At 29.4% G+C, this 43,573-nt stretch carries 32 protein-coding genes; 26 read left to right on the top strand and 6 right to left on the bottom strand.

Translation table 11 applies throughout. The features are described from left to right. Window positions 1–215: 215 nt before the first annotated feature. The 4 genes from CLPUN_RS17945 to CLPUN_RS17930 form a co-directional block, all read right to left on the bottom strand. Complete coding sequence (locus CLPUN_RS17945; RefSeq protein WP_077848613.1) at window positions 216–830, bottom strand: flavin reductase family protein; 615 nt, start codon at window positions 828–830, stop codon at window positions 216–218. Between the two features lie 100 nt (window positions 831–930). Next, window positions 931–2,247 (bottom strand): D-alanyl-D-alanine carboxypeptidase family protein, encoded by a 1,317-nt coding sequence (locus tag CLPUN_RS17940; protein WP_077848612.1) that lies wholly within the window; start codon window positions 2,245–2,247, stop codon window positions 931–933. A gap of 40 nt (window positions 2,248–2,287) precedes the next feature. Further along, window positions 2,288–3,010 carry a type 1 glutamine amidotransferase gene (locus tag CLPUN_RS17935; RefSeq protein ID WP_077848611.1) on the bottom strand — a complete coding sequence of 241 codons (723 nt, stop codon included), beginning with the start codon at window positions 3,008–3,010 and terminating at the stop codon, window positions 2,288–2,290. A 13-nt stretch (window positions 3,011–3,023) separates the two neighbouring features. After that, window positions 3,024–4,382, bottom strand: coding sequence for a Mur ligase family protein (locus CLPUN_RS17930; protein WP_077848610.1), 1,359 nt, complete (start codon window positions 4,380–4,382; stop codon window positions 3,024–3,026). 271 nt (window positions 4,383–4,653) lie between these two features. Between CLPUN_RS17930 and zapA the strand changes: the two genes are divergently transcribed. The 22 genes from zapA to CLPUN_RS17825 all read left to right on the top strand — a co-directional run bounded on the left by zapA (window position 4,654) and on the right by CLPUN_RS17825 (window position 34,265). Beyond that, a complete protein-coding gene (gene zapA, locus CLPUN_RS17925) occupies window positions 4,654–7,350 on the top strand; it encodes a cell division protein ZapA (protein ID WP_077848609.1) in 2,697 nt (898 codons plus the stop codon). A gap of 67 nt (window positions 7,351–7,417) precedes the next feature. Next, window positions 7,418–9,778, top strand: a complete 2,361-nt coding sequence (locus CLPUN_RS17920; protein ID WP_077848608.1) for a U32 family peptidase — start codon at window positions 7,418–7,420, stop codon at window positions 9,776–9,778. A gap of 263 nt (window positions 9,779–10,041) precedes the next feature. Next, window positions 10,042–12,402, top strand: coding sequence for an endonuclease MutS2 (locus tag CLPUN_RS17915; RefSeq protein WP_077848607.1), 2,361 nt, complete (start codon window positions 10,042–10,044; stop codon window positions 12,400–12,402). Window positions 12,403–12,578: 176 nt separating this feature from the next. Beyond that, window positions 12,579–13,310 carry a 2-thiouracil desulfurase family protein gene (locus CLPUN_RS17910; RefSeq protein ID WP_077848606.1) on the top strand — a complete coding sequence of 244 codons (732 nt, stop codon included), beginning with the start codon at window positions 12,579–12,581 and terminating at the stop codon, window positions 13,308–13,310. A 15-nt stretch (window positions 13,311–13,325) separates the two neighbouring features. Beyond that, on the top strand, window positions 13,326–13,592 hold the full coding sequence (locus CLPUN_RS17905) for a hypothetical protein (protein WP_077848605.1): 267 nt from the start codon (window positions 13,326–13,328) through the stop codon (window positions 13,590–13,592). Between the two features lie 161 nt (window positions 13,593–13,753). Beyond that, complete coding sequence (locus CLPUN_RS17900) at window positions 13,754–14,287, top strand: GNAT family N-acetyltransferase (RefSeq protein ID WP_077848604.1); 534 nt, start codon at window positions 13,754–13,756, stop codon at window positions 14,285–14,287. Between the two features lie 431 nt (window positions 14,288–14,718). Then, on the top strand, window positions 14,719–15,834 hold the full coding sequence (locus tag CLPUN_RS17895) for an ATP-binding cassette domain-containing protein (protein ID WP_341425818.1): 1,116 nt from the start codon (window positions 14,719–14,721) through the stop codon (window positions 15,832–15,834). Then, a complete protein-coding gene (locus CLPUN_RS28830; protein WP_242954176.1) occupies window positions 15,810–16,031 on the top strand; it encodes a hypothetical protein in 222 nt (73 codons plus the stop codon). Before CLPUN_RS17895 ends, CLPUN_RS28830 begins: the two co-directional genes overlap by 25 nt. Window positions 16,032–16,636: 605 nt before the next feature. Continuing rightward, window positions 16,637–17,659 carry a phosphate/phosphite/phosphonate ABC transporter substrate-binding protein gene (locus tag CLPUN_RS17890; protein WP_077848603.1) on the top strand — a complete coding sequence of 341 codons (1,023 nt, stop codon included), beginning with the start codon at window positions 16,637–16,639 and terminating at the stop codon, window positions 17,657–17,659. A 158-nt stretch (window positions 17,660–17,817) separates the two neighbouring features. Next, the gene (gene phnC, locus CLPUN_RS17885) at window positions 17,818–18,582 is read left to right on the top strand and encodes a phosphonate ABC transporter ATP-binding protein (protein WP_077848602.1); all 765 of its coding nucleotides are present in this window, start codon (window positions 17,818–17,820) and stop codon (window positions 18,580–18,582) included. Between the two features lies 1 nt (window position 18,583). After that, the gene (phnE, locus tag CLPUN_RS17880) at window positions 18,584–19,405 is read left to right on the top strand and encodes a phosphonate ABC transporter, permease protein PhnE (protein ID WP_077848601.1); all 822 of its coding nucleotides are present in this window, start codon (window positions 18,584–18,586) and stop codon (window positions 19,403–19,405) included. Then, entirely contained in the window at window positions 19,405–20,214 is an 810-nt protein-coding gene (gene phnE / locus CLPUN_RS17875; protein ID WP_077848600.1) for a phosphonate ABC transporter, permease protein PhnE, read from the top strand. The genes phnE (CLPUN_RS17880) and phnE (CLPUN_RS17875) overlap by 1 nt, the downstream gene beginning before the upstream one ends. A 201-nt stretch (window positions 20,215–20,415) precedes the next feature. Then, complete coding sequence (locus tag CLPUN_RS17870; RefSeq protein WP_077848599.1) at window positions 20,416–21,927, top strand: bifunctional metallophosphatase/5'-nucleotidase; 1,512 nt, start codon at window positions 20,416–20,418, stop codon at window positions 21,925–21,927. Between the two features lie 395 nt (window positions 21,928–22,322). Continuing rightward, the gene (locus tag CLPUN_RS17865; RefSeq protein ID WP_077848598.1) at window positions 22,323–24,293 is read left to right on the top strand and encodes a methyl-accepting chemotaxis protein; all 1,971 of its coding nucleotides are present in this window, start codon (window positions 22,323–22,325) and stop codon (window positions 24,291–24,293) included. A gap of 586 nt (window positions 24,294–24,879) precedes the next feature. Continuing rightward, window positions 24,880–25,452 carry a histidine phosphatase family protein gene (locus CLPUN_RS17860; protein ID WP_077848597.1) on the top strand — a complete coding sequence of 191 codons (573 nt, stop codon included), beginning with the start codon at window positions 24,880–24,882 and terminating at the stop codon, window positions 25,450–25,452. A gap of 435 nt (window positions 25,453–25,887) precedes the next feature. After that, complete coding sequence (gene licT / locus CLPUN_RS17855) at window positions 25,888–26,718, top strand: BglG family transcription antiterminator LicT (RefSeq protein ID WP_077848596.1); 831 nt, start codon at window positions 25,888–25,890, stop codon at window positions 26,716–26,718. A gap of 347 nt (window positions 26,719–27,065) precedes the next feature. After that, window positions 27,066–28,928: a beta-glucoside-specific PTS transporter subunit IIABC gene (locus CLPUN_RS17850; RefSeq protein ID WP_198944365.1), complete on the top strand. Its 1,863-nt coding sequence runs from the start codon at window positions 27,066–27,068 to the stop codon at window positions 28,926–28,928. Window positions 28,929–28,939: 11 nt separating this feature from the next. Then, on the top strand, window positions 28,940–30,409 hold the full coding sequence (locus tag CLPUN_RS17845; protein WP_077848594.1) for a family 1 glycosylhydrolase: 1,470 nt from the start codon (window positions 28,940–28,942) through the stop codon (window positions 30,407–30,409). An 85-nt stretch (window positions 30,410–30,494) separates the two neighbouring features. Continuing rightward, on the top strand, window positions 30,495–31,331 hold the full coding sequence (locus CLPUN_RS17840) for a Cof-type HAD-IIB family hydrolase (RefSeq protein WP_077848593.1): 837 nt from the start codon (window positions 30,495–30,497) through the stop codon (window positions 31,329–31,331). A gap of 76 nt (window positions 31,332–31,407) precedes the next feature. Next, window positions 31,408–31,572: a hypothetical protein gene (locus CLPUN_RS17835; RefSeq protein WP_341425800.1), complete on the top strand. Its 165-nt coding sequence runs from the start codon at window positions 31,408–31,410 to the stop codon at window positions 31,570–31,572. A gap of 95 nt (window positions 31,573–31,667) precedes the next feature. Then, entirely contained in the window at window positions 31,668–32,252 is a 585-nt protein-coding gene (locus CLPUN_RS17830) for a nitroreductase family protein (RefSeq protein WP_077848592.1), read from the top strand. 549 nt (window positions 32,253–32,801) lie between these two features. After that, complete coding sequence (locus tag CLPUN_RS17825) at window positions 32,802–34,265, top strand: glycoside hydrolase family 1 protein (RefSeq protein WP_077848591.1); 1,464 nt, start codon at window positions 32,802–32,804, stop codon at window positions 34,263–34,265. Between the two features lie 34 nt (window positions 34,266–34,299). Here CLPUN_RS17825 and CLPUN_RS17820 read toward each other — a convergent pair whose 3' ends face one another. Beyond that, window positions 34,300–35,112, bottom strand: a complete 813-nt coding sequence (locus CLPUN_RS17820; protein WP_077848590.1) for an AraC family transcriptional regulator — start codon at window positions 35,110–35,112, stop codon at window positions 34,300–34,302. Between the two features lie 149 nt (window positions 35,113–35,261). Between CLPUN_RS17820 and CLPUN_RS17815 the strand changes: the two genes are divergently transcribed. From CLPUN_RS17815 to CLPUN_RS17800, 4 genes are all read left to right on the top strand, one after another. Further along, the gene (locus CLPUN_RS17815) at window positions 35,262–36,506 is read left to right on the top strand and encodes a PTS sugar transporter subunit IIC (protein ID WP_077848589.1); all 1,245 of its coding nucleotides are present in this window, start codon (window positions 35,262–35,264) and stop codon (window positions 36,504–36,506) included. A gap of 9 nt (window positions 36,507–36,515) precedes the next feature. Further along, the gene (locus CLPUN_RS17810; RefSeq protein WP_077848588.1) at window positions 36,516–38,546 is read left to right on the top strand and encodes a beta-galactosidase; all 2,031 of its coding nucleotides are present in this window, start codon (window positions 36,516–36,518) and stop codon (window positions 38,544–38,546) included. Continuing rightward, window positions 38,533–40,794 (top strand): alpha-xylosidase, encoded by a 2,262-nt coding sequence (yicI, locus tag CLPUN_RS17805; RefSeq protein ID WP_077848587.1) that lies wholly within the window; start codon window positions 38,533–38,535, stop codon window positions 40,792–40,794. Before CLPUN_RS17810 ends, yicI begins: the two co-directional genes overlap by 14 nt. A 325-nt stretch (window positions 40,795–41,119) precedes the next feature. Then, window positions 41,120–42,550 (top strand): cellulase family glycosylhydrolase, encoded by a 1,431-nt coding sequence (locus tag CLPUN_RS17800; protein WP_077848586.1) that lies wholly within the window; start codon window positions 41,120–41,122, stop codon window positions 42,548–42,550. Between the two features lie 617 nt (window positions 42,551–43,167). Here CLPUN_RS17800 and CLPUN_RS17795 read toward each other — a convergent pair. Next, window positions 43,168–43,573: IS5 family transposase (locus tag CLPUN_RS17795; RefSeq protein WP_143328968.1), on the bottom strand; the 406-nt coding region annotated here is incomplete at its 5' end.

Below are 43,573 nucleotides of genomic sequence, written 5' to 3'. Positions count from 1 at the left end.
ATGATATGAAAATAGTAAATTCTAAAAATGGTGAAGCTGTTACTCCAAAATATGTAGATAGAAGTGAATTAACTGACGGAATTATTAATTCATCTTTAGGAAAAGCATCTTGGAATGTAATTCGTTTGAAAAAATAAGTAAGAAACAAATAACAGTATTAAAAACAGACTAATATTTACGTTATATTGGTCTGTTTTTTTAGATATATTTATTTTTTATGCTTTCTTTTTACTTTCATTAAGTTTTTTTCTAAGTTTCTTAGTTTTTTTCTTCATAACCGAAAATCCAAAAGAACCAATAGGCCTTTTTGATAATGGAAAGTATTCACCGTGGCAGTAAGCCATCATATTTGCATTTTCAAAACATATTTTACCTTTTTCATCTAATAAGTCCTCGTTAACATGAGAGCCAAGAACTTCAGCTATAAACATATCATGAGTTCCAAGGGGAACTATGCTTGTAACTTTACATTCAATATTTACAGGACATTCCTCTATGTAAGGCGTAGAAATATTAAGACTTTCTTTTAAAGTAAAGCCCATTTCGGTGATTTTATCATTTTTTTTACCAGATCTAACACCACAATAGTCAACTTTTTTTACCATATCTGAACTAGGTAAATTTACTACAAACTGCATAGATTCTTTTATATACTCATAAGATAATCTTTCAGGTCTTATGGAAATATAAAGCATAGGTGGTTTGGTATTTATGGTACCGGTCCATCCAACTGTAAAAACATTAGTTTTACCTTCATTATTTTTCGAAGTGACTAAAACCACAGGTACTGGATTTAAAATAACACTTCCTTTAAAATCAATTTTATCCATTTGTGATTACTCCTTTAAATAAAGGCATCTTAAAAAATTTAGAAGGTATATCAGCCTACTTATTTCAAGATGCCTCAATAGATTCTATGAAATTAGATTATTATCTTCGTCTCTTACGTGAGTTACTATAACGACTCTTCTTTTTACGTCTTGAATTAGCCGCCATACTTCGAATTAATACAATTAAGGTAATAATAATAACTATAGCAACTAAAGTTGAAACATATATTAGTATGTTTTCTTTAATTATGTCACCAAATGAAATTTCTACAGCTCCAGTAACTTCTTCAGAATGATTTCTTGTGGCGTAAGTTAACTTTACATTCTTATTAAAAATTGAATCCCATGCATTAGAATCTGTTCCTTTAAAAGTAATTTGAGATTCAGAATCGTTAATTGTATTTTTGTAATAAGATACATCTTGAGTCAACTTAAGTGGAACTGCTATAGTTTTTGTAGGCCCAAAGACAACAAAAGGTTTATATTGTATATCAGCTGTTCCAACGCTTTCCCCGCTTGATTTATATTTTGACTTAACAGCAGCATAACTATAATCCATAATAGAATCCATATCATTAAATTTTGTCATATCCGCATTATCAATTTGTCTATCCTTAAGGATAATACCTATTAATTGTCTACCATCTCTTTCATATACAGCAGCTAAACATCCACCAGCTTGATTAGTTGTACCGGTTTTACCAGCAATGTTGCCATTTCTATTAAGTCCTAAATTTCTATTTTCCAAAATTATTTTAGAATTATTTAGGGTTATTGGAGCTTTTTGAAGTTCCATAGTTTCTCTTTCCCAATCATTTGCAAAAGCTGCCTTTGTAATTAATGAAAGATCGTATGCTGTAGTATAATGATTTTCATCATGCAATCCATTAGCAGTTATAAAATTACTATTGTTAGCGCCAAGTTCTTTTGCTTTTTTATTCATTAATTCAGCAAAAGATTTAGAATCACCAGCAACATTATCTGCAATTACGTATGCAGTATCATTACCTGAAAATAATAGCAACCCCTTCATTATATCGTCAGCTAATACTTTATCTCCAACCTTCATGGTGTTGTGCATATAATTGATATTTAAAGAGTATTCTGGTTGTATTTTTGCAGATTGAGTAAATTCAAGCATATCAGTTCGCGATTTACTTTCAGCTAATATTAAACCAGTTAAAAGTTTAGTTGTACTAGCTGGATATCTTTTGCTATCTGCATCTTTACAATAGATTACTTCTCCAGTTTTTAAATCCATAGTCATAGCAGCTTCAGCAGTTATTTCTGGTAAACCTTCAGCATTAGTTGCACTTTTTGTAGCAGAATTTGCTGCATAGCTTGCTGGATTTAATGGATTAAATAAAGATAGAGAAAGTGTTAATACTAGTGCTTTTAAAATTATATTTTTTTTCAAGTGAAATCTCTCCAATTCTATTATTTCATTATATATTAAATTATTTTAATCTTCCAATTATTGATTTTTTTGCGTTAAGCTCAAAATTATCATTTAAAGATTCTAATTGTACATCTTGACCATATTTTTTCTGAAGTGCTAAAGTTAAAAGTCTATCTGCAAATTCAGGATTCTTAGAAAGGAAAGAACCATGAAAATATGAGCCAAAGGTATTTTTGTAAATACAGCCTTCAAGGCCATCATCGCCATTATTGCCATATCCATGAATGCATTTTCCAAGTGGAGTATGATTATTTATATAAGTTCTTCCTGAGTGATTTTCAAAACCTACATAGGTTTCATTGAAGGTTTCGTTAAATATCTCAGTATTTCCAATAAATCTAGTATCTCCACCTTCAGTATAAAGGTCTAAAATACCAAGTCCATCTATTTTTTCACCATTTGGAGCTGTATAGTATTTACCTAATAATTGATATCCACCACATATGGAAAGAAGAACCTTCCCATCTTCAACATAGTTTGTTAAAGTTTCTCCTTTTATTTCTTTTAAATCTTTCGAAACTATAGATTGTTCATAGTCTTGACCACCGCCAAAGAAGATAATATCCACATTTTCTTTATCTATATCTTCTCCTAAGGAACAATTAATTATATTTACATCAATTCCTCTAAGAGCTGCTCTATGCTTTAAAATAAGTACATTTCCTACATCACCATATACATTTAATAAATCTGGATATAGGTGACAAATAGTTAATTCCATGATTAAAACCTCCTTACCATAATTTATTGATATATCCTTTTGAATGAAGATATTTTCTGTAATTAATCATTGCAGTATAAGTTGCAAGTATATAAACTTTTTTTGAAGCTGAGTTCCTAATCTTATTTGTCAGTTCTTCATAATCTTCTTGTAAGATAAATTTATTTACATCTAAGCCAGCAACTTTTAGTCTTACAGCCATATCGTACATTCTAATTCCAGATATAAAAATATCTTCAATATTTAATGTTGAGATTTTTTCGAAATCTACATCCCATATCCAAGAGACATCACGTCCATCAGCATAGTTATCATTTAGCATAAATGCTGCTGAGAATTCATTCTTATTAAGAGCTAATGTATCTAAAGCTTGGTTATATCCAGCAGGATTTTTAACTAATATAATTTGTATATCTTTATTATCGATAGTTATTTGCTCTTGCCTACCAAAGCTTGAACTCTGATTTTGAAGAGAGGTTTTAATTACTGAGTCTTCCACACCAAGTTCTTTTGAAATTGCAAAAGCACATAAACCATTATAGATATTATACGCTCCTGATTGACTTATGAAAACTTCCGTATCATTAATTAAAACAGAAGAATTTTCAGCTGTTAAATCAAAAATTGTATTTACAGCATAATTAAGCTGAGAACGCTTATAGCCACATTCAGGGCAATAAAAAGAACCTAAATGATTATAAGTAATTAAGTCATAAGAATATGGTGCTTTACAGAATTTGCAAAACTTTGCATCAGCATTTAAATCTAAAGATGCATTTTCTTTTATTGGAGTATTAAAACCATAATATACAACTGGATTTTTAACATCTAACCTTCCAAGTAAAGATTCATCACCATTTAGTACTAATTTAGATCCAGGAACTTTAGTTATACCCTCTAAGATTTTAACTAAAGTAGTATAAACTTCTCCATATCTATCTAATTGATCTCTAAATAAATTAGTTACAGTTATTATTTCTGGAGTTAAATATTCTGTAATGAATTTAACGTTAGCTTCGTCAACTTCAATTACTGCATATGGATTTTCTTTCTTTTTGAAAAAAGAATAATTTGAAATAAAGCAAGCTACAATTCCAGCATATAAATTAGCACCAGTATTATTAGTAATAACATTAAATTTATTTTCTTTTAATATATTATAAATCATACTAGTAGTTGTTGTTTTGCCATTTGTCCCAGTTACTAAAATTATTTTATATCCTTTACTTACTGTTTTTAAGATTGACTTATCAATTTTTAATGCTATCTTACCAGGAAAATTACTTCCACCCTTTACAATATGCTTTGCAAGAAATGCAGTAAATTTTGATGATAAGATACTTAAAATAGATTTAATATTTATTTTACTCACCGCCTAGTTTTATTTGTATATTATAAGAAGGATTAACATAATGAATGAATGTTAATCACAACGAAAAATATTAAACAATAAAAATAATCAAAATAAGTATAGCATAAAAAATGAAAACTACGAAAAAAAAATATGAAAAAAATAAATAACCTTACTTTCTTTTTTGAAAATTTGAATAAAATTGGGTCTCAGTTAAGGTTACATAATTGTTTTATTAGTGAATATGCCCTATAATTAAAGAAATAAAGAATTTTAAGAGGTGTTATTAAATATGTTTAGAGTAACAGTTAATATAAATGGTATGAATTACAACTTAAAAGGCGATAAAGATGAAAAATATTTGCAAGGGGTAGCAAATTTTGTTGATGGAAGAATTAAAGAAATAATTTCTAAAAAATCTGGGTTTAGTACAACAGCAGCAACTGTTTTAGCAGCTGTAAATATTGCTGATGAACTTTATGAATGTGATTTAAGCTTAGATAACGCTATTAATGAGAAGAATAATATTGCTCATAAAAATGATTTGTTAAAGAAAAAGATAGAGGAAATTAATTTAGAACTAGAAAATCTTCTTAAAGAAAAAGAATTTCTTAAAGAAGATTTTAATAAAAAGGAAATAGAATTAAATAAAAAATATGAGAATTCAGGAAGTGTTTTTAATTCATTAAAGGCTGAGATTAATAATTTTAAGTTGGAAAATGAAAAGCTAAAGAATGAAAACAAATTAATTGTAGATGAAGTTAAAAAAAATAAGAATATTAATCAAACTATAAATAAAGAAATTAATGAGGTTAGGGAGAAGAATAAATTCCTTTATAAAAAGGTAGATGAAGCTAAAAATAAGGAACATAGATTAAGTAATCAACTGCAACAATCTAATGAAAAGGTAAATGCTCTAACCAATGAAGTGACTAATATTAATAAAGAAAAAGAAAAGCTGACGTTACAATTAAATGAAATGAATACTAAGAATTTAGATTTAAATAAAGAAATTGAAAAGCTTATTGAAGTTAAAACAACCTTAAATAATGAAAGTTTATTATTAAAAGAAAAGAATGTATCTTTTGAAGAAGATTATTCAAATGTTTATGATGAATTAAATAGAGTAAAATTACAATTAGAAGCTGAAACTATTAAAAAGGAAAATATTAATAAGGATTATGAGTTATGTAAGAAAAGCTTAAATGATTTAAATGAGTCATATTCTAAGTGTAATAGTGAACTTAGTGAATATAAGAAAAAATTAGAAGAAGAAATAATTAAAAACGATGAAATAGAAGATAAATTAAATCTAGAAAAGGAAGAATTAAATAAAAAAATTGAAACACTGTTATTAAGTGAAAAAGATTTAAATATAAAAATTAAAGAACTAATTAAAAATGAAGAAGAGATAAGTAATAATTTAAATTCTGAGAAAGAAAATGTAAATGAATTGACTAAAAAATTAGATGCAAATAATATGGAAAAGGCTGAACTAAATAAGCAGTTAAATGATTTATTTGAAGAATCAGATAAAGAAATTACAGCCTGCAGAGAAAAAATAAGCAGTCTAAATAAAGAAAATCAAAATTACGTAAATCAAATTAGTTTATTAAGTGAAGAAAAAGAAAACTTAGAGGCTGAAATTAGCAAATTAATGACATTACAAGATGAGCTAAATATTGAAATTGACAATATGAGAGATGTTAATGATCAGTTATCAGCTGAAATAGAAAAATGTGAAATTAATAAGGCAGCTTTAGAAGAAGAATTTAATGAATTAAAAATAGCTCAAGATAATTTAAGTAGTGAAAATATAAATATGAGAGTTCATAATGAAGATTTGTTAACTGAAATAGAAAAATGTGCTTTAGAAAAAGCTGCTTTAGAGAAACAAATCAATAAATTAAATGGAGAAAAACATAATTTAAATAATGAAATTAATAATATGAAAGAAATCAATGATAAGTTATTAAAGGAAATAGAGGAATATGCTTTAGGGAAAGATATCCTAGAAGAAGAAATTAATAAGTTAAAGATAGAACAAGACAACTTAAATAATCATATTAGCAGTATGAGAGAAATTAATAATAAGTTATCAAAGGAAATAGAAGAATATGTTTTAGAAAAAGACATTTTAGAGGAAGAAGTTAATAAGTTAAAGGCAGAGCAAGATAACTTAAATAATGATATTAGTAATATGAGGGAAACTAATGATAAATTATTAAAGGAAATAGAAGAACATGAATTTGAAAAAGAAGTATTAGAAGAAGATATAAATAAATTAAAGAATGATCGGGAAATTTTAGACAATGAAATTAATAATATGAAAGCTAATAATTCTGAATTATTAAAAGAGATAGAAAAAGCAGATAGAGAAAAAGAAGTATTAGAAGAGGAAATTGCTATAACTAGAAGTAATAATGAAAGCTTGAAAGAAGACTTTGTGAAATCTAAAACTGAAAGGGAAGAGCAAATTAATCTAAAAATTGAGGAAATAGAAGGATTAAATAAAGCTTTAGAAACTTTAAAATATGATTTACGAAGAACAAAGGAAGAATTAGGAAGCAGAGAAAGAGCCGTAGCAAGGTTAGAAAAGGAATTGGAAGATAAAGAAGGCATTTTCTTAAATCTAAAAAGGCAAATTGAAGCTAAGGAAGGAAGTTTAAAATCTATAAATCAAGAATTTGAAAATACAAATAATGAGTTATTTGAATTAAGAGAAGAATTAAGTAAGAAAAATAATACATTAACAAGCTTAGAAAAAGATTTGGCAAATAGTATAGTGTCTATAAATGAATTAGAAGAAAAAATTTCGATGTTAACTAAAGAAAAAGAAGAAATATCTAGTGAAAATGATAAACTTAATCAAGAATCTAGAACTTTCCAACATAAGGTGTTTGAATTGCAAGCTAAAATAATAGATACAGAAATAGAAGTTGCAAAGATAAAAAAAGAACAAATTGGACCTATTGCTAAAAAAAGATAAACTATGGATAACTACAAATTTTGAAGAATGAAATATAATATTTTGATTCTCTCACTTAGGAGGAAAAATGAATAAAATTGAATTACTAGCGCCAGCAGGAAGCATGGAAAGCTTAATTGCAGCTATAAATAACGGGGCAGATGCAATATATCTTGGGGGAAATAAGTTTTCAGCAAGAGCTTATGCCTCAAATTTTGATAATGAAACTATGATGAAAGCAGTGGATTATGCACATAGTTATAATGTAAAAGTATATGTTACTATAAATACTAGTTTAAAACAAAGTGAATTAAAGGAAGCGCTAAAATATGTAGGATATCTTTATGAAATTGGTGTAGATGCTATAATAATTCAAGATGTTGGTTTAATAAGCTTGATTAGAGATGTGTATCCAAAGTTTGAACTTCATGCATCAACTCAAATGACAATACATAATGGAGAGGGTGCTCTATATTTTAGAGAAAAGGGACTTCAAAGAATTGTTTTATCTAGAGAGCTTTCATTAGAGGAAATTAAGTATATTTCTAAAGATTTAGGTATTGAAACAGAAATATTTGTACATGGTGCTTTATGTGTATGTTATTCAGGCCAATGTTTAATGAGTTCTATGATTGGTGGAAGAAGCGGAAATAGAGGACGCTGTGCACAACCTTGTAGAATGCAGTATACTATTAAAGGTGAAACTTTAGGGGAGAAAAAAGCTTATCTCTTAAGTCCTAAGGATACATGTCTAATTGATGATGTAGAGGCAATTATAAAAAGTGGAACTGCATCTTTAAAGGTTGAAGGTAGAATGAAAAAGCCTGAATATGTAGCTGGAGTTACAAGTAATTATAGAAGATCTATTGATAAATTTTTAAGAAATGGAAAGTTTGATTTAAATAAGGGGAGAAATGAATTAGCTCAATTATTTAATAGAGAAGGTTTTGCTAAAGCATATTTGTATAAAAATGTAGGGAAAGATATGATGAGTTATAATTATCCCAAAAATACAGGAGTGTTCATAGGTCAGGTAAACAATAGCGGCGAAGTTGTATTAGAAGAAAATGTAGCTTTAGGCGATGGAATAAGATTTTATGATGATGGATTTACTTTAAGCAAGATTTTAAAGAATAATAAAGAGATTAGAGAAGCTTTTAAAGGTGAAACCGTTAAATTATTTCCTACTGGTGGATATAAAAAAGGTTATAGATTATATAAAATGTCGGACAAAAAGTTATATGATGAGTTAAAAGATGAGGTTAAGTCTTATAAGAGAAAGCTTGATTTAATAGGGAAAGTTGAATTTAAGGTAAATTCTCCGCTTGTTATTAAAACTAAATTTAATGGAAAAGAATATAAGGTTTTTGGTGAAACCGTTGAAGCAGCAACGAATACACCCTTAACAAGAGAAAGAGTAGAAGAAGCTTTAAAGAAATCAGGAGAAATTCCTTATAAATTCAGTCAAATTCTTTTTAATATATTTAATGAGGGATTTATTAGAATAGCATCTATAAATAATTTAAGAAGAGAATTATTTGAAAAGATTTTAAAAGATGAAGTTAGTTCATATAGAAGAGTGCGAAATGAAGAAAATCTGAAAATAAAGAAGATAAAATCAAATGAGGAGTTAGGATACATTTATAGCTGCATTACCAAAGATCAATTAAAAGCATTAGTTGAAGATGAAAAAACTCTTAATATAGCCCTAGATATATCCTTTAGCAGACAAAAGAATGCTTTGAATAAAGAAGATTTAAAGAAGCTATATGAGACTTCAAAGGATAAAAATATATACTTAAAATTACCTAATATTATTAAAGGTGAATATAATAATATTGTTAAACTTATAGATGAATTACTACCTTATATTAAAGGAATAATAACATCAAATGTTGGAATAATTAGAATTTATAAAGATAAACTATTTATAATAGGTGATTATAAATTAAATATTTTCAATAAAGAAGCAGCAGAGTTTTTTGCAGAAGATATAGATATTCCATGTTTAAGTTTAGAACTAAACAGGAAAGAAATAAAGGAAATGATGAAGGATATTAATTGTAAAGTTGGCGTTAATGTTTATGGTAATACTGAACTTATGGTTAGTGAATATTGTCCTATAGGAAGTACCTTTGGAGGGAAAACTTCAAAGAAGGAATGTAATGGTGCATGTATGAAAGATAACTTTAGGCTGATAGATAGAATGAATGAAAGCTTTAACGTTATAGCAGATAATAATTGCAGAAGTTATATATTAAATTCATTACCTACAAATTTAATTGAACAGGTTGATGAATTAAAGACTTTTAATATTACCAATTTTAGGGTAGACTTTAAAGATGAGAGCTATGAAGAAGTTAAGGATATTTTAAATCAAATATCTTGTGGTAAAAAAAATGAAAATAAAAAATATACTCAAGGTCATTATAGACGAGGAGTTGAATAACAGTTAAGAGTTAACTATGAATAGTGAGGCGGAAAATTTAAAGAGAAAGTTGGAAAAACGGAATATAAAATGATATATGGAGATTTTAGAATTGAAACATTAAAGTTAGATTTTTGAATTCTGGCTTTGGACTTATATTATTACATATATTTAGTTTTCTTCAGAATTTTCCAGGAAATAAACATCTAAAATTCTGTAAGGATTTTTCCAAACTCTGAACTCTTAACTCATGACTTTTAACTGATTTAAGGGGTGTGTAGTAAATGAATGAACGTTCTCTAAGAATATTAGAGTTTTATAAAATCAAAGATAAAATTAAAAAATATGCTCGAACGAATGTAGGAAAAGCAATGGTTGAAGCACTTGAACCTTATGATAATGTATATGAAATAAATAATAAACTGGAAGAAACAAATGAAGCTCTTGAAATACTAATTGGCAAGGGTAATCCTCCTCTTGAAGGTCTTTTTGATATTCAAGAAGGGATTGAAAGAGCTAAAAAAGGTGGTACTTTAACACCAGAACAATTACTTCGAGTTGGAGGAATGCTTAGAGTTTCTAGAACAATGAAGGAATTCTTTAAGAGAGAAGAAGCTGAAAAAGCATATCCAAGACTTGAAGATTTAGCATACATACTAATTCCAATAAAACCATTGGAAGATGCAATAGAAAAAGCTATAGTATCAGAAGAGGAGATTAGCGATAAAGCTAGTCAAACTTTATATAATATAAGAAGAAGTCTTAAGGAAAAGAATTCTTCTGTTAGGGAAAAAATAAGTTCTATAGTTAAAAGTAATTCTAAGTATTTACAAGATGATTTGTATACTATGAGAGGCGATAGATATGTAATTCCTGTAAAATCTGAATACAAGAGCCAAGTACCTGGCCTTGTACATGATCAAAGTTCAACAGGAGCTACATTTTTTATTGAACCTATGAGTTTGGTAAATTTAAATAATGAGATAAGAGAGTTAGTTTTAAAAGAAAAAGCTGAAATAGAAAGAATATTAGAAGAGCTTTCAGCAAAAGTTAAAGATAATGGAGAACAATGTTTAAGCAACTTTAAAGTACTTATTGAATTTGACTTTATATTTGCAAAAGGAAAATATGCATCTGCATTAAATGCTATAAAACCAATAGTTAGAGAAGATGGAGTATTTAGCATATTATCAGGAAGGCATCCTTTAATAGATGCAGATAAAATTGTGCCATCAGATGTTTATTTAGGTGAAGAGTTCCAAACTTTAATGATAACAGGACCGAATACTGGAGGTAAAACTGTTACTATTAAAACTGTTGGATTACTGCATATTATGGGATTAAGTGGACTTTTAATACCAGCTCGTGATAATTCATCTATAGCATTTTTTACAGAGATTTTTGCAGATATTGGTGATGAACAAAGTATTGAACAAAGTTTATCTACATTTTCATCTCATATGACTAATACAGTTAATATTATGAGACATGTAGATGATAAGTCATTAGTACTTTTTGATGAACTTGGAGCAGGGACTGATCCAGCAGAAGGAGCAGCACTTGCTGTGTCTATTTTAGAGACCTTAAGAAAGAGAGGGGCAAAGTTAATTGCAACAACTCACTATAGTGAACTTAAGGCATATGCATTAAAAACAGAAGGTGTTGAAAATGCATCTGTTGAATTTAATATAGAAACACTAAGCCCAACATATAGATTGTTGATTGGTGTACCAGGAAAATCTAATGCTTTTGAAATATCTAAGAGATTAGGTCTTGTAGAAGGTGTAATAAAAAGAGCTAAAGAATATATGTCAGAAGAAAATCTTCAATTTGAAAATTTAATTAGAGAGCTTCAAGAAAAAAGTATTATAGCAAAACAAGAGGCAAGAGAAGCTAAGAAACTTAAAGATGAAGCCGAGGAACTTAAGAAAAAGTTTGAAGAGAAACTTGAAAAGCTAGAAAAAACTAGAGAAAAAGCTTATATGGATGCTAGACGTGAAGCAAAAGATATAATATCAAATGCAAAAGATGAAGCTGATGATATATTAAAGGCTATGAGAGAACTTGAAAAGCTTGGTATATCAACTGGCGGAAGGCAAAGACTTGAAGATGAACGTAAAAAGCTTAAAGAAAACCTAGAAAAGCAAGAAAAAGAACTTCATAATATGAAAGAAAATGAAGGAGAAGCTATAAGTAAAGTAACTCTTGGAATGGAAGCATTTCTACCTTCATTAAATCAAAAAGTAATAGTTATTTCTATGCCAGATAGTAAAGGTGAAGTTCAAGTTGAAGCTGGAATAATGAAAATAAGTGTTAAACTAAAAGATTTAAGACAAACTCAAGCAAGTAAAGCAGAAAAGGTAAGAAAAAAGAGAGAAGTAAAACTTAATTTAAGTAGTATTGAATCAAGAGTAGATTTAAGAGGATTAGATGCAGAAGAAGCATGTTATAAAGCAGATAAATATTTAGATGATGCTTATAGAGCTAACCTAGGAGAAGTAACTGTAGTTCATGGTAAAGGTACAGGAGTACTTAGAAAAGCGATAAATGATATGCTTAAGAGACATCCTCATGTAAAGTCATATAGATTAGGCGCTTATGGCGAAGGTGGAGATGGAGTTACTATGGTAGAGCTAAAGGCTTAATACAGTTAGCAGTTAACAATCAAGTAGAAAATTACTTTGTAATTTGTATATTTATTTTTAAATTTTGTGGGAAAAATGAATGTCCAAATTTTATATTTGGAAGCATGAACTTTCCCTGTGGCTTTGCTCAATAATTGTTAACTGATAACTGTTAACTGAATAAACGAGGTGATGATATGTATATAATAAGTGCATGTTTATGTGGCGTTAATTGTAGATATGATGGAAAAAACAATACAAATGAACGTTGCTTAAAATTATTTAAAGAAGGAAAAGCTGTTTTAGTATGCCCTGAACAACTAGGGGGACTACAAACACCAAGAGATCCAGTTGAATTAAATAGCCCAGCAAGTCAAGTTATAGATGGCGATGGGAAAGCAATAAATAACAAAGACGAAGATATGACTAAACAATTTTTAGATGGAGCTTATGAAACGTTAAAAATTGCTAGAATGCTTGGATCTACTAAAGCTATATTAAAAGAAGGAAGTCCTTCTTGCGGAAGTAATTTTGTATATGATGGAACTTTTACTGGGAATAAAATTGAAGGAAAAGGGATAACAGCTTATCTTTTAGAAAAAGAAGGAATAACTGTATTTTCAGATGAAGATCTAGAAGTAAATAATAGTAAACTTGTATACCTTAATGAATTTGATAGGGAAAAAGCTAAGAAGAGAAGGCTCTTTGAATTAGAAGAAGAGATGGAAGAGGGAGAAGAATATTTTGATTTGACAGAAAACTTGTCAGAAATGTCAGATCTTCCACCTAAGGTTGAAGAAAATGTCAAGAAGCTTATGATTTCATTAGCGCATGATTTAATGGGTTTTGAGGAATTGGATGAAATTGCAGAAGCAACTGGATTAAGTATTGAAGAAGTAGAAGAAATATTAAAAGATGGTGAAGACTAAGGAGAGAATTTTAAGGTGAGTACAGAATTAAGCACAATAGAAAAAGAAATTAAAACAAAAGAGTTATTTTTAAATATATTTCAAGAAAAAGGGGTATCAATAGAAGAATTGAAGGAAGCTATCTGTCAGTCATATATTGATGAAGGATTTGATTGTAAAACTTTTGATGATATACCAATAGAAGAAATGCAAACTGCAATTTTAGACTGCTATGAAGCTGGTGGGCTAAGTTTTAAAAATATGGATGAGGTATTTGCTCACGATTTCGATGAAGAAGACTAAATTATATTTATATTACATAGGGCTGTAATAAAGGATGTTCTTTTGTGTTATTGCAAAAGAAAATCCTTTATTTCTAATGTTAAATAATATTAGAAATGGGAAAGCAGTTTTGAGAATAATAGCAAACCAAAATATATCTAATAATAAAGTGGAGAGTAAAAATGAACAAGAAAAATGTGGAGAAATTTCAGAATTCTGATTTTGATAGCTTCTTTGAATTAATGAGTGAAGCATTTCCAAGTATAGAAAGAAGAAGCTATGAAAATCAAAAGGAGCTTCTTTATGAAGATTTGTATAATATAATAATTAATAAGGATAAAGATAATAAAATAAATGGTTTTATAGCTAATTGGCAATTTAATGATTTTAACTTTATTGAACATTTTGCTGTAGATAGCAAAAAAAGAGGACATGGTTTAGGAACATCAATGTTAAAAGAGTACTTAAATAAATGTGATAAACCAATATTCTTGGAGGTTGAATTTCCTGAAAATGATATTTCTAAGCGTAGAATTGAATTTTATAAGCAGTTTGGGTTTTATTTAAATGACTTTGATTATGTGCAACCTCCTATGCAAAAACAGCATAGTTTTTTACCACTTAAGGTTATGAGTTATCCTAAACCTGTTAATGAGATTGAATTTATGAAATTTAAGAATACTGTGTATGATAGAGTTTATAAAATTAATAACTAACTTGAAAATTTGTTAGTGTTGTTATAAAATCCATAAAAGTTTAGGAAAAGAAAAAACATACATAAGATGTGAAATTCACTTATATGTATGGTTTATATTATGTTAAAAGAAATTTGTAAATAGAGTTTGCATTTAAATTTATGTATTAGTGAAAGTAAATATTGTAACTTGATTACCCCTATAATTAAGATTATACTTAAAGAAGTCAAGTGTTAGTATTTAGCTAATACTTGTGAAAGGACGTGAATTAAGTGGTAATAAAACGAATTAACTACTCAGTACAGTTGAAATAATCTGTTAGCAGATTGTACTGAGATTTAAATAATTTGCTTACAGTGTCAGCTGTACTGATTTTTAATGTAATATTAAAAATTAAAAGGAGTACAGTTATGAAACATTATTTAGAGATTTTAAACAAGAAGTAATTAGATATTACCATTTATATATTACTAGGAATAGTCTTGGCCTTATTGAATTCCTTCAGCGCCAACTATTTTCAAAAAGTGCTAGATGATTTTGGAGCCAATACATTAACTATAACGACTCTTTGTATTTATGGTTTTGTTTTGGTAATAATATGTGGATTAAATTACATTGATGAATATCCAAGCTGCAAATTATCTGAAAGTATATATTTAGATTTGAAGTTAAAAGCACTCAGAAAAATGAGTACAATAGAATATAAGTATTATCAATCCTTAGGGACTGGAAATCTTGTTCAAAAAATAGAGAATGGCGGTAGTTCAGGTAAAAGTATATTATTTGATTTTTATTTTAAATTATTTTGGGAATTGATTCCAAGTATAGTTTTTAGTTTAATATTTATTGCAAGTATAGATAAGAATATTATGATTTATATTGGAATTGGCTATATATTTGTTTTTATAGTAACCAATATATTATTGAAATATTTATATAATATCAAAGCTCATATTTTAAATAATGAGGAAAATTTTAATAAGTATTTAATTCGTGGTTTCATGGAATTAGTTGTGTTTAGAACTAATAAAAGATTTAAGGATGAGATAAGCAAATTTAAGAATGTGTGCTTTTCCTATGAAGAGAAGAATATATTTAAGAATTTATCCTTTAATATTGCAGCGGGAAGTTCTGTTACATTAGTAGGAGAAAGTGGCTCGGGAAAATCAACAATTGTAAAGCAAATAATTGGTTTACTTAAAGTAGATAAAGGAAATATTTATATAGATAACAATGATTTATCTGAGATTAACTTAAATCATTTTTACAATTATGTTTCTTATACTTCACAAGAATCACCTATTTTTGATGAGACTTTGAGAGAAAATATTGTTTTCGATAAAGAGATTTCTGATAATGAAATTATTGAAGCGTTGAAAGGCGTTGGTCTTGTATCGTTTTATTCTTCGTTGTCAAAAGGGCTAGATACAGAGGTTGGAGAAAAAGGCATTATGCTTTCTGGTGGAGAACGTCAAAGATTATCCTTAGCTAGAGTGTTTTTTATGACGCAAAAATTGTTATATTGGATGAAGCTACTTCAGCTATGGACAATGTTACAGAAGAATTAGTAATGAAAAATATAATGAAATTCTTGAATAATAGAACAATTATTACAATATCTCATCGTTTAAATACAATAAAAGATTTTGAAAAAATTTATGTCTTCAAGGATGGAGAAATTGTTGATAATGGTGATTTTAACGAACTATTAGAAAACAATCAATATTTTCATGAATTATGGAATACTGCATTACAAAGTAGTTGATTAGGCTTTCTATTTATATTCGCATAATTTGAAACATAATAAAGCAAAAAAGGAACTAAACATTTCAAGGATAAAATGTTTAGTTCCTTTTTCTTCATGCATTTGAAAATCTCAGAACTGTGTTTTAGGAAAGGTATAATATTTGATTTTTATTTTAAATTATTTCATGAATTGCTTCAAAGTATAGTTTTTAGTGCTATATTTATTGATAGGTATACTATCATATATTCTATTGATATGGTTATGTAGAACCACTTACACAAAAGATAACAAATTATCAAAAACACGAACGATTGAAAAAAATTAATCATAATAAAATGAAAGATGAATTAAATTGAATGAAAATTCAAATTTCTTAAATTTGCGTTATAAAATGTTAAAACTTAGTAAAAAAAGTATAAAGTTTTAGGATAATATGATATAATATATAAAAAGTTTATAATAATGAAATGAAGTATAAAAAAGTATTTAAATCTATTGTTCGTCTTTCTGCTGTTAAATAATAAAAATTATTTAGTAAAAAGCATTTTATTAAAATGAATCGGCTAAAGGTTTTATTAATAGAATGTTTATATATATTTTATATGTATGAAGGAGAGTATTAAATGAAAAAAATAATTGCATTAGCTGCTACACTAATTATTTCTATGGGTCTTTTTGTGGGATGTGGAAGCGGTGACAGTAAGAAACTACCAGATGATTTAGTGGTTTATTTTGTACCATCTAGAGAACCACAAGAAATCGTAACAGCAACTGAACCTTTAAAGGAGTTACTTAAGACAGAATTAAAGAATCAAGGTTATGAATTCAAAAACATTAAAATCGAAGTTGGTACAAGCTATGAAGCTGTTGGAGAAACTTTAGTTGCAGGAACTGCACACGTTGGATTTATTCCAGGAGGTACATATGTACTTTATGCTGATGGAGCAGATCCAATATTAACTGCTACAAGAGATGGTTTAAGCTGTGATTCAAAAGAACCAGCCGATTGGAATAAAGCACCTATAGAAGCTTCTGACAAGCAAGCAACATATTATAAAGCATTAATGGTTGCAGGTCCTTCAGCTAAAGGTAAAGAATTAGTTGCTAAAGTAAATGCTGGTCAAAAATTAACAGCAGATGATGTTAAATCTGCAAAATGGGGTGTAATGGGAGCATCATCTTCAGCAGGATATATATACCCAAGTTTATGGCTAAAAGATAATTTTGGACTTACAATAACTGATTTACCAAATGTTGTTCAAAACAATTCTTATGGAGATGCTATGACAAGACTTGCTTCTGAACAATTAGATGTGATTTGCATGTATGCAGATGCAAGAAGAGATTATGCAGACAAATGGACAAAAGACTATGCTCGTAAAGATACAGTTTGGAAAGAAACTGGTGTTATTGGTGTAACAGATAATATATATAATGACACAATTTCAGTTTCTAAGAACGCAAGCTTTATAGATGATAAATTTAAAAAGGCTCTTCAAAATTCGTTTATAAATATTGCAAAAACACCAGAAGGACAAAAAGTTATATCAATATATAGCCATAAAGGATATGAACCAGCAGATTCTAAAAATTATGAAGCCGAAAAGAAAGCTCAGGATTTAGTGAAAGAAATGAAGAAAAAATAATATAAAATAGAATTATATTTAAGTATACTAGCAAGGGACTGTTTCAAAAAGAAAGATTCATTTTGAGACAGCCTCTTGTTAGTAATTCTATTATAATAAAGAACAATTTGATAAATATTAAAGTTAGCAGACCTGACTTTAGGCGTGGAGGTATTATTTTGATTAAGTTTGAAAATGTAGATAAAGTATATCCAAATGGATTTAAAGGATTAAAGAATGTTTCATTAGAAATTGAACAAGGGGAATTTGTTGCAATAATTGGATTATCAGGTGCAGGAAAATCTACTCTTTTACGTACAATAAACAAAATGCATGATATAAGCAGTGGGAAATTAACTGTAAACGGACAAGATATTACTAAATTAAAAGGTAAAGAATTAAGAGCATTTAGAAGAAAAATTGGAATGATATTTCAATCATTTAATCTTATAACTAGAATAAGTGTTATAAAAAATGTATTAACTTCTAGAGTTCCAGAGCTTCCAGTGTGGAAATGTATTCTAGGATTATTTTCTAAAGAGGATAAAATAGCAGCGTTAGAAGCTTTAGATAAAGTTGGAATTTTAGATAAAGCATATATAAGAGCAGATCAATTATCTGGTGGACAACAACAAAGAGTTGCACTTGCTAGAACTCTTGCTCAAAATCCAGAAATAATATTAGCAGATGAACCAGTTGCTGCTTTAGATCCTGTTACAGCTAAAGAAGTAATGAATGATTTTAGAAGAATAAATAAAGAAATGAATATATCTATAATAATAAATATTCATCATGTTGATTTAGCATTAGACTATGCAGATAGAGTAATTGGAATAAAGGCAGGGGAAATAATCTATGATGGACCTGCTAGTGAGGTAGATAAAGAAACATTAACTAAAATATATGGACGTGACTTAACTTCAGAAGAGGTGGCGAGTAATTAATATGAATACTTTAAAGAATTTAATTAGTCCTAAAAAGATAATTTTAAATAATGAAAAAGAAATTCAACCACCAATACCTAAATTACCATTTATTTTAGTTGGACTTATAATTGTAGTCATTGTATCGGCAGAGCTTACAGATTTTAGCTTTGAAAAAATTATAAGAAATGGACATCAATTTGCAGCCATTTTAGCAGCAATGATTCCACCTAACTGGGAGTATGCACAAGAAGTGATTAAACCACTTAAGGAAACTATACAAATGTCTCTTTTAGGTTCAATTATTGGTTCAATTTTAGCTGTTCCATTTGCGATCCTAGCTTCAGTTAATGTAAATCACAATAAACCCTTGCTACTAACTATAAGATTTTTACTGAGTTTAGTAAGAACATTACCAACGTTAATAATAGCGTTAATTGCTACTTTTGTATTTGATTTAGGCCCATTTGCGGGAACAATTGCCATTGCAATATTTACTTTGGGAATAGTTGCTAAAATGATTTATGAAAAAATAGAAACTGTAGATATGGGACCTTTCGAAGCCTTAGAAGCTTTAGGTGCAACAAAGTTAAAAGCATTTTTATCAGCTATAATTCCTCAAATTTTACCAGCCTACTTATCAAATTGTTTATATTGCTTTGAAGTTAATGTACGTTATGCAGCTATACTTGGGTATGTTGGAGCAGGTGGTATAGGACTAATTTTAAATGAAAAAATAGGTTGGAGAGAATATGATAAAGTTGGTATGATGTTGTTTATGCTATTTGTAACAGTAGTAATAATTGAATATTTATCAAAATACATAAGGGGGAAATTAAGATAATGAAAGTCGAAGTGAAAAATCAATTAGAAAAAGAGCCAAAACTTTGGATTGTAAAGTTACTATCAACCCTTTTTGTATTATCATTGATAATTTGGACATCTAATTCTATTGAATACCACGGAATTAAAGAATCAGGAGTTTCTATAGCTAAAAATATTCTAGTAGGGATTGTTTCACCTAGTACAGATCTTTTGATTAATTTTAATACTAATGGAGTACCCTATTTGCTACTTCAAACAATAGCTATAGCTATACTTGGAACTATAATTGGATCTATAATATCAGTTCCTTTTGCATTTATGTGTTCAGCCAATATTGTTCCAAAATGGATAAGCACTTTAGGCACAATAATAGTTGCAGCAATAAGAACTATTCCATCCTTTGTGTATGGATTAATGTTTATAAGAGTTACAGGTCCTGGCGCCTTTGCAGGAGTTTTAACTATTGGAGTTGTTTCTATTGGTATGATAACTAAATTATATATTGAAGCAATTGAAGATTTGGATAAAAACATCATAGAATCATTAGATGTTGCAGGATGTACACTTGTTCAAAAAGTAAGATATGGAATACTTCCACAGCTTTCTACTAATTTTGTTTCCACAGCTATATATAGATTTGAAATAAATTTAAAGGATGCTACAGTATTAGGCCTTGTTGGAGCAGGTGGAATAGGAGCACCTCTTATATTTGCGATGAATTCTTATAGATGGAAAGAAGTCGGAGCAATACTAATTGGGCTAGTTATACTAGTTGTTGTAGTTGAATATTGTTCGACAAGAATTAGAGCTAAGCTTGCTAGAGGATAAGATTTTAGTGCATAAGGCACAATATGAAGAATGATCCACAAGTATGTTTATCTAATATTTTCTTTCATGTGCTTAAGGCTAATTATATAAAAAATAACAAGTCAGTATGGTAGATTATTTTGCTGTTTTAAGCGATATACACTGTATTTTTGGCTTGTTATTTTATATGTTTAAATAAATATGTTTAGGGAAGGTGATTACATGAAAAACTTAAAAATTTATTTTACTTCAGATATGCATGGATTTGTGTATCCAACAGATTATACTGATAATGTTAAAAAGCCCATAGGTATGTTAAATATAATTAATTCCTTTGAGAAAGATGAAAATACTCTAGTAATTGATGGTGGAGATACTATTCAAGGTTCACCATTTACCACATACCTTTCTAAGAATAAATTCAATTATCACCCAATAGCTAAGGTAATGAATGAAGGAGGGTATGATTTTATTACTCTTGGAAATCATGATTTTAATTATGGATATGATAATTTAAAAAAATATATAGAAGAATTTAATGGACAATGCATTTGCTGTAATGTCAAAGATAAAAATAATCAAATTTCTATTCTGCCATATGCAATAAAAGAGCTTGATAATAAGTTGAAAGTTGGAATTATAGGATTTACAACTGATTTTATAAATATATGGGAACAACCTTATAATATTGAAAATTTCGAAATTCAAAACACTTTATTATCTTTAGAAAAACAATATAATAAGGTGAGAGATAAGGTAGATATCTTAATTGGAATTTATCATGGTGGCTTTGAAAGGGATTTAGATACTAATAAGATTTTAAGCAATACTCATGAAAATTTGGGGTGCCAAATTTGTGAAAAGTTTAACTTTGATATTTTACTTACAGGTCATCAGCATATGATTATATCAGGGCAAAAGATTTGCAATACATATATAGTTCAAACACCAGCTAATGGTCAAGGTTTTATAGAGCTTAATTTAAAATATGATAATGAAATTATCAAAATAACTTCACAGTTAAAAAAGCCTAAAATTAGCCCAAATGAAAAAATGTTTAAAGAATTACAGTCAATTGAGGAGCGAGTTCAAAATTGGCTAGATAGTCCGGTGGGTAATTTGGATATAGATTTAGATTCAAAAGATCATTTGGAGATGGCATTGGAAGGGTCAGTATTAGCAAATTTTATTAATTCTGTACAGATAGAAAAAAGTGGAGCGGATATATCTTGCACATCTTTTGCTAATTCAATAAAAGGATTTAATAAAGCGGTTACGGTACGTGATGTTGTCTCTACATATGTATATCCTAATACTTTAGTAGTGTTAGAAATTACAGGAGAAGTATTAAAAAAAGCACTTTTAAGATCATCAGAATATTTTAATTATGATGGAAAAGAAATAACAATATCTGATAAATTTTTAAAGCCTAAAATTGAACATTATAATTATGACTATTTTAACAATATTCAATATGGTTTTAAATTAAATAGTGATCAGAAAAATGAATTAGATTATGTTAAATTTAAAGATAAAGAAATTAAAGATGAGGATAAATTAACTCTTGTAATGAATAATTATAGAGCAAGTGGTGCAGGTGGATATGAATTTTATAAAACTTGCAAAATTGTTAAAGAGATTCAAGTTGAAATGACTGAAATAATCATAGATTATTTTGAAAGATATAAATGTATTAATGTAGACAAAAAGAAATACATTAACATTAAGAAATAATCAATAATAAATAAAATTTAATAAAATAAAGTCAAGAAAAGTGCTAATCTGTATATTATTCAGATATAGCGCTTTTTGCTTTTAATACTAAGTTTTTGTATTAAAAAAGTAAAGAATTTTACTTTAGATTTAAATTTTATTACTGATGTACGAATATACGCTTTAATTAAAAAGTTTTCCGAAATACTATTTTATTACATTTTTTTATATTAATGCATGATTAACACATAAGAAGAAGGAGAATATCAAATAATGTAGAATATTTAACAAAGATAAAGGAATTATTATATGTAAAAGTGTGAGGAGTTAAACTTTAAAAATTTACTACAGTGATTTAATTAAAATATTAAAGTCGTAAAATTAGAATTAAATTATTAATATGGAGGTAATAAGAAATGTTTAAAAATTTAAAATTGGGTACGAAAATAACATCATTACTTATAGCACTAGTTTTATTATCAGTATCAGTAATTGGAATTATGGGTGTAGTAGAACAAACTTCGATAATTAGTAATAATCTATCTTATACAACAAAGGAATTATCTTTAAGCTTGAGTCAAGAAATAGAAGGTTTTATTAATAATAATGTATCTGTATTGAAGAGTATAAGTGTTACTAAGGATCTAAACCTATATAATAGTGAGGATCAAAAAAGTCTGTTAAAAAAAATAAATGAAGAAAATAAACAATTTGCTATATTATTTGTTACAGATGCTAAGGGGCAACAAGTTGCTAGATCAGATAATGGTGAACTTGCTGATAATTCTGATCGAGATTATATTAAAGCTGTAATTTCAACAAAAAAAACATGTATTAGTGATGTATTAATTTCAAAAACTACTGGAAAGCCAGCAGTAGTTATTGCAAATCCAATTTTTAGTGAACAAGGTGAATTTATAGGAATTGTAGCTGGTACATTGGATTTATCAGTTATAGAAGATATGAGAAATAAGATTAAAATGGGTGAAACTGGATATGCTTATATAACTGATTCAAAGGGACAAATTTTAGCTCATCCAGATGAAAAAATGGCTGCTGAAAGAACAAATGTCTTAGAGGTAAGTATAGTTGAAAAAGCTATAAATGGTCAAGCAGGGGCAGAAATTTATGAGTATAAGGGACAAAAAACATTTGGAAGTTATACAAGGGTTTCAAATACAGGTTGGGCTGTAGTAGTTAGACAAGGTTATGAGGATGCTTTTTCTAGTGTTTCAAAGGCACAAATGAAAGCAATAGGTATAGCGTTAAGTATTTTAGCTATTAGTATTATAATTGGAGTAATAGTATCTAGAAGTATGATAAAACCTTTATTAACTTTAAAAGATGCAGCTAAAGAATTATCAGAAGGAAACCTTACTCATGAGTTTAAAGTTAATACTAAAGATGAAATAGGAGATGTAGCAGCGTCCTTTATAGACATGAGAGATTCCCTGAAGGAATTGGTTGGAAAAATTATAGATGCATCTAATGAAGTTACGAAATCTTCTAGAGATGTTTTAGATTCATCTAAGCAGGCAGAAATTGTGGCAGGTCAAATTGCAGAAGCAACTAGTCAGCTGGCATTAGGTAGTGATGAACAAGCGAAAAGTGTTGAAAATACATTTGGATCAATTAATAAAATAGTTGAATCTATTGATGAAATTTCAATTAATAGTAAAAGTTCACTTGATTCGTCAAGTAATGCTGAAAAATTAGTTGAAAATGGTGTACAAATAGTAAATGAACAAAATATAAAAATGCAAGAAAGCACCAATGCAGTGGAACAAGTATCAGGAATAGTTTTTGCATTAAAAGAAAAGGCTGTTGAAATTGGACAAATTGTAGAAGTTATTGAAAGTGTTGCAGAGCAAACTAATTTATTGGCATTAAATGCATCAATAGAAGCAGCAAGAGCTGGAGAGGCTGGTAAGGGATTTGCTGTTGTAGCCAGTGAAGTTGGCCAGCTTGCGGAAGAATCGAAAGACTCTATTTCTAAAATCCAAAGTATTATTAAGAATATTCAAAGTACTACAGGTGAGGCGGTAGAGAGTGTAAATAATGCAACAAATGCTATTAGTAAACAAAATCAATCTGTAGAAAATACATCTAAGGTTTTTAAAGAAATATTGGAAACTGTTAATAAGATGGGAATAGAAGTTAAGGCGATTTCAAGTAAGACAATAGGAATGAAAAATGCTGGAGACAGTATAGTACAAGATATGGAAAGAATATTAGCTGTATCTGAAGAAACAGCTGCAAGCACTGAAGAGGTAACAGCATCTACAGAAGAACAAACTTCTCATAGTCAAAGTATTGTTGGAGAAAGTGAAAAATTAAATACTTTAGCAGAAGAACTAAAGGGATATACAGATGGATTTAAAATATAACTATTAGAATTTGATAAACTAAAGGTAAATTATATAGAGGATAAAAAGTTTAAGTGGAAGTCATTAAATTAGACGGCTGTCACAAAGTAGTTAGTGAATTTAGTGAGAGTAAGCTACTTGTTTAGGAAGTATCTTCTTTAGCTTATTTATGATTAAAAGAGAAAAATTAAAATAAAGAGGTGAATATAGTCCAAATAAAGTTAAAATGATAAAGTTTATAGTATAATTAAATAAAAAAAGTTCTAAATATAGATATAAGTTATGATTAGTCATAAGTGACAAGATGAAATATGTGGAGGTAGGCAAAGATAGGGCCATATAAAAATTTTAGATATGGCAAAAGACTATTTATATTAGAGAATAACAGAAAGCCTAAGGTGTTTCATAAGCAGCAACATTCAAGAAAAACACATATTTATTTATGGATTTTTTTAAAATAGCAAATATAAATTTAATCTCTTAAAATTGAATAATGAGATATTTTTATAAAATAAATTTATAAAAGTTTAAGAAAAGTATTGCCATGAAGTATACTCCAAGGTTTATGATAATACTATAAGTTATTGTACAATAAGGAGGAATAGAAATGAAAAAGACATTATATCTAATGAGACATGGACAAACATTATTTAATGTCAGAAGGAAAGTTCAAGGTTGGTGTGATGCACCACTTACAGAATTAGGAATAAAACAAGCAGAGACTGCTTCAAATTATTTTAAAAAGCACAATATTACCTTTGATCATGCCTATAGTTCAACATCCGAAAGAGCATGTGACACTTTAGAGATTATAACTGATATGTCTTATACAAGATTAAAAGGTCTAAAGGAATGGAATTTTGGAACTTTTGAAGGTGAAAGTGAAGACTTAAATCCATCACTTCCTTATGGTAATTTTTTTGCTAATTTTGGCGGAGAAGAAGAAAAAGAATTTCAAAAAAGAATTGCCAATACTTGTGAAAAGATAATGGAAGAAGATAATGAAATTGTTTTAATTGTTTCTCATGGAGCAGCTTGTAGACAATTTATGAGGTATTGGGAACATACAAGTTCTGTTGACCAAAAAGAACGAATTGGGAATTGTTGTATTTTAAAGTTTGAATATGAAAACAAAGAATTTAAATTAATTGAAATTATAAATCATAATTTCAATGGTTAATATATTTAAAAAGTATTGCATTATTTAGAATTAAGATATTTTTTCTTTTTCTAGTAAGGGAGATATCCCAAACTATAACATTTTCTACTGATATGGTGAATTATATCATAAGTAAATGAGTTTTTACTAAAATTGGGATAGTAAAATGGAGGCAATGTACGCTTCGCCTCCATCATGAAACCCACGAAAATCATATTGGATTTTCGTGGGTATTTAAGTTTATTGTAATTAACGTGAAAAAGTACTTAATTTGTAGTTACTATGAAAAATGAAGTGGTCTGCTTGCAAATTATACTTTACAAATAGAATTTTAAATGGTATTATATAACTGTAATCGATTATAATACAAAAAAATGACAAGGATGGTTCCAACCTAAAATACTAAAAGTAAATAAATTCTATTTTCTACCTTTTAATTTAAATGAGAGGTGATATATGAAGATTGTTAGAGTGTTAAATAATAATGTTGTTATATCATTAGATGAAAATAATTATGATATCATAGTTATGGGAAGTGGAATAGCTTTTAATAAAAAGCGTGGCGACACTATAGAAGAGTCTAAGATAGAACGGATATTTACTCAGGATGTTCAGAATATGACAAACAAATTTAAGAATTTAATTGAAAGTATACCAATTGACTACATGGAACTTACTGAGAAAATAATTAATTATTCCAAGTTGAAATTAGGGAAAGAATTAGCTGATGAGTTATATATTTCTCTGACGGATCATATATATTTTTTAATTCAACGTTTTAGAGACGGAGTAGTCATTTCCAATAAATTATTGTTTGAAACTAAGCACTTATATAAAGAGGAATTTAAAGTAGCAAGTGAAGTGGTTCAAATGATCAATGAAGAATTTGATGTTGTTTTGCCAGAAGATGAAATAGCATTTATTACATTACATTTTGTTAATGCAGAACTTAATGGCGATATGAATAATACGATGCAAATTACTAAAGTAGTTAATGAGCTTTTAACAATAATAAGACGCTTTTACAAAATTGAATTTGATGAAGATTCTCTTACTTATTTTAGATTGTTGACTCATTTAAAGTTTTTTGCTCAAAGAATGTTAAGTGAGACTCAAAGTGAAACTCGTGGAGAAAATCAATTATTTAATGTTGTAAAAGAAAAATATTCAAGTTCATTTACATGTGTTGAAAAAATATATAAATTTATTTATAATAATTATAAATATGAATTATCTCAAGATGAGATGTTATATTTGACAATACATATTGAAAAAATTACAAATTAATATTGGAATTTAATGTTTAGGATTGTTACTTAAATTTATAAGGCAAGACCTGAGTTAAACTCGTTGGAAGTTTTAACTAGGGTTTTTTTGTTGTTTTTGATTTAATGAAACAAAAGGGATTACTATAAATAGATATTGTTGCATTAACAATGTTAAAGTTAAATTTTAGCAAATATAATTATATGATAATTATTTAAATGTAAAAATTTTATTGTGACATATATAAGAATTAGCGTTTAGGATTGTTACTTGGAATTCACAAGGCAAGACCTAAGTTAAACTTAATTAAAGTTTTAACTTAGGTCTTGCCTTGTTTGCTAAATTAAATAATATGGAGGATGATGGAAATGAAAGAATTAGCTAGCAATATAATTAAAAATATTGGCAGTAAAGAAAACATTAAAGAAATGTTTCATTGCGTAACAAGGCTTCGTTTTTATCTTAAAGATAAAAATAAAGTAAATTTAGATGAAATCAAAAAGATTAATGGTGTAATAGGTGCACAATATCAAACTGATCAATTGCAAATTATCATTGGTAATAAAGTTCAAGAGGTTTATGATGAAATAACACGACAAGCTGGTTTTATTCATGATGAAAAAAGTGTTGAAAAAAAGGAAAAGTTTAAAGTAACCGGAATATTTGAAATTCTAGCAGGTATTTTTCTACCTGTAATTCCAGCTTTAGCAGGTACAGGTATGTTGAAAGGTGTAATCATATTACTTACGACATACTGTGGTGTGGATGCAAAATCAGAAACAATGCAAGTAATGAATATAGCATCTGATTGTGTGTTCTATTTCTTACCATTTTTGGTAGCATGGTCAGCAGCAAAAAAATTCAGTACTAACATACCTTTAGCAATGGCTTTAGCCGGATGTTTATTGTATCCAACAATGACTGATGGGCTAGCACAAAAATTATATGGAATAAGTTTTCTTGGATTACCAGTTCCATTTGTTAAATATGCAGCAAGTAGTATTCCTATAATTTTATCCGTATGGGCATTAAGTTATGTTTATCCATTTGTAGAAAAGTGTATTCCAAAAGTCTTAAGATTAGTATTTACACCTATGCTTGTAATTTTAATTATGGCACCTGCAACATTAATTGCATTTGGACCATTAGCGAATTATATAAGTAAAGGACTTGCAGAAATTGTTAAATTTTTATTTGATGTATCACCTATCTTAGCAGGCGCTGTTATTGGTAGTACTAGGCCAATAGTTGTATTAACAGGTATGCATTTATCTTTAGGAGCAATTATTCTACAAAATATAGCAACCTATGGGTATGACACTATATTGCCAATTAATACAATGGGAACCTTAGCAATCGCTGGAGCATCATTTGGTACTTGGTATAAAGCTAAAAATACTGCTAATAAGTCAGTTGCTATGTCAGCTGGTATTTCTGGAATAATAGGTATTACCGAACCAGGAATTTATGGTGTATTACTGAAATTTAAAAATTCATTAATTGCTACTATGATTGCTGGAGGCGTGGCTGGAGCATTTGTAGCATTCTTTAAAGGACATTCTAGTGCTTATGTAAATTCTAGTCTATTATCATTACCAGTCTTTGCAGGGCCTGGTCTTGTATATGTATGTATTGGTATGGCTATGTCTTTCACAATTGCATTCGTTTTAGTAAACATTTTTGGATTATCAGAAGAAAAAAATCAAATGGAAGCAGATAAAAATACCGAAGTACAAGTAAAAGAAGGTACTAAGGTGGCTTTAAATAAATCAAATGAAATTAAAATTTATTCCCCAATGAATGGTGATTTAATAGAAATATCAAAAATAGAAGATAAAGTTTTTGCTAGTGGAAGTATGGGTAAAGGTATTGCAATTAATCCTATTGATGGAAAGGTATATGCACCATTTGATGGCGAAATTACAGCAGCTTTTCCTACTAAACACGCAATAGGAATTACATCTAAGGATGGAGTTGAATGTTTAATTCATGTTGGGTTAGATACTGTAAATTTAAAAGGAAAATATTTTGATTTAAAAGTTGAAGAAAAACAGTCAATAAAGACTGGAGACTTAATTTTAGAGTTTGACCATGATTCAATTACTAAAGAAGGATATTCTTTAACTACTTCAGTGATTATTACAAACTCTGATGACTATTTAGATGTATTACCAAATGAATTGTCTGGAATTATTGCTAAACAAGAGCCGCTAATGACGGTTTTAAAATAGGAGGTAAAATTATGAATAAAAAAGAATATGTATTCCCAGAAGGATTTTTATGGGGAGGTGCAACAGCAGCCAATCAATGTGAGGGCGCTTGGAATGTAGATGGAAAAGGAATGACAGTTGAAGATTGTCTTCCATATCGCGAAGTTGGTGTAGCTGATTTTACTAAGCAGTTTGCTTTTTCTACTAAAGATATTGAAGAAGCTTTGAATGCTGGGCCAGAAGCCAATTATCCAAAACGTCGAGGTATCGACTTCTATCATCACTATAAGGAAGATATCAAAATGTTTGCGGAGATGGGATATAAGGTATTCCGTATGTCAATCGCTTGGTCTCGTATCTTCACAAATCCTGATGATTTAGAACCAAATGAAAAAGGAATTGCTTTCTATGAAGATATGTTCAAGGAATTAAAGAAATATAATATTGAACCTTTAGTAACATTATCACACTATGATCCACATATTAAGCTAGTAACTGACTATCGTGGATGGTATTCAAGAGAAGTAATCGATATGTTTACAAAGTTTGCTAAGGTGTGTTTTGAGAGATTTGGGAAGTATGCAAAATACTGGCTCACATTTAATGAAGTAGATGCAATGCTGAGACACCCGCTTACTAGTGGGGCATTAGTTGAAGACAGATTTACAGATATGCCTTTTGAGCAGGCAATATATCAGGCAATGCATAATCAATTAGTAGCTAGTGCTAAGGCAGTGAAGATGTGCCATGAAATAGTTCCAGAGTCACAGGTAGGATGTATGTTGACAAAACTATGCTTCTATCCATTTACTTGCAAGCCAGAGGATAACCTTGCTAACCAAAAGAGAATGCGAGATATCTATAAATATTGCGATATACAGGTATTTGGTGAATATCCCAAATACCTTCTAAAGGAAATAGAAAGAAAAGGTTTGGATATATATAAGCCAGAAGAAGACCTAAAAATTCTTAAGGAAGGAACAGTTGATTTCGTTTCATTTAGTTATTATATGACATCATGTATGGCAATGAAGACAGAGGGATTAGATATGGCTCCAGGAAATACTGTTAATGGAGTTAAGAACCCATATTTACCATCATCAGAGTGGGGCTGGCAAACAGATCCTACAGGATTAAGAATTTCATTGGTTGAACTATATGACAGATACCGCAAACCATTATTCATCGTAGAAAACGGCTTAGGTGCTAAGGATGTTGTTAAAGATGGCAAGGTGCATGACCCATATAGAATCGAATATCTAAGAGAGCATGTTAAGGCTATGAGTGATGCCATTAATGAAGATGGTGTAGATTTATGGGGATATACATGGTGGGGCTGCATAGACTTAGTATCTGAATCAACAAGACAGATGTCAAAGAGATATGGATTTATATACGTTGATGTAGACGACTATGGAAATGGATCTTATGAGAGAATAAAAAAAGATAGTTTTTATTACTATAAACAAGTAATTGAAAGTAATGGAAAGGATTTAGATTAGAGACAGGTCGACATTGTTTCTGTCCCTTTTTCTGGGACGGAAGCAATGTCCATTTGTCCTCTATTTTGAAGGATGGGGATTAAATATGAAATATAAACTGATTGCAATCGATATAGATGGTACATTTTTGAATGATAAACATAATGTTACAGAAGGAAATCTATCTGCTATTAAAAAGGCCGCAGACAAGGGCATCAAATTGGTAATATGTTCTGCAAGAATTCCTACTAGCTTAAAAATGTTAAAGAAGTATATTCCTGAGCATCAACCAATAATTGCAGGTAATGGAAGTATAATTTTAGATGATAATCACAAAGAAATCTATTCACAGCCATTGGAAAAAGATATTGTATTGGAAATAATATCTATGTTAAAAGAAGACTTTGAAGATATATTATACTCTTTTCTAAACAATGTAAATGTATACATTGAAGAAGTAAAAACTGAGACAATAAATTTTTTCAAGACAATAAATGATAGACTTCCAAGAGAAGAAGGAGTTCAATTTTGTATAATAAAAGATTCCATAAAGTATATTGAAGAAAATCATATAAAGGTTTTGAAAATTTCGATATACGAAAATAATTCATTAGATTTACTTCAAGAAGTAAGAAAAAAACTTAAAAAGTTTAATGAGATAGAAATAGTAGGTGCAGGTATAGCGGGTATGGAAATATCACATAAAGGTGCCAATAAAGGAACTTCACTTGAAATTTTGGCCAAGCACTATGGATATACTCTTGGGGATTGTATAGCAATAGGTAATGATAAAAACGACTTAGAAATGATTAAAATGGCAGGAGTTGGAGTGGCTGTAAAGAATGCTAAGGAGAGTCTAAAGCAGGCAGCTGATTATGTAACTAAAAGGGACAATAACAATAATGCTGTGGCAGAGGTCATTGAAAATTTTATAGAAGATTAGAGATTAATGGACGTTGTTTCTTCGGGAGGTAAAGATGTAAAATTAGGTATTAAATGAAAATAATTATGACCATCGTATGATTAATGAATTGAATGAATTTGAGGATATGATTAAAAATAATAATCTAAAAAAATGCTATCAAATGTTAGAACACAGCTTGATAGTTAGTGAGATACTAACAATTGCAAGAAAGAAAGGTGGAATCGTATTTCTGGCAGATACACAAGAATATTCTTTTTAAGAATGCTGCCAAAGTAATCTTCATAAGCTGAGAAATTTTCATTTATAGAACATGGCAAACTTAGTAATATTACACTTTATAATGGAGGAAGAGAAATGAATGAAGTATTAATAAATATATTAACAAGAAGAAGTATACGATTATATGAAGAAGATCAAATTTTTGATACTGATTTGAATCTAATACTTGAGGCTGCTAAGTATGCACCAAGCGGTAGCGATTCACAATCTTGGCATTTTACTGTTATACAAAACAAAGAAAAGCTTCAAGATCTTAATACTCTTGTTAAAGAATCTTATAGAAATGTAATAGTTGATCAAAAAACCTATCGTTCTATAAAATCAGGTAAAAAAGCTTCTGAAAAAGATAAATATAATTTTTATTATAATGCCCCAACCTTAATAATAGTATCAAATGATAGAAAATATCCCAATGCAGTGGCCGATTGTTCAGCTTCAATTCAAAACATCTTTTTAGCATCGCATTCCCTTGGACTAGGTTCGTGTTGGATAAATCAATTAACTTGGTTTGGAAATGAACCACATATAAGAAGAGAACTAACTAATCTCGGGATACCAGAAAAACACGTTGTATGTGGTTCAGCAGCTATTGGATACAAAAGAGGAGATGAACCAAAACCGTCAATTAGAAAAGAACATTCTACTACAATTATAAAATAGTTAATACTTCAATAATTGAATACGTTAAAATTGTATTGAACTATGATTTTAATTCAAATGTGTTTTTTACTTTAGCTGATTATTTGTCATTATTAATCAGAGGGACACAAGAAAAAATTATTTTAGAGAAGAACTTAATGTTAATTTGAATGAAAATGAGGAATTGTATTTTATGACACATCTAATTCGGATTAATGATTATATAGCTGTTGATATATAACAAAATAATTAAAAAAATGTATGAAAACTATTGGTATCGGCTATATTGGGGAGAGTATATGAGTATAGATAAAAGGATAGTAGCTCTTAGAGACATTATTTAATGGTATTTGATATGTCTCTAAGAGTTTTTTGTTATATAAGTGTATTTCTGCAATAAAGAGTTTTAGATTTTGTAAGAAATAATAAAGCCTACTATAAATATATTAAAATATATTTGAAAGAAGATTGAGAAAAGTTCAAATACTTTTATTTTTGGAATAAAAAATTAAAGAATTATAGTATTAATTATGATAAAGTTTTAAATGTGATAAAAAAGGAGATGAAAGTATGTATCATAATCAACTTGACAGTTTTCCAGAAAATTTCCTGTGGGGTGCTGCGTCTGCCGCTTATCAAGTAGAAGGTGCTTGGAATGAAGACGGTAAGGGAGCCTCAATTTGGGATGCGTTTTCAAAAATTCCTGAAAAAACATTTGAGGAAACAAATGGTGATGTAGCTGTAGATCATTATCATCACTACAAGGAAGATATTGCTTATATGAAAAAAATGGGATTGAAAGCATATAGATTTAGTGTATCTTGGAGCCGTATTCTTCCACAAGGAGAAGGAGAAATTAATGAAAAGGGTTTAGATTTCTATGAAGCATTGATAGATGAATTATTAGAAAATAATATTGAACCAATTTTAACGCTTTATCATTGGGACTTACCACTTGCACTGCAGAAAAAATATGAAGGATGGGAATCTCGTCATATGATTGATGCCTTTGAAAATTATTGTAGAATTTTATTTAATAGATTTGGGAAAAAGATTACTTATTGGGTAACGATGAATGAACAAAATGTATTCATTCCGCTAGGATATCGCTTTGCAGCTCATCCACCAGCAGTGACTGATTTAGAACGTATGTATAAAGCAAATCATATTGTAAATCTAGCAAATGCAAAAGCAATTTGTTTGTTTCATGAAATGGTTCCTGATGGAAAAATTGGACCAAGTTATGGATATGGACCTATGTATCCATTAACTTCAGATCCTCAAGATGTTTTAGCAGCTGAAAATGGTGAAGCGTTTAATAATGATTGGTGGTTAGATGTTTATTGTAAAGGCCGATATCCGAGGTTTGTAATGAAGTATTTGAAAAGCTTAGGCATTGCTCCAGAGGTTACTTTAGAAGATGAGAAACTATTAAAAGCGGCAAAACCAGATTTCTTAGGAATTAATTATTATCATGGTGGAACGGCAAAACAAAATCGTATTGAAAAACCCGAAGAAGAAATAACTAAACAATTTTCAAAAACTGACCCATATTTAATGCAGCCAAAATCAGAGCAGGCATTAAATCCAGAAGTTCCATTGTTTAATGGTGTTGAAAATCCATGCTTGCAAAAAACTGAATGGGGATGGGAAATAGATCCAGTTGGATTTAGAGTAGCTTTAAGACGTGTACAAGCAAAATATGATCTGCCAATTTTAGTTACAGAAAATGGACTAGGCGCTCAAGATGTATTAACAGAAAACCTTGAGATACATGATTCATATCGCATTGAATATTTAAAAGAACACTTATTAGAACTTAGAAAAGCATTAACTGATGGAGTTGATATTATTGGCTATTGTGCATGGTCTTTTACAGATTTATTGAGTTGGTTAAATGGTTATAAAAAAAGATATGGCTTTGTTTATATTAATCGAGATGAACATGAAGAAAAGGATTTAAGAAGAATACCTAAAGATAGTTTTTATTGGTATAAAAAAATTATTTCTAAAAATGGAGAATCTATAAAATAGAAAAATAAGATGTTAAAGCAGTTGCTTCAACATCTTATTTTTTGTAATAAAGTTTTCTAAATGAACTTGGAGTCATATGTTCACTTTTTTTAAATACAGAAGTAAAGTAGCTGGCATCATCAAAACCTGTTAGGTAACAAACCTCTTGAATAGAAAGAGAAGGCTGATTAGCTAATAATTCCTTTGCTTTTCTGACCCGAATGTCCAATAAATATTGATAAGGTGAAAGATGAAAGACTTCTTTGAATAGACGAGTCATATATTGGGTACTATAACAAATCATAGAAGCAAGATCCTCGTTGCGTATATCTTCAGCATAATGTTCTTCTAAATATTTAACAATTGGATGAACAATAGTTTCATATTTTGATGAAGAGGGTGAATTTTTTAAGAGATATTTTTTTAGTTTAATTAAAAAAGAATAAATGTCACCAGAAACCTCTAGTGGATAGTAAGTATCATCACTTTTAATATTGGTACTTAATTTTTGAATAAAACAATCAATATCCTCATCTAATTCATCAACATATAAATATTCTCCAATACCCAATAACGTTAAAACTTCAGTTGCGAGGGCACCTCCAAAAGTAAAGTAAGCAGTTTTCCATTCACTTGTAATATTTGAATAATTATGAGGCACATAGGGATTAATTAAAATTCCAGAATTAGGCTTTAAGATAAATTCCTTACCGTCAATTTCGATTTTACCACTACCTTCTTGAGTATGAAGCCAATGAACATAAGGATATCCATTAGGACGAAGTATTTGTTCTTGGTTCCAATTATAACCAACACTATCTACATACAAAGGTAGGCTACGATTTTTTCGTTTAAAACTGTAACGCATAATTTTCCCTTCTTTGTTTCAAATTATTATATTTCTCATTATAAAACTACGATTATTTTAGCATTTTTTATGATAAAATACAATTAAAATCAGGGTTGCGCGATCATTGATTGAAAACGATTATGGATTAAAAAAGGAGAACGATAAATATGGAAAGTATTAAATTATTTTTTCAACAGAAATTTATGCCAGCTCTTATAAAATTAGGGGAACTTAAATATTTAATTGCATTACGAGATGGAATGGTTGTTACTGTTCCCTTCACAATATTCGGAAGTATTTTTATGATTATTGGAAATATGCCTTTTCAGGGCTGGTATGATTTTATAGCGCCAATTAGTCCATATATTCAAGTTCCTGTAAATGTGACGTTTGGATTACTTGGATTCATTGTATGTTTAAGTTTAGCTTATCAAATGTCTAAGATTAACAAAATTGACATAATCACAGGTGTTGCTATTACATCGATTTGTTATATTATTGCAATGCTTAATAAGGAGTTTAAAATTGATCCTTCAGCATATGGATCGGGGGGAATCTTTACAGCCATTGTTGTTGCAATTATAACAAGTGAACTCATGCATTTTATTATTAAAAGAAATATTGTTATTAAAATGCCGGATGGTGTACCACCAGCTGTTGCAACATCTTTTGCAGCATTAATTCCTGGATCAGCAGCTTTAGCTTTATTTTGGGCTTTACGTGTATTATTAGGTTTAGATATTAACCAATTAATTACTTCTTTGTTTTCACCATTAGTTGGAGGATTAAGTACTTGTCCGGGTATGTTATTTATGACATTTTTAACTTTATTATTATGGGTATTTGGCATTCATGGAAATAATGTAGTTAGTGGAATTGCTTCACCTATATATTTAACTTTTTTAACAGCCAATATAGCTGCTGTAAGCCAAGGGGTAACGCCACCATATATTACTGCTGAAGGTTTCTTGTTATTTGGAATGAATATAGGTGGAACAGGAGCTATATTAGGAATTGCTATATCTATGTTAACAGCAAAAAGTGAGCGTTATAAAGCAGTTAGTAAAGTAGGAATTATTCCGTCTATATTTGGTATTAGTGAACCAATTATGTTTGGTTTCCCAATTGTATTAAATCCAACTTTGGCTATTCCATTTATTGCGGTACCATTAGTTTTACAAGGCATTACTTATTATTTAATGAAATTTAATATTATAGGGCGTGTAATTGCTCAAGTTCCATGGACTACTCCTCCAGTTATTTCAGGATTCTTAATTACAGGAGGAGATTGGCGCGCAGCATTATGGCAGCTTATTGAACTAATTATTGCAATATTAGTTTATTTACCATTCTTTAAGGTGTTAGATAGAAGCGCTTTAACAGAAGAAAAAGATTTAGAAGAAGTTAAATAGGAGGGTTTTATGGCGATTTTTAACAATATACTTTTTGGTGGAGATTATAATCCAGAACAATGGCCAAAGGATATTTGGCTTGAGGATATGAGAATTTTAAATTTAGCAGATATTAATTCTGCAACTATTAATGTTTTCTCTTGGGCTAAAATACAGCCTAGTGAAAATATATATGATTTTTCCACTCTTGATGAAATTATAGATATGTTAATTAAGAACAATTATAAAATTATTCTTGGCACATCAACAGCTGCATTGCCTGCATGGATGAGCCGTAAATATCCTGATGTAAATCGTACAGATTTTGAAGGACGCAGACATAAATTTGGCAATCGTCATAATGCTTGCCCTAATAGTCATACATTTCAAAAATACTCAAAACGTCTAGCTGGAAAATTGGCAGAGTGTTATGGAAAATTGGAAAATATTGTTTGCTGGCATATTTCAAACGAATATGGTGGAGAATGCTATTGTGAAAATTGTGAACTTGAATTTCAGGATTGGTTAAAGGAAAAATATAAAACTATAGAAAATTTAAATAAGGCTTGGAATACTTCTTTCTGGTCACATACTTTTTATTCATGGGATGAAATTGTTGTTCCTAATGCATTAGGTGATGCTATTGGTAAGGATAAAACAGCTTTTGCTGGTATTTCTATAGATTATTATCGCTTTAATTCTGAATCAATTTTAAAAAACTTTTTAAGCGAAAAAAAGGCAATTCGTAAGTATGATGAGAAAACGCCAATTACAACAAATTTAATGGGAGCTTATAAGCAATTAGATTACTTTAAATTTGCAAAAGAAATGGATATTGTATCATGGGACAATTATCCAAGTTATGATACACCAGTTAGTTATACTTCCATGATGCATGATTTAATGCGTGGGTTAAAAGATGGACAACCGTTTATGTTAATGGAACAAACACCAAGTCAACAAAATTGGCAGCCATATAATTCTTTAAAGCTACCTGGTCAAATGAGAAATATGAGTTATCAGGCTATTGCTCATGGGGCAGATACTGTGCAGTTCTTTCAATTACGTCGTTCAGTAGGTGGCTGCGAAAAATTCCATGGAGCAGTTATAGATCATGTTGGAAATGAAAATACACGAGTATTTAGGGAGGTTTCTGCACTTGGAAAAGAGCTTAAAAAATTAGGATCAACTTTAATTGACGGAAGAACTCCAGCTAAGATTGGCATTATTTTTGATTGGCCAAATTATTGGGGATTAGAATATGCAAGCGGCCCTACAATTGAATTAAAATATGTTGAACAAATACATCACTATTATAAAGAACTTTTTAAAAGAAATATTGATGTTGACATGATTTCTTTAGAGACTAGTTTTGAAAAGTATGATTGTATTTTTGCACCATGCCTTTATATGGTAAATTTAGAACAAGTGAATAAAATCAATCAATATGTTAAGCAAGGAGGAACGTTCCTAACAACAATGATGAGCGGTCTTGTAGATGAAACAGATAACGTTCATTTAGGCGGTTATCCTGGACCACTTAAAAAAACTTTAGGTATTTGGGTAGAAGAGTTTGATGCACTTCCACCAAATCAAAAAGTAGAATTGCGTTTTTGCCAAAATTTAAACGTTGCTAGTGGACAAATGCTTTGCGATATTATACATTCACAATCAGCTGAAGTCATAGCAGTGTATGATGACAATAAATTCTATAGTGGAAGTCCTGTTATAACAAGAAATAGAGTTGGAGATGGAAAGGCCTATTATGTTGGAACTATGCTAGATGAATCGGGAATGGAAGAATTATTTGATGTAATTTTCCAGGAACTAAATATAAATCAGTACAGATTGCCAGTAGAAATAGAAACTAAGGTCCGTTGTAAAGATAATAAGAAATATAGATTTATTTTAAATCATGAAAATAAGGAAGTGCAAGTAGAGTTGCCATTTCAAGGAAAAGATTTGTTATCTGAAAGAAATGCTAGTCAAGTGACTCATTTGCTACCATTTGATGTCATGATTATTGAAGAAAAAGGAGAAGAAAACAATGAAATTTCTTAATGGAGGATGGTTAATACGCGATGGTTTTGATGTAAAATACGCAGCACAAGTTTATGATGAACGTATATGTGATGACAAACTTATTATGTATATGCCATATAAACAAATAACTCATAAAGGTGAAACATTAGATGGCGGAATGTTAACCATAGAGGTTTTTACTCCTCACAAGGATGTTATAGGTGTTAAATTATATAATTATAAAGGTAAATTAAAAAAATCACCTAATTTTGAAATAAATAAAGAAGACATAAAACCTATGATAAAAGTAGATAATGCGGTATGTAATTTTCAATCAGGAGATTTATGTGTAAATATACAACGAGAAAATCTTGTTACTGAGTTTTCTTATAAGGGAAAACCTATTATCCAAAGTACATCTAAATCAAAAGCAGTAGTTCATGATTGCAATGGGCAAGTTCACATCAGTGATCAGTTAAGTATTGATGTTGGTGAATGTATATATGGATTAGGAGAAAGATTTACTAATTTTATAAAGAATGGTCAGACTGTAGATATATGGAATGAAGATGGAGGAACTGGAACAACACAAGCTTATAAGAATATACCTTTTTACGTAAGTAATAAAAATTACGGTGTATTTGTAAACTCACCTAATAAGGTAAGCTTTGAAGTTGGAAGTGAGAAAGTTTCAAAAGTTCAGTTTAGTGTTCCAGAACAAGAAATGGAGTACTATATAATTGGAGGAAATGATTTAAAAAAAGTATTACAAAATTATACTGACTTAACAGGAAAACCGTCATTACCACCAGCATGGTCTTACGGCTTGTGGCTTAGCACTTCCTTTTTAACAAATTATGATGAAGAGACAGTTAATTCTTTTGTAGATGGGATGGCTGAGCGTGATATTCCATTAGAAGTCTTTCATTTTGATTGCTTATGGATGAAAGAATATGAATGGTGTAATTTTGAATGGGATGAACGCACATTCCCTAGACCTGAAGAAATGCTAAGAAATTTAAAGAAAAAAGGATTAAAAATCTGTGTATGGATTAATCCATATATTGCTCAAAAATCACCATTATTTGATGAAGGGGTGGCTCAGGATTATTTCTTAAAGAAAGCTGATGGAGACATTTGGCAATGGAATAAATGGCAAGCTGGTATGGCTGTTGTTGATTTTACAAATCCAAAGGCTGCGAGTTGGTATCAAAGCTATTTGAAAAAGCTAATGGATATGGGGGTTGATTGTTTCAAGACGGATTTTGGTGAACGTATTCCTACAGATGTTATTTATGCAGATGGCTCTGATCCGCATAAAATGCATAATTATTATGCTTATCTATATAACAAAGTTGTATATGATTTATTAATAAAAGAAAAAGGAAAAGAGGAGGCTATAGTTTTTGCTAGATCAGCTACTGTAGGCTCACAAAAACTCCCAGTTCATTGGGGTGGAGATAGTACGTCTGATTATCCTTCAATGGCAGAATCATTACGTGCAGGACTCTCATTCGGTTTATCTGGATTTGGATATTGGAGTCATGATATTTCAGGATTTGAAGAAGGAGCTACTCCTGATTTGTATAAACGTTGGACACAATTTGGTCTTTTATCTTCACATAGTCGTTATCATGGCAGTTGGAAATATAAAGTTCCGTGGTTATATGGTGAAGAAGCTGTAGACGTTACACGCTTTTTCACGAAGATGAAGCTACGGCTAATGCCTTATATTCAAGCACAATCTGTTTATACAGCAACAACGGGTTTACCAATGATGAGAGCTATGATGATGGAATTTCCTAATGACGAAGCTGTTGTCGGATTAGATAGACAGTATATGTTTGGAGACAGTTTGTTAGTTGCACCAATTTTCAATGATCGTGGATTTGCTTCTTTCTATGTTCCCAAAAGTGAAGGTGTTTGGACTGACTATTTAACAGAAAAGACATATAGTGAAGGATGGTATAAGGAAACATGTGATTATTTCCATCTTCCATTACTTGTAAAGCCAAATTCTATTATAGTTGAAGGTTATGATGAAAATCATGCATCTTATGATTATACAAAAAATCCAACAATTCATGTATACCAATTAGCTGATTATGCACAATGTGAATTATATGATATTCATGGCAAAAAAACTGCAACAATTAATGTAGAAAAACAAAATAATGAGATAGAAGTCGAAATGAATGGTATAGAAAAAGCTGAGTTTATTTTGTATGGAAAGAAAAAGATTTTAACAATTCTTCATGCTGGGCACAACAGCATTCGATATATTTAAGTTAATAACCTTCATGGATGTCTAGAAAAGTATAAAAATTTAGAATGTTGAAAAATTGCATTGAGAAGTTATAGGTGGCAAATTGATGAAATGATTAAGAACGAGTTAGTAACAATATTTCGATTAATTTCAAAAAATAAAAATAAGAAAGTAATGTATTATGGACTTAATTTCAAAGGGAGGTGATAGAATCTTATAATTTGAATGTTTAAAAAAAGAAATAAAATGATTAGAAGGGGGAGTTGAATAGCCATTCGGTAAAAGTTAACTTGAAAGTGTGTTTATCAATATTACATGTAAAAGAGTTATTTTAAGGAGGATTTTTATGAGAATTAATAAAAAAAATATCAAAGTGATTTTTTCAAGTATATTAGTATTTTTATTTGCTATAGTGAGCTTTGCTTTGCCTGCAAAGGCTGCTGATAATAGCATAGTTGCTAGAAATGGACAACTAAAAGTAATTGGTACTAAGCTCTGTAATAAAAATGATCAACCAATCCAATTAAAAGGAATGTCTTATTTTTGGCACTGTTGGGATCCTGGATTATATAATGCTAGTACGGTATCGCAATTAGCTAATAATTGGAAAGCAACAGTTGTAAGAGCACCTATGGGAATAGATGTGGCAGGAGGATATTTATCTGATCCTGTAGAATCAGTAAATAAGATAAGCACAATTGTTGATGCTGCCATTAGTCAAGGTACTTATGTTATTATCGATTGGCATGAAGAAAAAGCTACAACCCATGTATCCCAAGCAGTGAGTTTTTTCAAGACTATGGCTCAAAAGTATGGAGACAAACCAAATGTTATTTATGAAATTTATAATGAACCTACAGCAACATCATGGCTTGAAATAAAAAGCTATGCACAACAAGTAATCAGTGCCATAAGACAGTATGATCCGGATAATATTATTGTGGTAGGTACACCTAATTGGTCGCAAGATGTTGATACTGTAGCAAATGATCCGATTTCAGGAACAAACATTATGTATACATTACACTTTTATGCTGGTACTCATAAGCAATGGTTGAGAGATAAAGCAACTTATGCACTTAATAAAGGAATTGCACTATTTGCTACAGAATGGGGAACTTGTGATGCTTCAGGAAATAGCAATTTAGATCTAAATGAATCTACTACTTGGTTAAATTACTTGGACTCCAATAGTATAAGTTGGTGTAACTGGTCTTTGAATACAAAATCTGAAACAGCATCCGCATTAACAATCAGTGCTAATTTGACAGGTCCTTGGAGTGATTCTGAAATGACTGATTCAGGGAAATATGTGAAATCAAAATTAATCTCAAATATAATACCACAGCCAGGAACAGGGATTATATCTGGAGGCACTTATAAAATAATTAATGTAAATAGTGGAAAAGCGTTGGACTCTGCTGGAACTGGTGATGGAGCAAAAGTGCAGCAATGGAGCTATGGTGGAGGAGATAATCAGAAATGGATTGTAACTGATGAAGGTGATGGTAAATATAAAATAATAAGTGTTGCTAGCGAAAAAGCATTGGATTCTGCTGGAAATTGGGATGGAGCAAATGTACAAATATGGTCCTATGGCGGTGGAAATAATCAGAAATGGTATCTAAATGATATAGGAAATGGACAGTACCGTGTTATTGGTGCTGACAGTGGGAAAGCATTAGATGGAGCTGGAAACTGGAATGGAGCAAATGTTCAGATATGGAATTATGGTGGTGGAAATAACCAGAAATGGGGATTTACTAAACTAAATTAAAGCTATAAATAAGTGATTTTTAAAAGCTGCTGATGTAATGAATATATCGCCAGCTCTTCTGTCCACTAATGAAAGGAGAATTTCAATAACTATAAATAGCTATAATTATTGAAAATACTAATGCTCACATTTTTAAGAGAATACAAATAGGCTATAGTGCAAAATTTATATTGTGCGAGAATGGCATTTTCAATGGAAATGGAGCATATGAATCTTTTATAGTTTTTATATTATTAAAATAGCTATGAAGCAAGTAAATCCACCTGTACAATACTCCCTACTTGACAAATAAATAGGAGCTAACCTTGTCTATATAATAATAGAATAAACGGTACAGTGGTAATCCTGCGCCGTTTTAATGTTAATAAATTAGTTGAATTATTGTTTTTTGTTGCTAATATAGAAATATTATGTTGGTATTTATAAAAATTAATAAACAATAATATGAGGGATAAAATTAGTAAAATCTTAGATGGTAAAATCATTATAATGTTAGAGTTAAAACTTGGTTATTGTAGGGTTATTTGTGTATAAGTTCTGATTAGAGTGAATTTTTACAATAAAAAATTTATTTACATGTTTAACTAGGGCGTGTCTGAAAACAATATTGCCTTATGCTATTTTGATAAAATAAAAATGGACGCAACATAAACAAAAGCAAGAAATGAAGACGCAAGCTTGTCATAGCGAGTTGAAACTCTGCGAAAATGCTTGATTTTATTAAAGAAGCATTCTACTAAATGGCGTTCTTTATATACCCACCAGTCACAATGCCATGGATTCTGCGCATTTGTTTTAGGTGGAATTGTATAGGAAGCTTCTTGTGAAGCAATATATTTCTTAATTTCCTTTGTACCATATGCTTTATCACCTAAAATATTACTGCCTTTTATATAAATATTTGAAAGAACATCCACGGCAAGTGTGCTATCATGTAAATTACCAGAAGATAATTGAAAATAAACTGGATTGCCAAGACCATCAACAACTGTGTGGATTTTTGTTGTATGTCCGCCACGACTT

Source organism: Clostridium puniceum (assembly GCF_002006345.1).
Lineage (GTDB): Bacteria > Bacillota > Clostridia > Clostridiales > Clostridiaceae > Clostridium > Clostridium puniceum.
This window is presented reverse-complemented; position numbering and strand designations above follow the sequence as displayed.

Coding starts and splice junctions, on each gene's coding strand:
- CLPUN_RS17835 (WP_341425800.1), top strand. CDS start 31,408: ATGATTAATGAATTGAATGAATTTGAGGATATGATTAAAAATAATAAT.
- CLPUN_RS17870 (WP_077848599.1), top strand. CDS start 20,416: ATGAAAAACTTAAAAATTTATTTTACTTCAGATATGCATGGATTTGTG.
- phnE (WP_077848601.1), top strand. CDS start 18,584: ATGAATACTTTAAAGAATTTAATTAGTCCTAAAAAGATAATTTTAAAT.
- CLPUN_RS17865 (WP_077848598.1), top strand. CDS start 22,323: ATGTTTAAAAATTTAAAATTGGGTACGAAAATAACATCATTACTTATA.
- phnE (WP_077848600.1), top strand. CDS start 19,405: ATGAAAGTCGAAGTGAAAAATCAATTAGAAAAAGAGCCAAAACTTTGG.
- CLPUN_RS17910 (WP_077848606.1), top strand. CDS start 12,579: ATGTATATAATAAGTGCATGTTTATGTGGCGTTAATTGTAGATATGAT.
- CLPUN_RS17840 (WP_077848593.1), top strand. CDS start 30,495: ATGAAATATAAACTGATTGCAATCGATATAGATGGTACATTTTTGAAT.
- CLPUN_RS17890 (WP_077848603.1), top strand. CDS start 16,637: ATGAAAAAAATAATTGCATTAGCTGCTACACTAATTATTTCTATGGGT.
- CLPUN_RS17935 (WP_077848611.1), bottom strand. CDS start 3,010: ATGGAATTAACTATTTGTCACCTATATCCAGATTTATTAAATGTATAT.
- CLPUN_RS17800 (WP_077848586.1), top strand. CDS start 41,120: ATGAGAATTAATAAAAAAAATATCAAAGTGATTTTTTCAAGTATATTA.
- licT (WP_077848596.1), top strand. CDS start 25,888: ATGAAGATTGTTAGAGTGTTAAATAATAATGTTGTTATATCATTAGAT.
- CLPUN_RS17830 (WP_077848592.1), top strand. CDS start 31,668: ATGAATGAAGTATTAATAAATATATTAACAAGAAGAAGTATACGATTA.
- CLPUN_RS17900 (WP_077848604.1), top strand. CDS start 13,754: ATGAACAAGAAAAATGTGGAGAAATTTCAGAATTCTGATTTTGATAGC.
- CLPUN_RS17815 (WP_077848589.1), top strand. CDS start 35,262: ATGGAAAGTATTAAATTATTTTTTCAACAGAAATTTATGCCAGCTCTT.
- CLPUN_RS17920 (WP_077848608.1), top strand. CDS start 7,418: ATGAATAAAATTGAATTACTAGCGCCAGCAGGAAGCATGGAAAGCTTA.
- CLPUN_RS17860 (WP_077848597.1), top strand. CDS start 24,880: ATGAAAAAGACATTATATCTAATGAGACATGGACAAACATTATTTAAT.
- CLPUN_RS17915 (WP_077848607.1), top strand. CDS start 10,042: ATGAATGAACGTTCTCTAAGAATATTAGAGTTTTATAAAATCAAAGAT.
- CLPUN_RS28830 (WP_242954176.1), top strand. CDS start 15,810: ATGGACAATGTTACAGAAGAATTAGTAATGAAAAATATAATGAAATTC.
- CLPUN_RS17945 (WP_077848613.1), bottom strand. CDS start 830: ATGGATAAAATTGATTTTAAAGGAAGTGTTATTTTAAATCCAGTACCT.
- yicI (WP_077848587.1), top strand. CDS start 38,533: ATGAAATTTCTTAATGGAGGATGGTTAATACGCGATGGTTTTGATGTA.
- CLPUN_RS17845 (WP_077848594.1), top strand. CDS start 28,940: ATGAATAAAAAAGAATATGTATTCCCAGAAGGATTTTTATGGGGAGGT.
- CLPUN_RS17810 (WP_077848588.1), top strand. CDS start 36,516: ATGGCGATTTTTAACAATATACTTTTTGGTGGAGATTATAATCCAGAA.
- CLPUN_RS17820 (WP_077848590.1), bottom strand. CDS start 35,112: ATGCGTTACAGTTTTAAACGAAAAAATCGTAGCCTACCTTTGTATGTA.
- CLPUN_RS17850 (WP_198944365.1), top strand. CDS start 27,066: ATGAAAGAATTAGCTAGCAATATAATTAAAAATATTGGCAGTAAAGAA.
- CLPUN_RS17825 (WP_077848591.1), top strand. CDS start 32,802: ATGTATCATAATCAACTTGACAGTTTTCCAGAAAATTTCCTGTGGGGT.
- zapA (WP_077848609.1), top strand. CDS start 4,654: ATGTTTAGAGTAACAGTTAATATAAATGGTATGAATTACAACTTAAAA.